This window comes from Chitinophaga parva (assembly GCF_003071345.1).
GTDB classification, from domain to species: Bacteria; Bacteroidota; Bacteroidia; order Chitinophagales; family Chitinophagaceae; genus Chitinophaga; species Chitinophaga parva.
The window spans coordinates 865,072-922,742 of the sequence record NZ_QCYK01000003.1; the positions used below are offsets into that span (position 1 = coordinate 865,072).

Annotated in this window: 40 protein-coding genes (2 of these 40 only partly in view); 21 read left to right on the plus strand and 19 right to left on the minus strand. The window is 54.6% G+C overall.

Annotated features, from left to right (window positions below):
• From DCC81_RS22700 to tatA, 5 genes are all read left to right on the plus strand, one after another.
• Positions 1–11,936, plus strand: partial view of a gliding motility-associated C-terminal domain-containing protein gene (locus tag DCC81_RS22700; RefSeq protein WP_108688952.1) — the 3' portion only. 2,467 nt of this gene lie to the left of the window's left edge; the window shows 11,936 of its 14,403 coding nt (coding positions 2,468–14,403); its start codon lies beyond the left edge, outside the window; the stop codon is at positions 11,934–11,936.
• 242 nt (positions 11,937–12,178) lie between these two features.
• Complete coding sequence (locus tag DCC81_RS22705) at positions 12,179–13,387, plus strand: PepSY-associated TM helix domain-containing protein (protein ID WP_108688953.1); 1,209 nt, start codon at positions 12,179–12,181, stop codon at positions 13,385–13,387.
• A 131-nt stretch (positions 13,388–13,518) separates the two neighbouring features.
• A complete protein-coding gene (gene treZ / locus DCC81_RS22710) occupies positions 13,519–15,321 on the plus strand; it encodes a malto-oligosyltrehalose trehalohydrolase (protein WP_108688954.1) in 1,803 nt (600 codons plus the stop codon).
• Between the two features lie 8 nt (positions 15,322–15,329).
• Positions 15,330–17,972 (plus strand): malto-oligosyltrehalose synthase, encoded by a 2,643-nt coding sequence (gene treY / locus DCC81_RS22715; RefSeq protein WP_108688955.1) that lies wholly within the window; start codon positions 15,330–15,332, stop codon positions 17,970–17,972.
• Positions 17,973–18,049: 77 nt separating this feature from the next.
• Positions 18,050–18,265, plus strand: coding sequence for a twin-arginine translocase TatA/TatE family subunit (gene tatA, locus DCC81_RS22720; protein WP_394337126.1), 216 nt, complete (start codon positions 18,050–18,052; stop codon positions 18,263–18,265).
• Between the two features lie 123 nt (positions 18,266–18,388).
• On the opposite strand, the gene DCC81_RS22725 is transcribed toward tatA, so the two are convergent.
• Together DCC81_RS22725 and DCC81_RS22730 are read right to left on the minus strand one after the other, a co-directional pair.
• Positions 18,389–18,688, minus strand: a complete 300-nt coding sequence (locus DCC81_RS22725) for a hypothetical protein (RefSeq protein WP_133177773.1) — start codon at positions 18,686–18,688, stop codon at positions 18,389–18,391.
• Between the two features lie 197 nt (positions 18,689–18,885).
• Positions 18,886–19,467, minus strand: coding sequence for a PAS domain-containing protein (locus tag DCC81_RS22730; protein ID WP_165806701.1), 582 nt, complete (start codon positions 19,465–19,467; stop codon positions 18,886–18,888).
• 310 nt (positions 19,468–19,777) lie between these two features.
• Here DCC81_RS22730 and DCC81_RS22735 point away from each other — a divergent pair, with 310 nt between their 5' ends.
• Together DCC81_RS22735 and DCC81_RS22740 are read left to right on the plus strand one after the other, a co-directional pair.
• Positions 19,778–20,692 carry an NAD-dependent epimerase/dehydratase family protein gene (locus DCC81_RS22735; protein WP_108688958.1) on the plus strand — a complete coding sequence of 305 codons (915 nt, stop codon included), beginning with the start codon at positions 19,778–19,780 and terminating at the stop codon, positions 20,690–20,692.
• Positions 20,693–20,808: 116 nt separating this feature from the next.
• Positions 20,809–21,972 carry a BamA/TamA family outer membrane protein gene (locus tag DCC81_RS22740; protein ID WP_108688959.1) on the plus strand — a complete coding sequence of 388 codons (1,164 nt, stop codon included), beginning with the start codon at positions 20,809–20,811 and terminating at the stop codon, positions 21,970–21,972.
• Here the strand turns inward: DCC81_RS22740 and DCC81_RS22745 are convergent.
• From DCC81_RS22745 to trxA, 4 genes are all read right to left on the minus strand, one after another.
• A complete protein-coding gene (locus DCC81_RS22745; protein WP_240613051.1) occupies positions 21,969–22,664 on the minus strand; it encodes a uracil-DNA glycosylase family protein in 696 nt (231 codons plus the stop codon). The two genes, DCC81_RS22740 and DCC81_RS22745, sit on opposite strands and share 4 nt — an antisense overlap.
• A 25-nt stretch (positions 22,665–22,689) precedes the next feature.
• Positions 22,690–23,166 (minus strand): DUF6691 family protein, encoded by a 477-nt coding sequence (locus DCC81_RS22750; RefSeq protein ID WP_108688961.1) that lies wholly within the window; start codon positions 23,164–23,166, stop codon positions 22,690–22,692.
• Positions 23,167–23,179: 13 nt separating this feature from the next.
• Positions 23,180–23,743, minus strand: coding sequence for a YeeE/YedE family protein (locus DCC81_RS22755; protein ID WP_108688962.1), 564 nt, complete (start codon positions 23,741–23,743; stop codon positions 23,180–23,182).
• Between the two features lie 183 nt (positions 23,744–23,926).
• Complete coding sequence (gene trxA / locus DCC81_RS22760; protein WP_108688963.1) at positions 23,927–24,247, minus strand: thioredoxin; 321 nt, start codon at positions 24,245–24,247, stop codon at positions 23,927–23,929.
• A 142-nt stretch (positions 24,248–24,389) separates the two neighbouring features.
• Between trxA and DCC81_RS26010 the strand changes: the two genes are divergently transcribed.
• From DCC81_RS26010 to DCC81_RS22780, 4 genes are all read left to right on the plus strand, one after another.
• Positions 24,390–26,225 carry an ATP-dependent DNA helicase gene (locus DCC81_RS26010; protein ID WP_108688964.1) on the plus strand — a complete coding sequence of 612 codons (1,836 nt, stop codon included), beginning with the start codon at positions 24,390–24,392 and terminating at the stop codon, positions 26,223–26,225.
• A 183-nt stretch (positions 26,226–26,408) separates the two neighbouring features.
• Positions 26,409–27,485 (plus strand): YciE/YciF ferroxidase family protein, encoded by a 1,077-nt coding sequence (locus tag DCC81_RS22770; protein ID WP_108688965.1) that lies wholly within the window; start codon positions 26,409–26,411, stop codon positions 27,483–27,485.
• A gap of 152 nt (positions 27,486–27,637) precedes the next feature.
• Positions 27,638–28,516, plus strand: coding sequence for a hypothetical protein (locus tag DCC81_RS22775; protein ID WP_108688966.1), 879 nt, complete (start codon positions 27,638–27,640; stop codon positions 28,514–28,516).
• 93 nt (positions 28,517–28,609) lie between these two features.
• A complete protein-coding gene (locus DCC81_RS22780; RefSeq protein ID WP_108688967.1) occupies positions 28,610–29,683 on the plus strand; it encodes a class I fructose-bisphosphate aldolase in 1,074 nt (357 codons plus the stop codon).
• A 161-nt stretch (positions 29,684–29,844) separates the two neighbouring features.
• Here DCC81_RS22780 and DCC81_RS22785 read toward each other — a convergent pair whose 3' ends face one another.
• Positions 29,845–30,090, minus strand: a complete 246-nt coding sequence (locus DCC81_RS22785; protein ID WP_108688968.1) for a hypothetical protein — start codon at positions 30,088–30,090, stop codon at positions 29,845–29,847.
• A 303-nt stretch (positions 30,091–30,393) separates the two neighbouring features.
• On the opposite strand from DCC81_RS22785, the gene DCC81_RS22790 reads away from it, so the two are divergent.
• Together DCC81_RS22790 and DCC81_RS22795 are read left to right on the plus strand one after the other, a co-directional pair.
• The gene (locus tag DCC81_RS22790; protein ID WP_108688969.1) at positions 30,394–32,505 is read left to right on the plus strand and encodes a S9 family peptidase; all 2,112 of its coding nucleotides are present in this window, start codon (positions 30,394–30,396) and stop codon (positions 32,503–32,505) included.
• A gap of 26 nt (positions 32,506–32,531) precedes the next feature.
• The gene (locus DCC81_RS22795; RefSeq protein WP_108688970.1) at positions 32,532–32,927 is read left to right on the plus strand and encodes a hypothetical protein; all 396 of its coding nucleotides are present in this window, start codon (positions 32,532–32,534) and stop codon (positions 32,925–32,927) included.
• A 136-nt stretch (positions 32,928–33,063) separates the two neighbouring features.
• On the opposite strand, the gene DCC81_RS22800 is transcribed toward DCC81_RS22795, so the two are convergent.
• The 4 genes from DCC81_RS22800 to DCC81_RS22815 all read right to left on the minus strand — a co-directional run bounded on the left by DCC81_RS22800 (position 33,064) and on the right by DCC81_RS22815 (position 36,437).
• The gene (locus tag DCC81_RS22800; protein ID WP_108688971.1) at positions 33,064–33,708 is read right to left on the minus strand and encodes a VIT1/CCC1 transporter family protein; all 645 of its coding nucleotides are present in this window, start codon (positions 33,706–33,708) and stop codon (positions 33,064–33,066) included.
• Between the two features lie 5 nt (positions 33,709–33,713).
• Positions 33,714–34,949 (minus strand): ornithine--oxo-acid transaminase, encoded by a 1,236-nt coding sequence (rocD, locus tag DCC81_RS22805; protein WP_108688972.1) that lies wholly within the window; start codon positions 34,947–34,949, stop codon positions 33,714–33,716.
• Between the two features lie 48 nt (positions 34,950–34,997).
• Positions 34,998–35,975: an ion channel gene (locus tag DCC81_RS22810; protein ID WP_108688973.1), complete on the minus strand. Its 978-nt coding sequence runs from the start codon at positions 35,973–35,975 to the stop codon at positions 34,998–35,000.
• A 204-nt stretch (positions 35,976–36,179) separates the two neighbouring features.
• Complete coding sequence (locus DCC81_RS22815) at positions 36,180–36,437, minus strand: acyl-CoA-binding protein (protein WP_108688974.1); 258 nt, start codon at positions 36,435–36,437, stop codon at positions 36,180–36,182.
• Positions 36,438–36,552: 115 nt separating this feature from the next.
• On the opposite strand from DCC81_RS22815, the gene lepA reads away from it, so the two are divergent.
• Complete coding sequence (lepA, locus tag DCC81_RS22820) at positions 36,553–38,343, plus strand: translation elongation factor 4 (protein ID WP_108688975.1); 1,791 nt, start codon at positions 36,553–36,555, stop codon at positions 38,341–38,343.
• A gap of 221 nt (positions 38,344–38,564) precedes the next feature.
• Here lepA and manA read toward each other — a convergent pair whose 3' ends face one another.
• Positions 38,565–39,785 (minus strand): mannose-6-phosphate isomerase, class I, encoded by a 1,221-nt coding sequence (gene manA / locus DCC81_RS22825; protein ID WP_108688976.1) that lies wholly within the window; start codon positions 39,783–39,785, stop codon positions 38,565–38,567.
• 61 nt (positions 39,786–39,846) lie between these two features.
• Between manA and DCC81_RS22830 the strand changes: the two genes are divergently transcribed.
• Together DCC81_RS22830 and DCC81_RS22835 are read left to right on the plus strand one after the other, a co-directional pair.
• Complete coding sequence (locus tag DCC81_RS22830; RefSeq protein ID WP_108688977.1) at positions 39,847–40,203, plus strand: YraN family protein; 357 nt, start codon at positions 39,847–39,849, stop codon at positions 40,201–40,203.
• Between the two features lie 318 nt (positions 40,204–40,521).
• Positions 40,522–40,875: a hypothetical protein gene (locus DCC81_RS22835; RefSeq protein ID WP_108688978.1), complete on the plus strand. Its 354-nt coding sequence runs from the start codon at positions 40,522–40,524 to the stop codon at positions 40,873–40,875.
• 258 nt (positions 40,876–41,133) lie between these two features.
• Here the strand turns inward: DCC81_RS22835 and DCC81_RS22840 are convergent, their stop codons facing one another.
• The gene (locus DCC81_RS22840; protein ID WP_205686412.1) at positions 41,134–43,284 is read right to left on the minus strand and encodes a sigma-54 interaction domain-containing protein; all 2,151 of its coding nucleotides are present in this window, start codon (positions 43,282–43,284) and stop codon (positions 41,134–41,136) included.
• A 319-nt stretch (positions 43,285–43,603) separates the two neighbouring features.
• Here DCC81_RS22840 and DCC81_RS22845 point away from each other — a divergent pair, with 319 nt between their 5' ends.
• Positions 43,604–45,535 carry a sigma 54-interacting response regulator gene (locus DCC81_RS22845; RefSeq protein ID WP_108688979.1) on the plus strand — a complete coding sequence of 644 codons (1,932 nt, stop codon included), beginning with the start codon at positions 43,604–43,606 and terminating at the stop codon, positions 45,533–45,535.
• An 88-nt stretch (positions 45,536–45,623) separates the two neighbouring features.
• The gene (locus tag DCC81_RS22850) at positions 45,624–47,945 is read left to right on the plus strand and encodes a histidine kinase dimerization/phosphoacceptor domain -containing protein (protein WP_108688980.1); all 2,322 of its coding nucleotides are present in this window, start codon (positions 45,624–45,626) and stop codon (positions 47,943–47,945) included.
• A 73-nt stretch (positions 47,946–48,018) separates the two neighbouring features.
• On the opposite strand, the gene purB is transcribed toward DCC81_RS22850, so the two are convergent.
• Positions 48,019–49,356, minus strand: coding sequence for an adenylosuccinate lyase (purB, locus tag DCC81_RS22855; protein WP_108688981.1), 1,338 nt, complete (start codon positions 49,354–49,356; stop codon positions 48,019–48,021).
• 238 nt (positions 49,357–49,594) lie between these two features.
• Here purB and DCC81_RS22860 point away from each other — a divergent pair, with 238 nt between their 5' ends.
• Positions 49,595–50,368: a menaquinone biosynthetic enzyme MqnA/MqnD family protein gene (locus DCC81_RS22860; protein ID WP_108688982.1), complete on the plus strand. Its 774-nt coding sequence runs from the start codon at positions 49,595–49,597 to the stop codon at positions 50,366–50,368.
• Between the two features lie 221 nt (positions 50,369–50,589).
• Here DCC81_RS22860 and DCC81_RS22865 read toward each other — a convergent pair whose 3' ends face one another.
• Positions 50,590–52,212 carry a M1 family metallopeptidase gene (locus tag DCC81_RS22865; protein ID WP_108688983.1) on the minus strand — a complete coding sequence of 541 codons (1,623 nt, stop codon included), beginning with the start codon at positions 52,210–52,212 and terminating at the stop codon, positions 50,590–50,592.
• A 91-nt stretch (positions 52,213–52,303) separates the two neighbouring features.
• Here DCC81_RS22865 and DCC81_RS22870 point away from each other — a divergent pair, with 91 nt between their 5' ends.
• Positions 52,304–53,914: an ABC transporter substrate-binding protein gene (locus DCC81_RS22870; RefSeq protein WP_108688984.1), complete on the plus strand. Its 1,611-nt coding sequence runs from the start codon at positions 52,304–52,306 to the stop codon at positions 53,912–53,914.
• Between the two features lie 133 nt (positions 53,915–54,047).
• Positions 54,048–54,815 carry an acyl-CoA desaturase gene (locus DCC81_RS22875; RefSeq protein ID WP_108688985.1) on the plus strand — a complete coding sequence of 256 codons (768 nt, stop codon included), beginning with the start codon at positions 54,048–54,050 and terminating at the stop codon, positions 54,813–54,815.
• A 120-nt stretch (positions 54,816–54,935) separates the two neighbouring features.
• Here DCC81_RS22875 and DCC81_RS22880 read toward each other — a convergent pair whose 3' ends face one another.
• The 4 genes in view from DCC81_RS22880 to DCC81_RS22895 are tightly spaced (at most 60 nt apart) and all read right to left on the minus strand, a layout consistent with a single transcriptional unit that may run on beyond the window.
• A complete protein-coding gene (locus tag DCC81_RS22880; RefSeq protein WP_165806702.1) occupies positions 54,936–55,532 on the minus strand; it encodes an HAD-IB family hydrolase in 597 nt (198 codons plus the stop codon).
• Positions 55,532–56,263 carry an SDR family oxidoreductase gene (locus DCC81_RS22885; protein ID WP_108688987.1) on the minus strand — a complete coding sequence of 244 codons (732 nt, stop codon included), beginning with the start codon at positions 56,261–56,263 and terminating at the stop codon, positions 55,532–55,534. Before DCC81_RS22885 ends, DCC81_RS22880 begins: the two co-directional genes overlap by 1 nt.
• Positions 56,264–56,323: 60 nt before the next feature.
• On the minus strand, positions 56,324–57,661 hold the full coding sequence (locus tag DCC81_RS22890; protein WP_108688988.1) for an FAD-binding oxidoreductase: 1,338 nt from the start codon (positions 57,659–57,661) through the stop codon (positions 56,324–56,326).
• On the minus strand, positions 57,661–57,671 hold the end of the coding sequence (locus DCC81_RS22895) for a decaprenyl-phosphate phosphoribosyltransferase (protein ID WP_108688989.1). It continues 877 nt past the right edge of the window; only the last 11 of its 888 coding nucleotides appear in the window; its start codon lies beyond the right edge, outside the window — the gene reads right to left on this strand; its stop codon occupies positions 57,661–57,663. Before DCC81_RS22895 ends, DCC81_RS22890 begins: the two co-directional genes overlap by 1 nt.

A 57,671-nucleotide genomic window follows, 5' to 3' on the forward strand; every position in this document is an offset into this window, starting at 1 on the left:
CAGATGCCTGCGCCAGCAATGGCTCTTTTAACCTGGTGATCAACGGCTTCACCGGCAATCCGACCAAGATCTCCCTCACCGGCACCGTTCCTGGCTTTACCGCCTGGAACAAAAAGGTAGTAGACTTCACCCAGCCGCTGAAGATCACGTTGCCCGTGTCCATCCCGACCACTACTGCTGCCGGTACTTATAAATTCACCCTTACGGTATTGAACGACAGCACCGCTTGTTCCGGTACGCCGATCACCTTTACCGTGCCCGTAAAAATAGCCTCCGTAGCACCCACCGCAGCCAGTGCCAGCCCGGCCAGTATCTGCGTGAGCGGCAATACCACGCTCTCTGTAACCGGCGGCTTCCTGGGCACCGGTGCACAATGGAAATGGTACGCCGGCACCTGTGGCGGCACCGCCATCGGCACTGGCGCCACGCTGACCGTGCCGGTTACTGCCACCACTACTTATTATGTAAGGGCAGAAGATCCTGCAGGTACCTGCTCCGCCACCGCGTGTACCAATACTACGGTGACCGTGTACGCCAGCGCCACCACGGCCAAGGCAGGCCCCGACCAGGAACACTGTAGTGATCCTAACTTTAAAATGGCTGCCGATACCGTGATCACCGGCACCGGTGTATGGACCATTGTATCCGGTACACCCGTGATAGATAAACCTAACTCGCCCACCTCCTGGGTGAGCGTGCCACCCGGCACTGCTGCCACCCTGCTGTGGACCGTGACCAACGGCCCCTGTTCCGGCGGTAGTGACCAGGTAGTACTGACTAACCGTGCTTCCATTGCCAACGATGTGATCAGCGCTAACCAGAAGATCTGTCTGGGTAGCAATGCCAATCCCATCGTAAGCGTAGGCACCCTGAGCGGCGGCTCCGGCACTTACACTTACCAGTGGCAGTCTGCCCCCAAGGCCAGCGGCCCCTTCACCAATATTGCCGGCGCCACCAGCGCTGCTTACAATCCAGGTGCGCCTACTGACTCTGTTTTCTTCCGCAGGATCGTGACCTCCGGCGCTTGCATGGATACCAGCAATACGATCCGCATCCTCGTGGTGAACAAGGACCCGTATGTAGTGTCCCAGCGCCCGGACTCCGTGATCCAGTGTAACACGGCACTGGTATATACCAACTACTTTACACAGCCTGTATTTGCAGACCCGTATAACACGCCGCTGAACATCACCTTTGCCGACGTGACCACGGGTTCCTGCCCGCAGACCATGACCCGTACCTGGACCGCTACTGATTCCTGCGGCCGCAAGGTAACGGCTAAGCAGACCCTGACCATCCAGGACACCACCCGTCCGGTGTTCAACGGCCCGCTGCCCACAGACATCACGGTGAACTGTGATGCCATCCCTGCACAGGCTACCCTCACCGCTACGGATGCCTGCAGCACCCCCACGGTGGTGCCCACATCCAGCACCGTGGCCATTCCTGGTGCTACCTGTGCCAAGAACTATAAACTGATCTACACCTGGACGGCTACTGACGCCTGCGGCAACAAAGCCGTGTACAACCAGACCATCACCGTGCAGGACACCACCCGCCCTGTGTTTACCGGCGTACTGCCCAAAGACATCACGGTGAGCTGCGACGCCGTCCCGGCCCAGGCCACGCTGACCGCCAGCGATAATTGCAGCGGCGCGGCCAATGTGACCATAACGCCCAGCCGCACCATTGTGCCCATCGCCGGTGCCTGCGCTAATAACTATAAGATCATCAATACCTGGACGGCAAAGGATGAATGTGGCAATACCGCTACTTACACCCAGACCATCACCGTACAGGATGTTACAGCGCCCACCTTTGACATGGCTGCCCCGGCAGACGTGGTAGCTAATTGTGACGCTATTCCCGCACCGGCCACGCTGACCGCCAGCGATAACTGCTCCGCCAAGGCCAATGTAAAAGTGGTACAGACCAGCAGCACCAAGGCCATCCCAGGCAGCACCTGCGCTAAGAATTACATCCTTACTTATATCTGGACGGCTACGGACGAATGCGGCAACAGCACCGTAGTAAAACAGAACATCACCGTACAAGATACTACCCGTCCTACCTTCACGACGGCGGTGCCCAAAGACGTTACCGTGAACTGTAATGCCATCCCCACCCAGGCAGACCTGGCAGTGACCGACAATTGCAGCGCCACGGCGAATGTGACCATTAAGAAAACATCCACCACTACCAGCGCTCCCGGCGCCTGCGGTGGCAACTACGTGCTCACCTACATCTGGACGGCTACGGACGAATGTGGCAACAGCGCCGTAGTTAAACAGAACATCACCGTACAGGATACCACCCGCCCCACGTTCACCACGGCGGTACCCAAGGACATCACTGTAAACTGTGATGCCGTGCCCATCCAGGCTGACATGAGCGCTACGGACAACTGTACCGCGGCGGCCAATGTGAAGATCGTGAAGACCAGCACCACTACGCCCATTGCCGGTGCCTGCGCTAAGAACTACATCCTCACTTACATCTGGACCGCTACGGACGATTGCGGTAACAGCGCCGTAGTAAAACAGAACATTACGGTACAGGATACCACCCGTCCAACATTTACAACGGCGGTACCTGCAAACATCACGGTGAACTGTGACGCGATCCCTGCACAAACCTCCATGTCTGCTACAGACAACTGTAGCGCAGCGGCCAACGTGACTGTAACCACCAGCCAGACACATGTGGCCATCCCCGGTGCCTGCGCCAATAATTACAAGCTCCTTTACACCTGGACGGCGAAAGACGAATGCGGTAATACTGCTGTTGTCACACAGACCATCACCGTACAGGATACTACCCGTCCTACCTTCACCACCCCGGTACCGAAAGATATCACGGTGAACTGTGACGCGGTTCCTGCCCAGGGCAGCATGAGCGCTACAGACAATTGCAGCGCTGCCGCCAATGTGACCATAACGCCCAGCCAAACCCGCGTGGCCATCCCTGGTGCATGCGCTAACAACTACAAGTTGATCTACACCTGGACAGCGAAAGACGAATGCGGCAACACCGCAGTAGTGAACCAGACCGTCACCGTACAGGATACTACGCGCCCCACCTTCACCACGCCTATCCCGGCAAACGTGACGGTGAACTGTGATGCCGTGCCTGCTCAGATAGACCTCTCCGCCACGGACAATTGTAGCGCTGCTGCAAATGTAACGGTGACCAAGAGCGTGTCTGCCAAGACCATTGGCTCCTGCGCTAATAACTATGCCATCACTTATACCTGGACGGCGAAAGACGAATGCGGCAACACCGCCATTGCACAGCAGGTGATCACGGTAAGGGATACCACCCGGCCCAAATTCACCATGGCCATCCCGGCTAATGCTACGGTGAACTGTGACGCCGTGCCCGCACAGGCCGACCTGACCGTGAGCGACAACTGTAGCCCCACGGCCAACATTACCGTGAAGAAAACTTCCGTACGTACCAACGGTGCCTGCGCCAACAGCTACACCTTGGTATACACCTGGACCGCTACAGACGAATGCGGAAACGTGGCTACTGCCAGCCAGACACTGACCGTACAGGACACCACCCGTCCTTACTTCACAATGGCCATTCCCAAGGACGTAACGGTGAACTGCGATGCCATACCCGCCCAGGCGGTGCTCACCGCTGCGGATAATTGCAGCGCGGGCAGCAAGGTAACGGTAACGCCTACGGTGTCTGCCAAAACACCTGGTGGATGCGGTAACAACTATACCATCACGTATACCTGGACCGCAAAAGATGAATGCGGCAATACCACCGTGGCCAAACAGGTGATCACCGTACAGGATACCACCCGTCCGAAGTTTGACATGGCGGTACCTGCCGACGTGACCGTGAATTGCGACGCCATCCCCACCCAGGCCACCATGACCGCTTCGGACAACTGTAGCGCTAAAGCCAATGTGACTGTAACGCCCACCCAGGCTATAGTGCCCATTGCCGGTGCCTGTGCCAATAACTATAAGATCATCTACACCTGGACGGCAAAAGACGAATGCGGCAACACCGCCGTGGTAAGCCAGACGGTGACCGTACGGGATACTACCCGCCCCACGTTTGACCTGCCCACGCCGAAAGACATCACGGTGAACTGTGATGCCATCCCGGCCCAGGCTACTATGACCGCTTCCGACAACTGTAGCGCCAAGGCCAATGTGACCGTAACGCCCAGCCAGGCTACTGTGCCCATTGCCGGTGCCTGTGCCAATAATTACAAGCTCATTTACACCTGGACAGCGAAAGACGAATGCGGCAACACCGCCGTGGTAAGCCAGACCATCACCGTGCAGGATACCACCCGTCCCACGTTTGACCTGCCCACGCCGAAAGATATCACGGTGAACTGTGATGCCATCCCGGCCCAGGCTACACTCACCGCTTCCGACAACTGTAGCGCCAAGGCCAAGGTAACGGTAACACCGAGCCAGGTGACCCAGGCGATTGCCGGTGCCTGTGTTAACAATTACAGGATCATCTACACCTGGACGGCGAAAGATGAATGTGGCAACACTGCCGTGGTAAGCCAGACCATCACTGTGCAGGATACCACGCGCCCCACCTTCACCACGCCTGCTCCGAAGGATATCACGGTGAACTGTGACGCTATCCCCACGCAGGCAGATCTTACTGCATCTGATAACTGTAGCGCTGCCGCTAAAGTGAAGATCGTGAAGAGCAGCACCACTACACCCATTGCAGGTGCCTGCGCCAAAAACTATGTGCTCACCTACATCTGGACGGCTACCGACGAATGTGGTAACAGTGCAGTAGTGAAACAGAACATCACCGTACAGGACACCACCCGTCCCACCTTCTCCATGCCTATTCCGAAGGATGTTACGGTGAACTGTGACGCCATCCCGGCACAGGCTACGCTCACGGCTACAGACAATTGTAGTGCGCCTGCCGCCATTACCATTACCAAATCCGTATCTGCCAAAACACCGGGCAACTGCGCCAATAATTACACGATCACCTACACCTGGACCGCGAAAGACGAATGCGGTAACACCGCCGTGGCCAAACAGGTGATCACCGTGCAGGACACTACCCGTCCCACGTTTGACCTGCCCACACCGAAAGACATCACGGTGAACTGTGATGCCATCCCGGCCCAGGCTACCATGACCGCCTCCGACAACTGTAGCGCCAAGGCCAATGTGACCGTAACGCCCAGCCAGGCTACTGTGCCCATTGCCGGTGCCTGTGCCAATAATTACAAGCTCATTTATACCTGGACGGCGAAAGACGAATGCGGCAACACCGCCGTGGTAAGCCAGACCATCACCGTGCAGGATACCACCCGTCCCACCTTTGATATGCCCACGCCGAAAGACATCACCGTGAATTGTGATGCCATCCCGGCCCAGGCTACGCTTACCGCTTCCGACAACTGTAGCGCTAAAGCCAAGGTAACGGTAACGCCCGGGAAAACCACCCAGGCCATTGCCGGTGCATGTGCCAATAATTACAAGATCATCTACACCTGGACGGCGAAAGACGAATGCGGCAACACTGCCGTGGTAAGCCAGACCATCACCGTACAGGATACCACCCGTCCCACCTTCACCGTGCCGGTGCCGAAAGACACGGTCGTGAACTGTGACGCCATTCCTGCACAGGCAACCCTGACTGCCAGCGACAATTGCAGCGCCACTGCAAAGGTGACCATTGCCAAATCTTCTACCACTACGCCGATAGCCGGCAGCTGCGCGAAGAACTACATCCTCACCTACACCTGGACGGCGAAGGATGAATGTGGCAACACCGCCGTAGTGAGCCAGCGCATCACCGTACAGGATACCACCCGCCCCAAATTCACAGTGCCCACACCGAAGGACACCACTGTGAACTGTGACGCCATCCCTGCACAGGCAGACCTGGCGGTGACGGACAACTGTAGCGTGACCAACAGCGTGAAAGTGGTGAAATCCAGCGCCCGCACTAACATTGTAGGCGCATGCGGTAACCATTACCTGCTCACTTACACCTGGACCGCTACCGACGAATGTGGTAACGTAGCCACTGTGAAACAGGTGATCACCGTACAGGATACCACCCGTCCCAAATTCACCATGCCCACGCCGAAGGACACCACGGTGAATTGCGATGCAGTGCCCGCCCAGAGCGACCTGACCGTGAGCGATAACTGTAGCGCTACCGCGAATGTGAAAGTGGCCAAGACCGTGACCCGTGTGAACGGTACCGGTTGTGCAAACAACTATAAGCTGATCTACACCTGGACCGCTACCGATGAATGCTTCAACGTAGCTACCGTAAGCCAGACCATCACCGTACAGGATACCACCCGCCCGAAATTCACCATGGCGGTGCCGAAAGACACTATCGTAAATTGTGACGCCATTCCTGCGCAAACCAACCTGACAGCAAGCGATAACTGTAGCGCCGCTGCCAATGTGAAAGTGGTGAAAACCGTGAGCCGCGTGAATATCCCGGGTGCCACCTGCACCAACAGCTATAAACTGGTGTACACCTGGACCGCCAGCGATGAATGCGGCAACAAGACCGTGGTAACGCAGAACGTAACTGTACAGGATACCACCCGTCCGAAATTCACCATGCCAGTGCCGAAAGACACTATCGTGAACTGTGACGCAGTGCCCGTGCAGAGCGACCTCACCGCGTCTGACAACTGCAGCGCAACGGCCAATGTGATCATCAACAAATCCGTAGTGCGTACCGCTATACCCGGTGCCTGCGTAAACAACTATAAGCTCACTTACACCTGGACCGCTACAGACGAATGTGGCAACAAGGCCGTGGTAAGCCAGGTAGTGACGGTACAGGATACCACCCGTCCGAAGTTCGCCATGCCGATCCCCCTGGATACGACCGTGAACTGCGACGCCATTCCTGCCCAGCAGAACCTGAACGCTTCTGATAACTGCAGCCCCGTAAACAAGGTGACCATCGTGAAGAGTGCCGTGGCATCTGCCATCCCGGGCGCCTGTGGCAATAACTACAAGATCACGTACACCTGGGTAGCTACAGACGAATGTGGCAATAAAGCCACCGTGGTGCAGGTGATCACCGTACAGGATACCACCCGTCCCAAATTCACCACACCGGTGCCGAAAGACACCACGGTGAACTGTGACGCTATTCCTGCGCAGATCAGCATGAGCGCTATGGATAACTGTAGCACGCCTGCCAATGTGAAAGTGACCCAATCCAGCACCACTACCGCTATACCGGGTGGCTGCGCCAAAAATTACATCCTCACCTACAGCTGGACTGCCACCGACGAATGTGGTAACGCCGCTGTAGTGAAACAAAATATCACCGTACAGGATACCACCCGCCCGAAATTCACGATGACTACTCCGAAAGACACCACCGTGAACTGTAACGCCATCCCCGCACAGACCGACCTCACAGCGGCCGACAACTGTAGCGGTGCCAGTGGTGTGAAAGTGGCCAAGTCTGTAACACGCGTGAACATCCCGGGTGCATGCGCCAATAATTACAAACTGGTGTACACCTGGACCGCGAGCGACGAGTGTGGCAACAAGGCCGTGGTAAGCCAGACCATCACCGTACAGGACACCACCCGTCCCACCTTTACCATGGCCATCCCGAGGGATACTACGGTGAACTGTGACGCCGTGATCCCGCAGGCTACACTTACCGTGCTGGATAACTGTAGCGCTACCGCGAATGTGGCAGTAGTGAAAACAGTGACCCGCGTAAACACACCGGGCGCCTGCGCTAATAACTACAAACTGGTGTACGTATGGACGGCCACCGATGAATGTGGCAACAAAGCCGTGGCCACACAGACCGTAACCGTTCAGGATACCACCCGCCCGAAATTTGACCAGCCCACACCCGCTAATATCACAGTGGATTGTGATAAGGTACCGGTGCAGGGCAACCTGACCGCGACTGATAATTGCAGTGCCACGGCCAATGTGAACGTGGTGAAAACGGTAACCACCACCCCCATACCGGGTGCATGTGCCAATAACTACACCCTCACTTATACCTGGACCGCTACCGACGAATGTGGTAACAAGTCCGTGGTAAGCCAGGTCATTACCGTGGTGGACCGCACCAAGCCGGTGTTCTCCACTAAACAACCGAATGACACCACCGTGAGCTGCGACGCCATCCCCACGCAACCAAACCTGGTAGCTACGGACAACTGTAGCAGCGCTGCGAAACTGGTGTACACGAAAGGGGAGAAACGCGTGGAACTGGCCAGCGGCGCCTGCGCCAACAGCTTCCAGCTGATCCGCACCTGGAATGTGAAGGACGAATGCGGCAATGACACGACCGTACAACAGACCATTACGGTAGTGGACAATACCAAGCCCACCTTCACCACCAGTGCACCGGCCGACGTTACGGTGAACTGTGACGCAGTGCCCACCCAGCCTGACCTGCAGGCTACGGACAACTGTAGCCCTGCCGCCAGCATCACCATTACCAAGCACGAGATCCGCCAGGACGGCAACTGTAAGAACAGCTACATCCTGGTACGTACGTGGACCGCTACAGATCAATGTGGCAATGCCACCACCCTGGCGCAGACCATCACTGTACAGGATACCACCAGGCCGCGCTTCACCCCGGCGGTACCGGCCGATATCACCGTGAGCTGCGATGCAGTACCCACCCAGGTAACCCTGGCCGCTACGGACAACTGTAGCGCACCGGCTAACCTGCAGGTAGTGAAGACCAGCCAGCGGGTGGACATCCCGGGTGCTTGTGCCAACAATTATAAACTGCTTTACACCTGGACCGTGACCGATGAATGCGGCAACACCGCTACGGCCACCCAGACCATCACCGTGGTGGATAATAAAAAGCCGGTCTTCACCAAACCCGCACCTGCCGACGTAACGGTACTGTGTGACCAGGTGCCGGCACAGATAGACCTGACCTATGCAGACAACTGCTCTGCGACGGATAAGATCAGGTACACTAAACAAGTGGTGAAGACCAGTACCCCGGGTGCCTGCGTAAACACTTACACGCTGCGTTACACCTGGATCATCACGGATGAATGTGGCAACGTGGACAGCACCCACCAGATCATTAATGTGATAGACACGGTGCCGCCGGTATTCACCGTTACCGCACCACAAGACATCACCGTAAGCTGTGATAAGGTACCTGCACAGCCCACGCTGTACGCTAAGGACGGATGCGATCCCAACCCGATCACGGCCGTAGCCGACGAAAGGAGAGAGGACATCCCCGGTGCCTGCGCGAATAACTACCGCCTGATCCGCACCTGGACCGTGTACGACGCCTGTGGTAACAAGGCCACCCTCACCCAGATCATAACGGTGGTGGACAATACCAAGCCTACCTTCCCGAACGGTAAGCCCGCGGACGTGACGGTAGAATGTAACGCCATCCCGGTACAGCAGCCCATTGCCGTGGCAGACAACTGCTCTGCAACCAGCAAGATCACGGAGACGATGTACGTGTGGAAAGAGCTGATCGCGGGTGCATGTGTGAACAATTATAAACTGCACTACACCTGGGTAGCGAAAGACGAATGCGGCAACGTAGACTCTACCTCGCAGATCGTAACGGTGCGCAATACGCAGAAGCCCACCTTTGACCAGGTGATGCCGCGCGATACCACCGTGAATTGCGATGCCACCCTGCCGTGGCCCACCATCACCGCTACCAGCGCCTGCGGCGCCCTGGGCAACGTGAAAGTGGTGACCAGCACCAGCACCAGGTCCGTAACAGGCTGCAAGAAGGCCTACACCGAGACCCGCACCTGGACCGCCACGGACGAATGCGGCAACACCGCCACCTGGAAACAGGTAGTGAACGTACAGGATACCACCCGCCCGGTCTTCACCATGAAGATCCCGCGCGATACCACCGTAGGTTGCGATTCCATCCCTGCTGCCCCGCAGCTCTCCGGTTCTGACAACTGTAGCGGCGGCACAGACCTGAGCGGCTCTTATAAAGTAAGGACCGTGGCTGGCAACTGCCCGCAAAGCTACCAGCTGATCCGCACCTGGACGCTGAAAGACGCCTGCGGCAATACCAATACCGCTGTGCAGACCATCACCGTCAGGGACATCACCGCACCGGTGATTGCACCCGCCCCGGCCGACATTACCATCTACTGCCAGGACCCGATCCCGGCACATGTGACACTGAAGGCCACCGATAACTGTGATGCTACCTTCCCGAAAAATGCGACCTACTCAGAAGATCCATACGTGAAGGATATCTGTAACGGCTATACGATCACCCGCAGGTGGAGCGCCGTGGATGCCTGTGGCAACGTGGCACAGCAGGTGATCCAGCATGTGATCATCAAGCCCTGCACCAAGCCTGCACTGGCAGACAGCCTGCCCATCACCTGCTCCAGCAACCCATATATCACGCTGAGCACCAAGGGCACGGTGAACAAGCCGACCTACACCCTCACCGCCGTTGAACCGGCCGGTGTGGTGAATGTACCGGTGAGCCAGACTTACAATGTGTTCAACCTGAAAGGTGCCACCAGCGCTACGTTCATCGTAACAGACGGTCTCACCGGTTGCGTATCGGATCCGAAGGTCTACACGCTGAAATACAATACCAGCCCCGTAGTGAACCTGGGCCGCGACACTTCTATCTGCGGTGGCAACAGCCTGGTGCTGGATGCAGGTGCGGCTAACTTTAACTACAACATCGTTTGGTCTACCGGCGAAAAGACCCAACGCATCAACATTACCAAAGCCGGTACTTACTGGGTGCGGGTAACAAATGCCAACTGCGTGGTGACAGACACCATCAAGGTAGGCCTCATCCCCACACCGCTGGTAGACATCCCGGATACAACCATCTGCCGTGGCCAGACCGTGAAACTGGACGCTTACGTAAGTGGCGCCGCTTACCTCTGGAGCAATGGCACCACCAGCTCGTCCATCATTACCGGTGCACAGGACCAGTACTGGGTGAAAGTGAGCAAGAACGGTTGTATCACCATCGATACCGTGAATGTGACCGTGAACCCGCCGCCGGATATCCAGCTGAAACAGGACACCGCCATCTGCCCGGGCCAATCCGTAATGCTCACCGTGAGCGCCGATGGAGGCCGCATCCGCTGGGTGAATGGATCTACCCAACCGTCTATCGTGGTGACCAAACCGGGCGGATACTGGGTAACGGTAACGAAAGACAACTGCGTGGTGAGAGATACCGTGAACGTGCGTGAACAGCCGAAACTGAAACTGGACCTGGGCGCCGACCAGGAACTCTGCCCCGGCAGCCAGATCACGCTGGACGCTACCAACGCCGATGCGATCTCCTACCTGTGGAACGACGGTGATCCTGATCCCGTGAAGACTGTAACCACTGCAGGCCTCTACAAAGTGGCCGTGATGGACCGGTTCTGCCAGATGGTATACTTTGACAGTGTGGACGTGAGCATGAGCAGTATACCCACCGTAAGCCTTGGAAATGACACCGTGATGTGTAATGGTGAAACCCTGGTGCTGACGCCGAAAGGCAGCAACATCAAGAGTGTGCTGTGGTCAGACGGTTCTACCGGCAGTACCCTGAAGGTAACCAAGCCTGGTACTTACACCGTCACCGCGTTCAACGAGTGCGGCAGCAGTACAGACCAGGTAACGGTGACCTTCCAGGATTGCGTACCGAATCCGACCTTCCCGAACGCATTCTCCCCGAACGGCGATGGTAAGAACGACATCTTCCTGCCCACCGTACGCGGCCCGATGTACAACTATGAATTGCGCATCTTCAACCGTTGGGGACAGCTGATCTTCCTCAGCACTGATGCGAAGAAAGGATGGGACGGCACCTTCAATGGTGAGCCCGTGGAAATTGGCACCTACGTATACTGGGTAACTTACAAAGTGACGCCGACCGGGCCTGCGAACATCATCAAAGGCAGTGTAGTACTGATCCGCTAATCTTTCTCAGGCTGCAATACAGAAAAGCCCTCCAGCGCCGCTGGGGGGCTTTTTTTCTGCCCCTGCCCGGCGGGACTGTCTTCCAGCCAACTTTTCCGCATCCCGTAATTTTTTTTCCCATTTCGATCATCCCCGCTGGCATTTTTCCCCCACATTCGCGCCTGCGCATCCCGTGATCATACCCGGGTTTGCAAGCGCCACCGTAAACGATGGATAACTTTACAGCCGATTAATCTGAGGAAATGACAAGCGAAGCCACCATTACCCAATCTCAACCGCCCGTTAAACGCAAGCCCAAAGGAGGGAAGTCCCGCTTCCGGAAAGTGGTGGACTGGCTGCACCGCTGGCTGGGACTGGTTTCTGGTATCGTGGTGCTCATTTTGGGCCTCACCGGCTGCCTGTTTGTTTTCCAGGATGAGATCAGCAACATAACGGACAAGCAATTACGGTTTGTAGACGTGCCCGCACAGGCGCATACCCTGCCCATCTCCACTTTGCTGCCGGTGGCGCAGGCCGCCCTTGGCAAAGACCAGCCCATCAATTACATTACCACCTATGCCCGCGCCGGCCGTACCTGGGAGTTCATGGCTTATGCAGAAAATGACAGCGCGATCACGTACGGCGGTTCCATCCGGTATTACCGCACTGCGTATGTGAATCCTTACACCGGCGCCCTGACCGGGGTGGCGAATAACAAATGGAACTTCTTCATCGTAGTAAAGGCCATTCACTGGAGCTTGTTGCTCAATACACCTTACGGCCAGCCTATTACCGGCTGGTGCACCGTGATCTTTGTGCTGCTGCTTATCACAGGCCTTATTATGTGGTGGCCTAAAAAGTGGAACAGGAAAACCCGGAACGATAGTTTTTCCGTGCGCTGGAAGGCCCGTTTTAAGCGCGTGAATTATGACCTGCACAATGTGCTGGGTTTTTATTCGCTGCTGGTGGCCCTGGTACTGGCCCTTACGGGAATGGTGTTTGCCTTCACCTGGTTCCAGGCTTTTGCTTACGTGGCGGCTTCCGGCACTACCACGCCGCCGGCACAGGCCCCGGCATTGAAATCGCAAGTGGTGGCGGTGGCGCCGGCAAAACAAGGCATTGATATCGCCTTTGAGAAGGCCCACCAGCTGATGCCCCATGCGGACCGCTTTGGCCTCTCGCCCGCAGTGGGTAAGGAAGGCCTGGTATATGTGAATGGCTACCGCGGCAGGGAAACTTATTACAATTACGATGCTTTCTCTTTTGATCAGCACAGCGGCAAGCTGCTGTACCGCAATGATTACAAACAACGCAACGCAGGGGAGAAGCTGGTGGCCATGAACTACGATATCCACGTGGGTGCCATTGCCGGCCTGCCGGGTAAGATCATTGCCTTCCTGGCCAGCCTGGTGAGCACCAGCCTGCCGGTGACCGGTTTCATTATCTGGTGGGGCAGGCGGAGGAAGAGATAGTGAATTGTCCGCAAATGAACCGCTGACGGCCGCCAGTCGCCAGTGTTAGCGCTGATCACCACCCCGGTCAACAATTAGCCATTAATAATCCGGCACAGAATTGTTAGCCTCTTAGCCAAAACGTATTCGCTTTGGCACACTACTATACGCCCGTAGGCGCCCACCTGGGCCCTGACCAAATCTGCACGTTCACCGTATGGGCGCCCTTCCGCAAAGCCGTGAGCCTGGTTGTGATAGCGCCCTTGCCCGCGGAATATCCCATGGCCCGCGATGAAAATGGTTACTGGCATTACCGTATGGCCGCCACCCCCACAGGGTTGCAATATCTCTACAAACTGGATAACGACCTGTTGCGCCCCGATCCCGCATCGCGCTACCAGCCCGGTGGGGTACATGGCCCTTCTGCGGTGGTACAGCCTGCCTATCCACACTGGACGGATGACGACTGGCGAGGGCTGGAACTGAAAGACCTCGTTTTGTATGAACTGCATACCGGTACTTTCAGCCCCCAGCGTAACTTCCAGGGCATCATCGCCCGGCTGTCTTACCTGGAAAAATTAGGCGTGAACGCCATTGAGATCATGCCGGTGGCCCAATTTTCCGGCACGCGCAACTGGGGCTACGATGGCGTGTACCCCTTTGCCGTGCAGCATAATTATGGCAGCGTAAATGGCTTGAAGGAAGTGGTGAACGCCGCCCATAAACATGGCATAGCCGTGATCCTTGATGTGGTGTACAACCACCTGGGCCCTGAGGGAAATTACTTCGCGGACTTTGGCCCTTACTTCACCTCCAAATACAAAACACCCTGGGCAGATGCTGTGAACTTTGACGATGCTTACTGCGATGCCGTGCGCGATTACTTCCTGCAAAACGCGCTGATGTGGCTCGATGAATTTCATATAGACGGCCTGCGGCTGGATGCAGTGCACGCCATCTGGGATTGCAGTGCACGCCACTTTGTGGCGGAACTCTCAGAAGCCGTGAGCGTGCTGGAACGCCGCCTGGGCAGGCGCAAGCTGCTCATCGCGGAAATTGATTACAACGCCCCGCGTTACATAGACCCGGTGGAGCAGGGTGGGTATGGCCTGGCCGGCCAATGGGTGGACGAATTTCACCACGCCCTCCATACTATGCTCACCGGTGAGCTGGATGGGTATTATGAAGACTTCAACGGCATTGCACACCTGGCCAAGGCTTACAAGGATAATTACGTGTACACCGGCCAGTATTCCCCCCACCGCAAACGCCGCTTTGGCGACCTGCCCCGTAACCATCATTACAGTGATTTTATTGTGTTCTCCCAAAACCACGACCAGGTGGGCAATCGCCTGCTGGGCGACCGCCTCTCCGCCACGCTGGACCTGCCGGCCCTCAAACTGGCCGCCGCGGCTTACCTGCTGGCGCCGCAAACGCCCATGATCTTCATGGGAGAGGAGTACGGGGAAACGAAGCCCTTCCAGTTCTTTACCTCCCATGGCGATGCAGAATTGATAGCTGCCCTGCGGGAAGGCCGGCGCAGGGAATTTGCGTCGTTCAACTGGCAGGGAGCGGTGCCGGACCCGCAATCGGAAAATACGTTCTATGGCTCCGCTTTAAGTTGGGAGCCCAATGAAGCGCTCCTGGAATGCTACCGGAGCCTGATAGCGCTGCGGCGCAATACCCCCGCCCTGCAAAACCAGGGTCCCGGCTGCATCGCAGTGGAAATACTCAATGAAAAGGCATTGCTGCTGCAAAGGAAATTGGAGGAAAAGCCCGCGCTGTTCATCTATTTAAATTTTAGTAAGGATGCCATAAATGTCACTAACGTAAACGGTTATACGTTAAACGCAGTCTTCACTACGCATACACAGCCATTACCCGCTGAAATAGCCGTACATGCTGGTTTCCAGCTGCCTGCAATGTCGGCCTCCGTATTTGCTGTAAAAGAATAAACGATACAATGATGATACAGTCTCCCGTTTCCACCTACAGGGTGCAGTTACATAAAGATTTTACATGCAATGACCTGGAGCAATTGATTGACTACCTGCACGCATTAGGAATAAACACCGTATATGCGTCACCGTTATTTTCCGCCACACCCGGCTCACAGCATGGGTACGATGTAACAGACCCACAGCGGATCAATCCTGAAATAGGTACCCTGGAACAATGGGCCCGTGTCCGGGACAAGCTGCAGCAGAAAGGCATGCGCTGGCTGCAGGACATTGTGCCCAATCACATGGCCTTCAGCATGGATAATCCTTATTTGTTTGACGTGCTGGAACGCGGGCAGCGGTCGCCCTGCTACCACTTCTTTGACATAGACTGGGAGGCCGGTAAACTGATGGTGCCCTTCCTTGGAAAGCCTTTGCAGGCGGCGATTGCGCTGGGAGAGATCTCCCTGGTACTGAAGAAGAAAGGTTTGCTGTTGCAATATTTTTCGCAGACATATCCCTTATCTGTTTCATCTTACGCTTTATTAACGGAAGGGCTGCTGGCCTACCGGGATGTGGATGCGCTGGAAGCCCTGCTTATCCACCTGAAAGAGGTAGATGGGCTGCCCCTGGAGCAGTGGCGGCAGGCCCGTGATGAAGGTTTTGCAACATTGGCAAATGATGAAAAGATCCACAAAGCCATTGCCCGTTTCAACGACAACAAACCCGCCATGCAACAGCTGGTGGAGGCGCAATATTACCGCCTTGCGCATTGGCCGGAGGCCGCACAGGCCATTAATTTCCGCCGCTTCTTTACGGTAAATACCCTGCTGGCGGTGCGCATGGAAGATGAACAGGTGTTTGCTGATTACCACCGCTTTATTAAACATCTCTATGACCAGGGCTTTATCAACGGCTTGCGCATTGATCACATAGACGGCCTGCAGGACCCCGCGCAATACCTGCAACGGTTGCGCACATTATTTGGAGACAATTGTTACATCATCGCGGAAAAGATCCTGGAGGCAGGGGAGGTCCTGCCCGCAAACTGGCCGCTGCAGGGTACCAGTGGTTATGAGTTTTTATCGCATGTAAACTGGCTGCTCACCAACACGGACGGGGCCAAGACGCTGGTGCAGCAATACCGGCAGTTGCTGCCAGCCGTAACCAGCTACAAAGACGCGGTCTACAACAACAAAAAACGCATCCTGGTAAACTTTATGGGAGGGGAGTGGGAAAACCTTACCGCGATGGCCTACGATCTGGACCTGGTGCCGGCCGGCGTACACCGGGAAACGTTTAAACTGGCCCTGGCGGAGTTCATGATCTGCCTGCCCGTGTACCGTTTATACCCTGGGCAATTTCCGCTGCCGGCAGCGGACCTGGAGGTGGTGCATGTCACTGTGCAGGCGGCCCGGGAGCAGGGCATTGCCAGTGTGTTTGAGCTGAACCTCATTGCCAGCTGGTGGCAGTACGATGGGGCGGATGCCCTGCGGTCCGCCACCATCCTGCGTTTCCTGCAACGCATGATGCAATTCACCGGTCCCCTTACCGCGAAAGGCGTGGAGGATACCACGTTCTACCAATACAATGCACTGCTCCCGCACAATGAGGTAGGTGATAGCCCGGACCAGTTGCAATTCAACACAGACCAGTTCCATAGCCTCATGCAGGCCCGCCTGCAACAAATGCCGGGCGCCCTGAACACCACCTCCACACACGACACCAAAAGGGGGGAAGACGGCCGCCTGCGCCTGAACCTGCTCACCATGCACACCGGCGAATGGGAACAACTGGTAGCCCGCTGGCAGGCCACCAGCCAGTCCGTGTTGCAGCAGGTGGATGGCCAGCCCGCGCCCACCGCAAACGATGCTTATTTTATTTACCAAAGCCTGCTGGCCGGCTTTCCGCCGGAAGATGATAACACCGGCGATTTTGCAGACCGGGTTTGCCAATATTTCATCAAAGCGGTGCGCGAGGGGAAAGTCAATAGTAACTGGGAACAGCCTGATGAAGCCTACGAAGCCGCCTGCCAGGCCTTTATCCGCACCTTCCTGGATGCCGGGCAGCCTTTCCTGCACACGTTCCTGCCTTTTGCCCACAAGCTCATGCAGGAAGCCGGGCAGTTCTCCCTCTCGCAGGTGGTGCTGAAAGTGACCGCTCCCGGCGTCCCCGATGTATACCAGGGCTGTGAGCTGTGGGACCTCAGCTTTGTGGACCCGGACAACCGCCGCCCGGTGGACTTCAATATCCGGCGGGAACATTTGCAGCGGCTTCAAACCCTGGACAGTAAAGGATTTGAAGCCGTAAGGCCTTACCTGGAGGCCCACCGCCGCCACGGCGTGGAAAAAATGTACGTGCTCTGGAAATCGCTGCAGGCGCGGAACGCCAGCCCGGAACTCTTTGCCACCGGGGCCTACCAGCCCATTGCGGTGCCGCAGGGCTACCTGGCCTTTACACGCCAGGCCCCGGACCGGTGGGCCCTGGTAGTGGTGAGCCTGCCAGGTGCCAGGGCAGAAACCATTTCCCTGCAACTGCCGCCTGGCGCCCCCGCCACCTGGAAAAACGTTTTTACCGGCCAATCACTGGATACAGTGGGCAGATTGCCCTTAACAGTTGTATTACAGGACTTTCCGGTGGCTATCCTTGTGGGGTCTGTTCAATAAACAGGCGGGGCCGTGGCAATTAGCTTTTGTTGGATAACTACAAAAGCATATATTTGTTAGAATTAAATATCGTGATAATGGCCACTTTTTTGCAATCTCCGTTTTTGTTCCTGGGGGAAATGAATGGTAAAGAGATCATTCTGATACTCCTGGTAGTTTTATTACTGTTCGGCGGTAAGAAAATTCCTGAGTTGATGCGTGGTTTGGGTAAAGGCATCAGTGAATTTAAAAACGCAAAGGACGGCGAGGCTTCCAAGTCTTCCGTTTCTGACAACAACCAGAACAACGCCTAACACCCCGCGCCCCGGCGCCGGATATAAAAGCTTTCAAGGCTAATGCAAAGTGATTTGCTTTAGCCTTTTTTTGTGCGCTATCAACCCCCATCATTGCACCAGCCCTTTTTTTGTACTGCGCTATCAACCCCCATCATTGCACCAGCCTTTTTTTGTGTACTGCTCCATCCAGCCCCGCATCCTGCGGACCAATACCTGCGGCCGCGCCACCGGCAACTGCTGCCATGCCTCCACCGGCTCCAGGTCCAGCAAAAGTGTACCCCCTGTGATCTCATTAGCGTCGTACAGTTCGTCCCAGCACCGCTTTACCTGCGGGCTCCGGGCAATGATATATTGCAGCAACCGGTCATCTTCCACGCAGATGGTGCCCAGCAGCTTCTGGGTAATAAGCTCAAAGATCCGGGCATCGTTTTGTCTGTTCATCGGCGGTACGGATTGCTGTCTGGAATAGAAAGGTGAAAGCTGGCAGGCATCACACACCGCCGTGCAGGACAGGTGCACGCGGTGTACGGGTACATCGATCAATTTGTTCGTATAGGTTCCGGCCGCACGGTGCAATAATAGCGGGGAAATTGATCCCAATATTACAATCGAAAGGCGGGTTAACAGTTAATACATGGTTAATGACTCACACTGTACCACTGCCGCATCACCCCATCCAGTCCCTGGGCGCTGGCCTGGATCATAGTGCACAGGCTGCGCAGCTGGCGGGCATCGTCCGTTTGCTGCAGCACCGTTACCAGCCCCATAAGGTTGGCCAGGTGACGCCGCGTTTCGTGGGAAGGCATATCGATACGCGGCACATCGCAGGCCAGCAAGGGGCGGCCCGCTTCATCCAGGCAGGCGGTGAGGTTACTGCCCATGCAATACACGCCCCGGATATGGCCGGTATCATCCCGGAGGGCCTGGCATTCCCACTGCGTCAGCACATAATCACCGTGCCGGTCCGCCTTGCGTACCATCAGTGGAAACAACTGTTCGGGGTACTGCATGCACTGCAGGCGGGTGGTGCGCGCAATGGGCATGTCCTCGGGATGCACCAGCGCGTCAAAAAGCTGTCCCAGCAAGGAATTGCCCGAAGGGCCAAAGGCCTGTGTATAATGATCGTTGGTAAAAGTGTAAGCACCCTCCAGCCCCATGCTGATAAGGTAGTAGAGATTAGATTGGGCTAACTGGTCCTTTAGATGGTCAAACTGTAGCATGAATGGATATATTTCAATAGGGATTAAATTGGGATTAGGGCGCACAGCCATCAAACACAACAACAAGGTACAATAATTATTGCCTCAGCGGTGTTAACCCCGCAAGAATTGCAAATTGTTTAATCGTGCCGGTGACACTACAAAAGGGGTAGTAGGAATATGACAACGGGCACGCCTGATAACCAGTGGGATAGTACTGCGGCCTGTGAAAAAACGCGTTATGGCCGAAATCGCCGGGCACAGAAATAACGTAGCCTGCGTAAAATATTATCTAATTTGGACCGTCTTCTCTTAACAAACTTATTACAGCATGTACACCATCCTCGGCGCCAATGGCAGCATAGCAAATGCACTTAGCACCCTCCTTATTGAAAACCAGCAACCGGTACGCCTGGTAAGCCGCAATCCCCAGCCCAAAGCAGGCGCAGAGACCATGCAGGCAGACCTGCTGGATGCCGCCCAGACCAAAGCCGCCGTACAGGGCTCTGAAGTAGTATTCCTCCTGGCGGGCCTGCCGTATGATCATAAAATATGGGCCGTGCAGTGGCCGAAGATCATGGACAACGTGATAGCCGCGTGCCAGGCTGCCCATGCAAAGCTGATCTTCTTTGATAACGTATACATGTATGGCCCGGTAGATGGACCGATGACGGAGAACACTCCTTACCGCCCCACCAGTAAAAAGGGAAAGATCCGTGCGGCCATTGCCACAAAGCTGATGGATGAAGTGATAGCAGGCCGCCTCGTGGCTTCCATTGCGCGCTGCGCAGACTTCTACGGGAAAGGCGCTGATAAAACCGGCATCCTCAACATCCTGGTGACCAACAACCTGGCCAAGGGTAAAAGTGCGCAATGGATGGGCAGCGTAAACTTCGTGCATTCGTACACGTATGTGCCCGATGCCGCCAGGGCATTGCTCCTCATGGCGAAAGACGAACTGGCCTGGAACCAGGTCTGGCATTTGCCTACGGCCAAACCGGCCCTCACCGGTAAGGAATACATAGAAAAAGTAGCCGCCCTCACCGGCGCCAAACCCAAATACATGGTGCTCGGCAAATTCATGCTGCAGCTCTTCGGCCTCTTCTCCACGCCCATGGCCGAACTGGCGGAAATGATCTACCAGTACGACCGCCCTTATATCTTTGACAGCACCAAGTTTGAACAGCATTTTAATTTCCAGCCTACCAGCTACGATGCGGGCCTGAAAGCCGTGCTGGAAAAATAAAAAGAGGATCGGTACAGGTGAATGGTTAAACGTGAACGGCTAAACGTTATGGCGCAGCCATCGTGTTTACAGCTCTCACCATTAACCTGTAACGTTTAACCCGTTATCTTTGCCGCATGAAATGGATGTTAGGATTGGCCATGATGCTCTGCAGTATTACCATTGCAAAGGCGCAGACAGACAGTACTTCCGTACCCGCGGCAGATTCTTTGCCGGCACACCGTCATAGTTTTTTTCCTATTCCCGTGCTGGGTTACTCACCGGAAAAAGGATTGGAAATAGGGGCTGCCATGCTGTATTCCTTTTATGCGGATCACCGCAACCCGGGCGTGCACACCCGCAATTCCACCCTGTATCTTATTCCGGCCATCACCACGGAGCACCAGTATAAAATAGACCTGCGCACGGAGATCTGGACGCGGGAGAACTTATGGCATTTCCGCGGGGGATTGCGCTACCAATACTTTCCTTTCTACTTCTATGGCCTGGGCGATACCACGCATGCGGCAGATAAATCGCTGGTGGACAACCGCCGTTTCCGTGTCCAGTTTGATGGGGAGCGCCGCATCACCGGTCATTTCTACGCCGGCATTTCCCTGGCCTTCCAGGATGATGAATATAAGGCGTCCGATAATAAAGGTATTTATATGACCATGCCCCTGCACTACAAAAGCGGCGGGCACGAACTGCTGGCCGGCATCACCGCGGTGTTTGATAACCGGGATAACCAGAACTACACCACCCACGGCACTTTCCTGCGGCTGAACCTGGCCAATGCGCTCAACTTTGCCAGTTCCCAAACCGTGTACACGGTAGACCTGCGGGGCAACCAGTTCTTTAGCTTATCGAAGAAAAGTGTGATCGGATTAAATGGGTATTTCCGTTCCGTGCAGGGCGATCATATTCCCTTTTATTTACTGCCGGAACTGGGCAGCGATCAGATCATGCGGGGCTACTACACGGGCCGTTACCGCGATCAGAACTACCTGGCCGGCCAGGTGGAATACCGCTATCTCGTAGATCCAAAAATCAGGGTGAAGCTGGGTAAATGGGACATGCACCCAAAGTTTGCGCTGGCCGCCTTTGCCGGTGCGGGCGATGTGTTCAATAACCACAATTTTGACCTGGGAAATTTTAAGCCCAGCTTGGGTGCAGGTGTCCGCTATTTCTATGACGAGCACGCAAAACTCACCGTGCGCATAGACGCAGCTGTAGGAGAGAAGCGGCCCGGGGAAGCCCGCCAGAAGGGCCTTTACCTGTCGCTGGCAGAAGCGTTTTAAGCCTTCAGCCGCAGCGCGGCCAGGTATTTATCAATGTATTCCTGCTCGTATTTGGAACGGTACTGCATAATGAAGCGGGGATGCTCCAGCGGTACCAGTTTTTTAAAGAATTTATATTTTTCATTGGCCTGCTGCACAAAAGCGGCATTCTTTCCCGTGCCCAGCACATAACCTACTTTACGGTCAATGCCCCATTCCAGTTGCTCCTGCAGCTTACTGATCATGAAATCATACACCAGCGAGGTAAGTTCCCTGGTGTCGTAGTAATTGTAATTCACTTCCCGGCCTTTGCCCTTATCCATCACAAAGCCCAGCGGGCACATAGACGTGAAATAAAAGTGCCTGCAGAATTTCTTCAACCCGCCGTAAGCATCGATCATGTCGTGCACGAACACGGCAGACTGCTCATGCGTTTGCAGCCCGCCCTGGAAGCTGATCCCGGCCTTTTCGGTGAGGCGTTTGGTATCCGTAAAAGGCACCCCGGTAACACCCGCGCCAAAGCGCCCGGGATTGATGCCTACCAGCATGCGGCGCTCACCGTTATCGTTATAGAACTTGCGGTAAAACTGCTCCATGATGCCGCGGGCTTCCTGTCCTTCTTCAAAAGGGTACATCATGCGGATGCCCGCCGGCAGCCGGCCTGTAAAGTGGAGGTGCGTGTTGAAATCAATTACTTTTTCGCCAAAGGTCATGGGCACAAGTTACGCATGACGGTCATCAATGTGGCAACTTTTGCCGTACTTTTCCGTACACCCAGGTGCCTGCAATAGCACTCAGCAGGGTTACGGTCACCACGGTGGCACCCGTGCCTATCTGTGCGTACAGCGGGCCGGGGCAGGCGCCGGTGAGGGCCCATCCAAAGCCGAAACACAGCCCGCCCAAGATCTGCCCTTTGTGAAACGATTTCACCGGGAAAGTGACCGGCTGCCCGGAAAATGTTTTTACGCGGAAGCGCTTAATGATCCACACACTGATCATACCCGTAACTACCGCGGAGCCGATGACGCCATACATATGGAAGGATTGTAAGCGGAACATTTCCTGGATGCGGAACCAGGAGATCACTTCGGCCTTGGTAAGCACAATGCCAAAGTAAGTGCCTGCCAGGATGTACATCCACCATTGTTTTTCCCATCCGCCGGGCACCTTGCTGGTGGCGGCTTCCCGGGCTACTTCAAAATCTGTTTCCTGCATTATTCAGAAAAATTTAAAGGCTTAAGATAATAGGAACCACCAGGTTGGCCACCAGGAAACCGCCCGCCATAAAGCAGCAGGTAGCCACCAGGGAGGGCCATTGCAAATTAGACAGGCCCATGATAGCATGCCCGCTGGTGCAGCCACCTGCATAGCGGGTACCAAAGCCCACCAGGAAGCCGCCCACCACCATCAGGATAAAGCCGCGCAAGGTGAGCAGGGCCGGCCAGTTAAACAGTTGCACCGGCACCAGCCCGTCAAGGTTGGTAATGCCATGTGCGGCCAGGCTTTCCGCCAGTTTAGGATGCAGTACCACCGGCTCGGGATTGTGCAGCAGGGTAGCCGCGATCATACCACCCAGCAGGATGCCGAGGGCAAAGAACAGGTTCCAGGACTCCTGTTTCCAGTTATACTTAAAGAATTCAATATCGCCGGGCATGCAGGCCGCACAGATGTGGCGCAGCGTGGATGAAATGCCAAACTGCCGGTTGCCCAGCAGCAGTAACAAAGGCACGGTAAGCCCGATCAGTGGCCCCGCCACGTACCAGGGCCAGGGGGAGGAGATGGTGTGGAGCATGTAAAGTGGTGTTTGTCTTGGTTTTTTAAGTCTTAGGTCCTAGGTCTTAGGTGATGTTTAAAAAGATAAACGTCATTGATGCAAACTACGAAGAAAGGGATACCACAAGCGTGACACCCCTTACGCGAAATTAATTAAATAAATAAGGCACTGCTCTTAATACCCAGGACCTAAGACCATTCTTTACCCTACATGCTGCTGCAATACCTGTAACAACTGGTGGGCCGGCATCACGCCACTCTGGCGCCACAGGAGCTTGCCTTCTTTGAAAAGCATCAGCGTAGGCACGCCACTGATCTGCCATTCCTGCGACAGTTTCGGGTTCTTGTCCACGTCTATCTTCAGGATGCGCACTTTATCGCCGGTTTTGGCTTTTACGTCTTTTAAAATGGGAGCCAGCTGTTTACAGGGCCCGCACCATTCCGCGGAAAAGTCCAGCAGCACCGGGGTACTGCCCTGCAGGATGGCCTGCAGTTTCTGATCGGCCTGTTCGGATGTATGCATAAAAATTATTTTAGTGTTTGTACCCATTGTTGTTACAAAGTCTCTGCCAGTCCGTATTTCCGGCCCTTATGGCAGTCTGCTGGATTTGCTAAAAAAATTGGCAAAAATACCTATCTTCGCTGCCTGACTACCCAATAAGAGAATGACACCCACGCATACATTAGACCTGAGCAATGAAACCTTTACGCTGGCCGCCAATTTCGTGATGAACACCACCCGGCACATGTTCCTCACCGGTAAGGCTGGCACCGGCAAGACCACCTTCCTGCGCTACGTGCGGGAAAATGTAAAAAAGAACACCGTGATCGTAGCGCCCACCGGCGTAGCAGCTATCAATGCGGGCGGAGTTACCGTGCATTCCTTTTTCCAGCTGCCCTTTGCCCCATTCCTGCCGGAAAGCAATGGCCTGTTCCAGGGCGGTCCTCCGGGCGGTAGCAACCACCCGTTATTGAAGGGGCTGCGCATTGGCGCGGAAAAGAAAGCCCTGATGCTGGAAATGGAATTGCTGATCATTGATGAGGTGTCTATGCTGCGGGCGGACATGCTGGATGCAATGGACCTCATCCTGCGCCATATCCGCAAGCAGCCCGTGCAGCCTTTCGGGGGCGTACAGGTGGTCTACATCGGCGACCTGTTCCAGTTGCCGCCGGTGGTGCCGCCGGACCAATGGGAACTGCTGGCGCCGCATTATCCCAGCCCATTCTTCTTCCATGCCTGGGCGGTGAAGCAAAACCCGCCATTATATGTATCCCTCCAAAAGATTTACCGACAAAACGACCGGTTGTTCATAGACCTGCTGAACCGGGTGCGCAATGCGGAAGTACAGCCGGCAGACCTGGCCGTGCTGAATGAACGCTACACGGAAGACTTTGACCAGGAGCAGCACAAGGGCTACATTACCCTTACCACGCATAACAGTAAAGCGGAGTCCATCAACCTGGATGCACTGGAAGCCCTGCCCACAGCGCTGCATACGTTTGAAGGCCGTATCACCGGCGACTTTTCAGACAAGAACCTGCCCAATGAAATGACGCTTTCGCTCAAGGAAGGCGCCCAGGTCATGTTCCTGAAAAATGACACGGAGAAAGTACGGCGCTTTTACAATGGCAAGATCGGCGTGATCCGGAGCATTGATAAAAAACGCATCGTAGTAGGCTTTGAGGGGGAAGATACGGAGCTGGAAGTGGAGGAGGAGACCTGGCGGAATATCCGTTACCATTTTAACGTGCAGACCCGCCGCATTGAGGAAGAGGAGATCGGCACCTTTACCCAGTACCCTATCCGCCTGGCATGGGCCATTACCATCCACAAAAGCCAGGGCCTTACGTTCCAGAAAGCCGTGATCGATGCGGGCGATGCTTTTGCCGCCGGGCAGGTGTACGTGGCGCTGAGCCGCTGCGTGAGCCTGGAAGGCATGGTGTTGCGTAGCCGCATTGGGGCCGGTGCTATTTATACCGATGCGGAAGTAATGGCCTTTGCCCGCCAGGAATCCGGTGTGCAGGAATTACACAACCAGTTTTCCAATGAGAAACACCGCACGCTGGTGCACCGGTATTTGTCGTTATTCCAATGGCAGTTCATCACGGATTACCTGCAGGACCAAAAGGCCAAAACCCAGATGAAAAGTTTTCCCGAGCGCCAGCCCGCCATTGCATTTTTCAATGACCTGATCGTGAAGGCAGAAAAGCAACAGGCGGTGTCAGAAACTTTCCAGCGCCAGTTGTTACAGTTGCTGCAACAAACGATTGCCACCGGCGATGCCACCCAGCTGGAAACCAGGCTGCAGGCGGGTTTGAACTATTTCAGGAAGATCCTCGATGAAGAATTGATCCAGCCCCTGCATGCACATGTGGAAGAGATGAAAACCAAAACGGGTGTGGGCCGTTACCTGGTGCAGCTGGAGCCACTGGAAGAATTGCTGCACGGGAAAATGCGGCGGCTCATGGCACCGGATGAAGTGCCGGTAGCGGAAGCATAACAATCATTTCACATCGTTTAAGCCCCGCAAACCCAATCAGCGTGCGCTTTTCCGCGCAACGTTGTATAGCGCATTCTACATTTTGACGCGCAGATGCACAACCCGCAGTGTTGTTGGTATGCGCCCCGTTGCAATTCATGGCTGGCCTGTTGTTTGTGCGGAAAAACACAAAACAGTTAAACTATGAAAAAGACTTCCGCAAAGAACACGACCAACCGTTCGGCCAAAGCAACGGGTGGCCGCGCTTCCGGCAGGACGCAACGCGCATCCGCCAATGCCAGAAGTGCTGCTGCCGGTAGTCGTAAAGCTGCCACTTCCCGCACAGGTACGGGAAGCAAACCCACCGCCAAAAAAGCCACTGCAAAAGCTGCCGCAAAACCCAAATCCAAAGCAGCTGCCAGTTCAAGATCCAAAGTAGCTGCAAAACCCAAGGCTGGAACCGCCGCCAAGGCCGCTCCTAAAAAAGCAACATCCCGCAGTACGGTGGCCCGCCGCGCCGCACCCAAAACGCCAGTGCGCAATAGTCGCAGTGCCACCCGCAAACAAGCCAGCACTAAAGACCTGCTCCTGGAATTGTTCCATGATGAGATCAAGGACATTTACTGGGCAGAGAAAAATATCATCAAAGCCCTGCCCAGATTGAAAAAGGCCGCCACCTCACCGGCGCTGCAGGCCGCTTTCGATGCGCACCTGGCCCAGACCCGGGAGCACGCCAGCCGCCTGGAAGAAGTATTTAAAAAGCTGGATAAAAAAGTGCAGGCCAAGAAATGCGATGCCATGGAAGGCCTCCTGAAAGAAAGCGAATCCATCATCAGCGACACCGAAGCCGGCACTGCCACCCGCGACGTAGGCCTCATCCTGGCCGCACAGAAAGTGGAGCACTACGAGATAGCTACCTACGGAGGCCTGGCACAGCTGGCCCGCACTTTGCGCCTGGGTGACATTGAAGCCCTGCTGGAAACTACTTTACAAGAAGAAAAAGACACCGATATGAAACTCACTAACATCGCAGAAAACCATGTAAACTACGATGCCCTTGCAGAGAGCGAAGGCTTCCAATCCGCCACCAGCAACGTTTTCATAGCGGTCGAGGCCAACGTGGGCGGGGAGGAAGATGATGCTGACGAAGATGAAGAAGAGGATATTGATTTTGAGGAAGCTGACATTGACATAGACGAAGACGAGGAGGATGAAGAGGATGAGGACGACTATGAAGACCTCGATGAAGACGAGGAAGAAGAGGATGATGAACAGCGCTGAGATACATATCCATTATAAAGCGAAAACCTACCGGCGGGGCATTTGCAACGCCGGTTTTTTATTTGGTACACATCATTCCGCCACCTTGATTCAACACCATTCCCGTGCAGGCTTACACCGCTTTCCAATATCTTTGTGTAAAGCCCGTTCCCATGGAAGCTCCTACGCGAAATTTTACGATCATCAGCCCCACCGCCAGGGCCTTGCTGCTCATGAAATCTGTGACCCGCATTCCTTTTGCGCATGCCGCCGCAAAACTCGTCGCATCGCCCGCGGAAATGGACGACATTGAGCACCAGCTCTCCAACCTGAGTTTCCTGCGCCGGGTGCTGCATTTTGAAAACCGCTACTGGACCACCGAACAATTATACCGCCGCCAGCCTACCAGCAACGTGCTGGAACTATGCGCCGGTTATTCCTTCCGCGGGCTGCTGCATGTTACGCAGGCACCGGTGCATTACGTAGATACAGACCTGCCGGATGTGATAGCCACCAAGCGCCTGCTGGTAACACAGTTGCTCCAGGACCAGTGCCTCTCCGTGCGTGGTCCCCTGCATTTACAGCCCCTCAACGCCCTGGACGAAGTTTCTTTCTGGCAGGCCATAGACCTGCTGCCCGCCGGCCCGCTCACCATCCTCAATGAAGGCCTGCTCATGTATCTCAATGAAGCGGAGAAGCGCCAGCTTTGCGGCATCATTCATAAAATACTGGAAGTGCGGGGCGGCGCCTGGATCACCGGCGATGCGTATATACAAAGGGATACCAGTGCAGACCCGCCGCCCAATGACGAACAAAGCCTGCAACTGGCGGCCTTCCTGGCCTATCATAATATTGAAGAGAACAAATTTGCCAGCCTGGAAGCGGCAGAAGCATTCTTCAACAGCTGTGGCTTTGTAGTGAAAGACCGGATGGCGGTATCGTGGGAAGACCTGTCGCTGTTGCCCCGCATCAAAGCCCTGATGCCCCCGGAAGCACAACGTACAAAAGGGGCCTGGAAATTGCGGGAAAGCTGGCGCCTGGAAATAGGTTAACTTTCAACAAGAGAATGTGTCATAAGTGCAATGAATAGCTGTTTTGTGAATACGTTGAATCTTTACATTTGATAGACCAAAAAAATCTGCATCATGCTTACTCTCGATGGCATCCAGTCCTTGCTGGGACAGGAATCAGACTCCTTATTACAACACACCTGCAACACCATTTCCAGGAATGATCTTTACCTGCCTGGCCCCAGTACGATCGAAGATGTATACCTGGGCAGCAACCGCAATCCCCAGGTATTGCGCAGCCTTGGCCAGTTGTTTAACCATGGCCGCCTGGCCGGCACCGGCTACATGTCTATCCTGCCGGTAGACCAGGGCATAGAGCACAGCGGCGGCGCCTCCTTTGCAAAGAACCCGGAATATTTCAATCCGCTTAATATCACCAAACTGGCCGTGGAAGGTGGCTGCAATGCGGTGGCCACTACGTTTGGCGCACTGGCGCTGGCTTCCCGTCATTACGCGCACAAGATCCCCTTCATTGTAAAGATCAATCACAACGAGCTGCTGACCTACCCGAATAAATTTGACCAGGTGATGTTTGGCACCGTGCGTGATGCCTGGAACCTGGGCGCCGTGGCCGTAGGTGCCACCATTTATTTTGGTTCTGAACAGTCGGACCGCCAGATCGTGGAAGTGTCCCGCGCATTTGAAGAAGCCCATAGCCTGGGCATGGCCACCATCCTGTGGTGCTACCTGCGCAATGATGCCTTTAAGAAAGACAAGGATTACCATCTTTCCGCCGACCTGACCGGGCAGGCTAACCACATTGGCGTTACCATCCAGGCGGATATCATCAAGCAAAAGCAACCGGAAAATAATGGCGGTTACAAAGCCCTGAACACCGGCAGTTCCAGCTACGGCAAACTGGATGAACGCATCTACACCCAGCTCACCACGGACCATCCCATAGACCTCTGCCGCTACCAGGTGGCTAATTGCTACATGGGCCGCATAGGCCTCATCAACTCCGGTGGCGCCTCCAGCGGCGACAAGGACCTGGCCCAGGCCGTACGCTCCGCCGTGATCAATAAACGCGCGGGTGGCGCGGGATTGATCTCCGGCAGAAAGGCTTTCCAAAGGCCCATGAAAGAAGGCGTGGAGATGCTGAATGCCATACAGGACGTGTACCTGGAAAAGCAGGTAACGGTGGCATAGTGCATTGCCCCGGGAATGCCGGGCGCAAAGAGCAATGTCCTTAAAAGGGGACAAACCCGGCGCGATGTTCAAAAAGAAACTCCTTAAAATAATAAGTGCCCCGGCGGCCAGCCGGGGCACTTATGCATACTAATAACTTAATATAAATTCTTTAAAAATATCTATGCTTCTCCCCGAAGCGTCATTTCAATCTGCTGCCGGGTGTCAGTTGTAAATCCCTCAAGTTCGATCTTGGGATGCTGATCCAGGTTGATGCAGATCTTACCGTCCTCGTGGGCCATCAGGTCTTCCAAGGGCTCCAGTAAGGCAAATAGCAGGTTTTTGGCTGATTCGGCCAACTGATTGAGGATAGAGTCTTCCATCTGGAAGTACTCCCTGTTTTTGAAGGAGTAGGTTACTTGTACCATGTAAAAAAGGGTTTCGGATACACTAAATGTTAAATGACGTCTCTGAGATAAAGATATAAAAAACATTAAATTATATAAATTTATATCTCTTAAATTTTGGAGAAAGCCTGTTGATGGTGGATAACTGGGGTGGGCTTCACATAGAATTAAGCCAAATCAGCCTATTTCTGTTAATATTCAGTCAGGTTTTCGGTTTATCTTTCGGCACTAAAAATTTCCAGCAGGCCTATGCGTTCGGTTATCTCATTTACGCTCCTCTTACTTTTTTGGATTGTTAATCCGTTTTTTACGGTAGCACAAACAATGCCCGATCCCATACTGAAGTGGTCGCCAGACGGGCACTACCGCTACCAGGCCATGGGTACCTCCATCCTGGCTATCCAATTGTCCACCGGTGAGCGGACCGTGAAACTCAAAGATATTACACCCCCAGGCAGCGCCACAGCACTCCGTATTCGTGATTTTGCATTCAGCAACGATCAGCGGAAAGTACTGCTGTTTGCCAACAGCAAGCGGGTATGGCGTTATGAAACCCGGGGTGATTATTTTGTATATGATACGGCTACCAGGCAGGTGCAACAACTTGGGAAATCACTCCCCGCATCGTCCCTCATGTTTGCAAAATTCTCCCCGGACGGTTCCAAAGTAGCCTACGTGAGCGATCATAACCTCTACGTGGAAACCCTGGCCACCGGCGAGATCCGCCCGCTGACCACCAATGGCACCCGCCACTTCATCAACGGCACATTTGACTGGGTATATGAAGAAGAAATGTCGTGCCGCGATGGCTTCCGCTGGAGCCCGGACGGGCAGTCCATTGCCTATTGGCAGCTGGACGCTACTAACACGCGCGACTTCCTCATGATAGACAACACAGATTCCCTGTATTCGTTCACCGTCCCGGTGGAATATCCGATTGCCGGGCAGGACCCCGCCGCCGCCCGCATCGGGGTGCTGGACCTGGCCTCCGGCAACACTACCTGGATGCAGCTCCCCGGCGATGCGCACCAGCACTACCTGCCCCGCATGGAGTGGGCGCCCGGCGGGCACCAGCTCATTGTACAGCAGCTGAACCGGCGCCAGAACGAAAGCAGGATATTCCTGTGCGACGCGGCCAATGGGAATGCACATGCGGTGTACACAGAGACTGATAGCGCCTGGGTGGACATCCGCGCCGGCTGGGACGCTGATAACAGTACCGGGTGGGACTGGCTGCAGAACGGGAAAGCATTTGTATGGGTAAGCGAAAAGGATGGATGGCGTCATGCCTACCGCATAGGCCTGGATGGCAAGGAAACCCTGCTGACGCCCGGCAACTATGACCTCATCCGCATTTGCAAAGTGGACGAGAAGGCAGGGCTCATTTATGCCCTGGCATCTCCGGAAAACGCAGGCCAGCAGTACCTCTACCGCATTCCCCTGAAAGGAGGCCCCGCGGTGCGCATTACCCCGGCCAACGAGATGGGCACGCACAATTACACCATAGATCCTTACGGCGATTACGCGGTACATGAATTCAGCAATTATTACTGCCCGCCTGCCACGGAATATGTGCACCTCCCGGACCACAAAAGCGCTAAAGGTGAAGTGGAAACCGCTCTCCGCGACAATAAAGCCGAAAATAACCCGCTGACATTCTTTAAAGTGACCACACCGGAGGGCGTGGTGCTGGACGGGTGGATGAAAAAGCCGGCCAACTTTGACCCCGCTAAAAAATATCCCATCCTGTTCTACGTGTATGGTGAGCCCGCAGGCGCCACTGCCAAGGATGAATATGGTGCCGGCAAGAACTTCCTGTACCAGGGCAGCATGGAAGCAGATGGCTACATCTACGCTTCCATGGATAACCGTGGTGCGCCGCTGCCCAGGGGCCGTGCATGGCGCAAGGCCATTTACCGCAACATAGGCCGCCTCAATGTGCACGACCAGGCTATGGGCGCCAAGGCACTCATGGAGCAGTATCATTTCATCGACACCAGCCGCGTGGCCGTATGGGGCTGGAGTGGGGGCGGCAGCAGTACACTGAACCTGTTGTTCCAGTACCCGAAGATCTACAAAACCGGTATTGCTATTGCTGCGGTAGGAGACCTGCGTACGTATGATAATATTTACCAGGAGCGTTACATGGGCATTCCGCAGGAAACCATGGCAGACTATGTAGCCGGATCGGCGGTACACAATGCACGGTACCTGGAAGGCAACCTGCTTTACATTCACGGTACCGGCGATGATAATGTGCACTACACCAACGCGGAGCGCCTCATTAATGAGCTGGTGAAGTATAACAAGCAATTCCAGCTGATGTCTTATCCAAACCGCTCCCATGGCCTGTCTGAGGGTGAAGGTACCTTCCGCCACCTCACCACTTTGTACACCACTTACCTGCGGGAACACTGTGCGCCCGGTGGCAGATAATTTTATAAACGAACGACCTAAATCATATGACGAAAGCGAGTATTACAGGCATGGTAGCCGCGGTGGTGGCAGTGATCAGCGCCTTTTTGCCCTGGGCAGATGTGCTGCAACTGCATTTTACAGGACTGGACACTACGGGCTCCGCCTTTGGGCAGCCCGGTAAGGTGAATATTTTCATGGCAGTGGTAGCGGGCGTATTATTCGCGCTGAACAAAGGCTGGACGTTCCGTGTGAACCTCTTTATTTCCGGCTTCCTGATGGCCTGGGCCTTCCGCAATTACCTGCTGTTCTCGCGCTGCGAAGCCGGGGTGTGCCCGGATGCTAAAGCAGGCTTGTATCTCTCGCTGATCGCGGGTATCACCTGCTTTGTATGTGTGCTGGCTTCCCCGAGAAAGCTATCCGTACCAAAGGCAGGGGAGTAGACTTCGCTGCAAAGCGGTGACGAACGGGCCCCTTGCACTGTCCCACCGGCCAGGAGATGCATGACAAAGCCATACAACATAAAAAAAACGCTTCGCAAAGACTGCGAAGCGTTTTTTTTATTACAAAGTAAATTTATCAGAACGGAAGGAAATGCCCTATCAGCCAGCTTCCCAGCATAATACCAGTAGCAGTAAGCATGGTCCGTACCAGCACCGGCACCGGTTTCTGTTGTGTAAGCCGCGACTTAATGAAAGAAAAAACGATCACCGCCAGGAAAAGGATGTAAGTACTTTGACGGGCGGCATCTGTGAAGTTTTCCGTGGCCAGGTAAGGCCAGAGGGGCAGGTAGCCCCCCAGCAGGAAAGAGAAAGCCGTAGCGATAGCGCTGCGCACCGCGGCTCCCCAGAAAAAGGGCACCTGCTGCACTTTTTCCTGCTCCAGGGTCTTTTCCCATTTCTGGGCATCGTCAGCCATGCCTTGTTGTATATCACCGATGGTCTGCTCACTGATCTCCAGTTTGCGGAGCTTGTGGCGTTCCGCATCGGTCATAGTATCATCGTGCCCATCGCCGGCGCCGCGGTTGCTGAAGAAGCTGGAAAGCCCCACCAGTAAGGCAAAGATGAGCCATACCCACAGGTGGATATCATAAAAGCGCTGGATGTTCAGGTGGTTGTGCAGCGTCTGGGTGGTAAAATATAAAAGGAACAACCCGTCCGGGAAGCCCACCAGGAGATCAGTTTTCCAGCCTGTGCTGCGTACGGCGTGTTTGCGTATAGCCATAACCGTTAGTCAAGGATTGAAAGGCTTTTTTGAATGATGCCGGTAGCGTCTCTGATCTGCGTGGCAGTGATGAGCAGGGGAGGTGCAAAGCGGATAATGTGGCCATGCGTGGGCTTGGCCAGCAGGCCGTTCTCCTTCAGGGCCAGGCACAGGTCCCACGCGGCCTCGGGGTTGCTGTGCCGGATCACGATGGCATTGAGCAGGCCTTTACCGCGCACCACGGAGATGTGGGGCGATTGCAGTGCCAGTAATTGTTCCCGCAGCTGGGCGCCCATAACGGCGGCATTCTCCGCCATGTTTTCCTGCTGCAATACCTCCAGTGCGGCAATGGCCACTTTGCAGGCCAGCGGGTTCCCCCCGTAGGTAGAGCCATGTTCACCGGGCTTGATGGTGAGCATGATCTCATCATCAGCCAGCACGGCCGATACCGGTAAAGTGCCGCCGGACAAGGCTTTGCCAAGGATGAGGATGTCCGGGCGCACCTGCTCATGATCGCAGGCCAGCATCTTGCCGGTGCGGGCCAGGCCGGTCTGGATCTCATCCGCAATGAAAAGCACATTGGCATCCGTACAGTAGTGGCGGGCATTGGCCAGGTAGCCATCGTCCGGTACCACCACGCCGGCTTCGCCCTGGATGGGCTCCACCAGGAAACCGGCTACGTTTTTATCCTGGAGCGCTTTTTCCAGCGCCGGCAGGTTGTTGTAAGGGATCACTTCATACCCCGGCATAAAGGGGCCGAAGTTGGTACGGGAAGCAGGGTCCGTACTGAAAGACACTACGTTCAGCGTGCGCCCGTGGAAGTTCTGGGCACACACGATGATCTTTGCCTTATCCTGCGGAATGCCTTTTACCTCGTAACCCCAGCGGCGGCACAGTTTCAGCGCGGTTTCCACGGCTTCCACACCCGTGTTCATGGGCAACACTTTATCATACCCGAACAGGCGGGTGATGTAAGCTTCGTATTCCCCTAAAAGATCATTGTAAAAAGCGCGGGAAGTAAGCGTAAGTTGCCGGGCCTGCGCAACCAGGGCATTTACAATGGCGGGGTGGCAATGGCCCTGGTTCACCGCGGAGTAGCCGGACAGGAAATCGTAATAACGTTTGCCATCCACGTCCCACAGGTGTACGCCCTCGCCGCGCTCCAGTACCACCGGTAAGGGATGGTAATTGTGCGCGCCGTATAGTTCTTCCAGCGATAAAAAATGCTGGGTCTTTTCACTGATTGTAAATGCCGGTACCATAGGCTTCAAAGATAAGCAAAATCCGCCAACGCGGGGTTGCAGCGCGTGTTACACATCCGCCATCTGCGCCACCGGTACACGGTCGTAGAGATTGATCTTGTCCAGGTCCAGCAGGGTGGAAGCGTGGTTAGCGGAGCGGGTGAACATGGGCTGGAACTTGGCCCCGTGCACAATTTCATCATACGTGTAGGAAGTGCGTTGCTGCACCACGTTAGAGAACGTGTCGTCAAAACCACGGACAAACACCAGTATTTCCGCGCGCGCTGCTTCCAGGTCTTTCATCGTCATGCCGTACAGCGGGCTGTCTGCGTTGATGGGATGTACGATGGTCCAGCTGAGGGCCAGGGAACTGATGCGGGAGCGCTCCAGGTGCAGGGGGAAGAACTGGTTTACCTGCCGCCCGTTGTCGTCCACTACCAGGGCCAGCGTAACCTGGCACTCCGTATCGGTAAGGTGGTGCAGGTTCTTGAAAGAGGCCAGGCGGAACATGAGCGCCGCCCCGTCTTTGTAAGGTGCTATCAGCGCATCGTGGCTAAACAGCAGGAATGCACGGGGCCGGGCAAACCGGCCGTACATAAGGCCTGTAACGATGGCAAACGACATTACGCCCATCAGCGATTCCAGGGATGCGATCATGTTAGTGGCCAGTCCTACGGGGCTTACCCGCCCGTAGCCCACGGTGGTGATGGTTTGCGCGCTGAAAAAGAAGGCCTCCATGAATTTTTCTCCCGGCGTATTACCGATCACGCCCAGCAGGTGTTGCATGCCCATGAAATAGTAAATACAGGCAAATACCAGGTTGATAGCCAGGTAGAAGCAAACGATGATCAGCACAAAACGCCAGATGGGCATGATGAGCATGTTGCCAAACGTGTCAGAACGGCGCAGGAGGGTAAGGCCCAGTTTGCGGATGTTCACCTGCCCGTTTTTGTTGGTGTAGCGGTTGCCGTAATCACCGGAGTTCACCCCAAAGCCCGTATCCATTTCCTGGCGGGAGAGGGGGTTTATTTTTTTCAGTAATGCCATGGAGGGGAAATAATTTCCAAACCTAAGAAAATCTGCGGCAGGTAGGATGCCTGCAGCGATTATGACTTCAATTTAGGCGGTATAGACCACTAATAATGAAAATACCACTCAGTATAATTGATATTAAATAAAAATACCAACCAGTATTTTTTTCGTAGTATTTAGAAAGTACTGATTGGTATTAAAATGAAATGCATTTCCGGTTCATCCTTTCAGGCTATTCACCAGGTCTATGTATTCCTTTTCCGCGGTTTCTTTGTCCTTGCCCCGCAGGCCTCCCCAGGCATCGTGCTTGGCCTTGGCTACGAAGTCGAACGGGTTTGCCGGCCCATCCATGGGTGCATCGCCCTCCGTGGCCTGTTTGTACAGCGCGTAAAGCTGCAGGAGTATATCGTTGGCGGGTTTCTGTGACAAGGTTTTGCTGGCGGCTACGGCAGCCTCAAATGCGGGCGACTGACTCATGGGAAATGGGTTTTTTCCCTTGTAATATAGTCAATTTTATCTGCTGGAAATATGCTACCTTTGCGGCTTGACACGTGGGCTTTTTAATCCGTCCCGGCCCATTTTCAACACATTTATGAAGAATATCCGCAATTTCTGCATTATCGCCCACATCGACCACGGTAAAAGCACCCTGGCCGACCGCCTGCTCGAGTTTACGAAGACCATCTCTGAACGCGATATGCAAGCCCAGGTACTGGATGATATGGACCTGGAACGTGAGAAAGGCATCACCATCAAGAGCCATGCGATCCAGCTGGACTACCTGTATAAAGGTGAGAAATACGTATTCAACCTGATCGATACCCCCGGTCACGTGGACTTCAGCTACGAAGTATCCCGTGCACTGGCTGCCTGTGAAGGTGCGCTGCTGCTGGTAGACGCCAGCCAGGGCATCCAGGCACAGACCATCAGCAACCTGTACCTGGCCATGGAAAACGACCTGGAGATCATCCCCGTGATCAACAAGATCGACATGGAAGGTGCCATGATCCCCGAAGTAAAAGACCAGATCATAGAACTGATCGGCTGCAAGGATGAAGACATTCTCCTGGCATCCGGCAAGAGCGGCATTGGCATTGAAGAGATCCTGCACGCCATCGTGGAGCGCATTCCCGCTCCCAAGGGCAACCCGGAAGCGCCGCTGCAGGCCCTTATCTTCGATAGTGTGTTCAACTCCTTCCGTGGTATTATCGTATACTTCCGCGTGGCCAATGGTACCGTGCGCGCCGGCGAGAAGATCCGCTTTATCAATACCGGGCAGGAATACGAAGCCGCCGAAGTGGGCATCCTGAAACTGGGCCTCGAAAGCCGTAAGGAAGTGAAGGCCGGCGACGTGGGTTACCTGATCACCGGTATCAAGAACGCGAAGGAAGTAAAGGTGGGTGATACCATCACTTCCGTGCTCAATCCCAGCCAGGATTCCATCAAGGGTTTTGAAGAAGTGAAGCCCATGGTATTTGCCGGTATCTTCCCGGTAAACACCGACGAGTTTGAAGAATTGCGCGATTGCATGGACAAGCTGCAGCTCAATGACGCCTCCCTGACCTACGAGCTGGAAACCTCGCAGGCGCTCGGCTTTGGCTTCCGTTGCGGTTTCCTCGGCATGCTGCACATGGAGATCATCCAGGAACGCCTGGAGCGCGAGTTCAACCAGACCGTGATCACCACCGTGCCCAACGTAAGCTTTGTAGCCCACACCACCCGTGGCGAAAAGATCATCGTGAACAACCCGGCAGAAATGCCTGATCCCAGCCGCATAGACCGTATTGAAGAACCGTACATCCGCGCCCAGATCATTACCAAGCCGGATTATATCGGTAACATCATGACCCTCTGCCTGGGCAAGCGCGGTATCCTGCTGAACCAGAGCTACCTGACGCCTTCCCGTGTGGAGCTGGCCTTTGAGCTGCCCCTCACCGAGATCGTGTTCGACTTCTACGACAAACTGAAAAGCCAGACCCGCGGTTACGCCTCCTTCGACTATTCCCCGATAGGCCTCCGCGATTCCGATATTGTGAAAATGGACATCCTGCTGAACGGCGACAAAGTGGACGCCCTCAGCGCCCTGATCCACCGTTCCCGCGCCCAGGACTTTGGCCGCAAACTTTGCGAAAAGCTGAAGGACCTGCTGCCCCGCCAGCAGTTCGTGATCGCCATCCAGGCAGCTATTGGCGCCAAGATCATTTCCCGCGAGACCATCAGCGCCATGCGTAAAGACGTAACCGCGAAATGCTACGGCGGTGACATCTCCCGTAAACGCAAACTCCTGGAAAAACAGAAAGAAGGTAAAAAACGCATGCGCCAGATCGGCAACGTAGAAGTACCGCAGGAAGCATTCCTGGCGGTGTTGAAGCTGGATGATTAAAAAATCGTACAACGTACAGCGTACAACGTACAACGTACAACGTACGTTGACGCTAGTGAAAATAAACTTTAGAATAACATAATGAAAAAAGCCTGGGCCAAACACCCAGGCTTTTTATGTTTAGTTCTTGAATACTTCACAAGTGTATCCGTGTAATCTATCCTGCCCATAAATACACGGCAGGTATACGTTGTACGTTGTACGCTGTACGTTGTACAATTTTATTTCACCGGCACCGCGGCCTTATACAGCAGCGCCGTATTGGAGCTGCCTATGCGGTAGCTTTCGCCGCAGGCGATGAAGGCGCACTGCCCTTTGAGCAGGCCCACGGTGTTGTCTGCACCGGAGATGTTGGCGTCGCCTTCCAGGCAGATGAGGATCTCCGCGGATTGGGACTGGTGCTCGTAGTACACGTGCACGTCGTCCAGTACGATGCGGCTCACTTCAAAATCGGGCGCGGGCGTGGGGTAGATCAGCTCTGCGTTGTCCTTGCCGGGCGTGCCTTTCAGCACATTCGGATGCACAGCTTCAAAGCGGGTATGCTTCAGCAGTTCGGGTACGTCTACGTGTTTGGGCGTGAGGCCACCACGCAGTACGTTGTCGGAATTGGCCATCAGTTCCACGTTCACGCCTTCCAGGTAAGCATGGGGAATGCCGGCGTCCTGGAACACGCCATCACCCGGATGTACGTGCACCACGTTGAAGAAGTAGATGGAGAAGATGCCGCGGTCCAGGTGGTCCAGTCCTTTGGGATCGTTGTCGATGGCGCGGGCGGCCCAGAATGCGGGCGTGTCCTTATCCAGCTGGCCGGCTTTGTAGGCAGGCAGTATGCGCTCACCGAGGGGGCGCAGGAAACGGTTCACCTCGTCCTGGGGCATTTCCATGACCTGCTGGTACAGGGCCTTGTAGCCACCGGTTTGAAACACGCTGATGAACACGTTGAACTCCGGCACTTCGCGGAGCACGGCTTGCAGCTTGTCTTCGGGCAGGAAGCCATGCAACAGCCAGAATTCCGTGAGGGCCACCATGATCTCGGGTTTGTGGTTGTTGTCTTTGTAGTTGCGGTGCGGTGCGTTCAGGGGAATGCCTGCTGCGTTCTCGCGTGCAAATCCTTTCTCTGCCTCCGCCTTGGTGGGATGCACCTGGATGGAAAGCATGTCCTTTACTTCCAGGATCTTGAACAGGTAAGGCAGCTCACCAAAACGGTCCACCGTGGCCTGGCCCAGGATCTGGGCGGGGTTGGTGGCCACATATTCATTGAGTGCCTGTCCTCCATCTTTGCTGTCAATGATAGAAGGCGCACTGGGGTGGGCTCCCATCCAGTATTCGGCATCCGGCTGCCGGTCGTCCGGCAGGCCCAGGAGGTCGCGCAGATATTGAAATCCGCCCCAGGCGTAATGCTGGACTTTTCCTTCCAGCTTAAAGAGTTTCCGTGCTGTCATTGCTATGTGCTTAAACGATTTAACTGTGTAATTAAAGGCCCTCAAAAATAGACAAAAACAAATGGCTTTTCACTTAGACTTCGGTAAAAAAGGAGAGGAGATCGCGGCGGCATTCCTGGAAGGGAAAGGGTACCGCATTCTGCACCGCAATTGGAAGGTGGGTGCCCGCGAGATAGATCTCATTGCACGTGATGGGGAATACCTTGTATTTGCCGAAGTAAAGACCCGCCAGGCAAATACGCCCATCTACCCCGAAACCGCCGTGGATGCGGTAAAGCGGCGCCACATCACTTCCGTGGCGGAGCGCTTTATGGAGCAATATGCAGCGCCCTTCTTCGACATCCGCTTTGATATTGTCGCCATCACATTCCAGAATGAAACCGATTATGAACTGCTGCATTTTGATGATGCGTTTTAGACGACAGGAGCGCCGGATGGTCCATGCGATAAAACTGCCCGGAGGTCCTATTCTTAAACGAATTAGTATTTAAAGTAATATTATAACTAATTCATAGTTAAATATTTGCCCATGATCAGGCCAGCGTTAACCGGTGCTTAACAAAATACACGCTTGCCAAATAAGTATAATTCATTTTTGCCTTCTATATTTGTACTGTCAAATGCAAGAACAGCGCTTCATTACAATAGCGCTGCTGTTAACCAGATCCTCCGAGAAACTCCGTGTGCCTGGATTGTGATACAGCTTTTGTTGTTTACACCATTAAACAAAACCGAAATGCACCCTTGGAGTATTGCTTTGATCCTGCAAATTTCCGGATTCCTTACTAACGGAGCACCCGTGGAGAAGGCCGCCCAGCAAGCGGTGAGAGATTGTGCTGTGCACACGCTGGCGGTGAGTAAAGGAACTTACATTATATCAATGGCGCCCGGCGCAAATGAAGCCAACACGCCCGGACAGCTAACCATCTTTGACGCGCACCACCTGCCCGTACGCATCTTGCCGGTCCTGTTCACCGGTAAAGAACAAACCCGCACCATTCACTTGCAAGGCCTCGATGCCGGTAAATATTTCCTCCACCTCAGCGGCGCCACGCAAGCCTCTGAAGAACTGGAGATCAGCGTGGAATAAGGCTTTCAGCCTGTTTGTAGCGATAAGCCCCTCACTTTATTTTACCCCGGTGACCGTAAGAATTTGATACGCAGTTCAACGCTTCCATAACACTAGTAAAAGATTGTTCCTAAGCATCAAAGCCGTCCTGTAAAGGGCGGCTTTTTTAGTGGAAATTTATCTTAAGCCCCAGGTCCTGAATCTTAGATACCCCAAGTGGGCGTATTATCCATCCGGGCTTTAAGGCTTAGGACCTAAGACTTAAAACCTTAGACCTCCCTACGTAGTATGCCCCCGCTTAATACCCAGCCGCTTCATTTTAGAATTGAGCGTGGTGGGTGGTACGCCCAGGATCTCTGCGGCGCCGTTCTTCCCCGCTATGCGGCCGTGGCAGTGCCTGAGCGTATTGAAAATATGCTCCCGTTCATTCTCATCCAGGGTTTTGAAAGGATGTGGTGCAGCAGTGGAGGAAGCCTGTTCGCGCAGGTTGGGCAGGGGCACGTGGCGCAGCGCATCACCGGTGGCCAGCAGCACGCTTCTTTCAATGAGGTGCTCCATTTCCCGTACATTGCCCGGCCAGGAATATTGCGCCAGTTCCTGCAGTACCTTGTTGGTAACACTGCGTACGGATTTACCACAGCGCTCATTGTACTTGTTTATGAAATGCTTGGCCAGTGCAGCAATATCCTCCTTCCGTTCGCGTAAAGGCGGCAGGGTAATGGGGAAGATATTGAGCCGGTAATAGAGGTCCGGCCGGAAGCGGCCTGCCTGCATCTCTGCTTCCAGGTCACGGTTAGTGGCCGCTATGATGCGCACATCTACACGGATGGTGCCTTTACCGCCCACCCGTTCTATCTCTTTTTCCTGGAGCACGCGCAGCAGTTTTACCTGCAGGTCCAGCGGCATTTCTCCCATTTCATCCAGGAAAAGGGTGCCTCCATTGGCCAGCTCAAACTTGCCGATCCGGCGGTCCGTGGCGCCGGTAAACGCGCCGCGTTCGTGGCCAAACAACTCACTCTCGATCAGGTTTGCCGGGATGGCCGCGCAGTTCACTTTCACCATGATCTTATTGCGCCGGGGTGAGTTGTGATGGATCGCCTTTGCGATCAGTTCCTTGCCGGTACCGGTTTCGCCGTAGAGCAGCACTGTGCTGTTTGTAGGCGCCACGCGCGATACCAGCTGGAAGATCTGCTTCAGTGCCGGGCTTTCTCCCACAATGGCTACATCATCCGGCAGGGCGCCCACTGTTTCGGGCAGGTAGATCTTTTCTTCCACCGGCACCAGGTGGGAGCGGCTTGCTTCCTGCAAACGGGCTTCCAGTTGCTGGTGCGCCTGGATGGTGGTCATTACCATGGCTAGCTGGGAAAGCACATTGTCAAACACCTCCTGGTCCGCCAGTAATGTTTCCGGGTCGTTGCAGGTAAAGAGGATAATGCCCACCGGCACCTCGCCCTGGCGCAGTACGGCGCCCATCAGCGTATCGTCGGGTGCGGGGTCCAGCAGATCGCGGCATAGGGCATTGCATAACTGGTCTGTTGTAATGGGCACCGGCGTACTTTGCTGCAATACCTGGCGGAAGGCGTAACCCAGTACCGGGAAGGGTTTGCCGGCAATGCCTGCAAATTCTGCCTGCTGCGCCAGGGGCGCTTCATGATCATAAAAGAACAGGCGCTGCGTGGCCTGGTTGTCCGATAAAGAAGTAATAAGGTAGGATTCCGTCCCAAATAAAACATGCAGCTGTCGCCGGATAATGGCAGAGAGTTGCACCACATCGCGGGTGCTCCGCAGCTCCATGGCAAAGGAAAGCATGGTGGATTTGATCCGTTGCAGGTGGTTCATTTCCTGCTGCTGCCGGGAAAGCTCCTGGCGGGCCATAATGCGGGTAATGGCAGAAGTGACCTGGTCTGTCAGCAGGTCCAGGCAGTACAACTGGTTGCTGGTGAGTGCCTGGTTTTTGAAAGAGAAGATGCAAATGCCGATGAAGTCTTCGTCTGTACGCAATTCAAATACACGGTGTGTGTAACGTGCTGCCCTGGCGGCTTTTTCCAGGAAGGGAGCGGCCTGCGGCGTGGTGAGCAACTGTTCAAAATCCAGGGCGGCGGGATTCACAGGGAGGACGGAGCGGGGCTGCCCCGGCAGGTTATAAACGGGCACGCTGCTTTTAAAGAGTGAATGTCGTACAGTGGGCACACCCGTTTCCGTAAAGATGTTTTTCAACTCCCGGTTATCCTGCAGGCAGAAGATGGCATATTCTTCCACGGTCAGCAAGGGTGCTGCCAGCTCTCGTAGCAGCGCATGTAATTGTTGTATAGATTGTACTCCTGCCAGTGCGCGGGTGAGCGCAGAAAAGGGAGCTGCCTGTTGCCAGGATCCAGTGAGCCAGGTGCCTGCGTGTGCTACCGTTGGATTTAATTTTAAGGAGTCTATCATAAAATGCGGCGATAGTTGTGAAAAATATTTTTTGCAACGCTTGCACCGGTAAGCGCCAAAGTTGTGCCATGCGAAAAACAGCTGAAAAGCGCCCCCAAAGTCATTTTTCCGACGATATATCGCCTGTTTTAAAATGAGCCGATCTTATATCGTCGGTTATGTGGTTTCCGGGGTGGATAAATCGGCCCAAAATGGCGGTGGTGGGGCGTTTTACAGTTATCAAACTTTGTGCGGAACTATAATAAATTCTTATTTTAGTTCTATCATTGCAGGGGGTAATTCCCAACGGGGCCGCAAGCTGTAAATAATAACAACCGCGATGAAGAAAATTTTGATCGTTGAAGACGAATCACTGGTATCAGCACATCTTAAACTCATTCTTACAGAAGCCGGGTACAAGGTATGCGGCATAGCAGACACTGTAACCGATGCCATGCAGTTGGTAAAGGAGCAGCAACCGGACCTGGTGCTGATCGATATCCTGCTCAAAGGCGGATCTAACGGGATAGACCTGGCTAAACAACTCACCCGGCAGGGCGTATCTTTTGTATACCTGTCGGCCAACTTTGAAGGCAGCCTGCTGGAGCAGGCAAAACAAACCCTGCCTTTTGGATTTATCGTAAAGCCCTTCCGCGAATTTGACCTGCTTACCACGCTGGACGTGGCTTTCTTCCGTCACCAGCACCTCATAGAATCGCGTTATAAGCAGGAGCAGGAACTGGGTGCAAAACTGAAACAGATCCCCGGCAACTGGTCGCTGGACCGGCGCCAGCTCCTGAAGGTGGCCAGCGCCCTGCAACAGTATGTACCGTTTGATTACCTGAACGTGATCATGCGCGATCCCGCCGCGGCCGACGGCCACGCCGCCGGCTTCCTGCGTATAGGGTTTGATGAATACCAGTACATCGGTGCAGAGGGTTTTCGCAACATTACCGGCGTAGACCTGAAAGAACTGGACGACCTGGTGGATAATAACTATCCTAAACCCGCACTATTCACCGGCGCTGATTTTGAAGACCTGCTGGAGCAGCATGGCCAGGGCAAGCTGCTGGCAAATATTTACAACCTGGCAGGGGCCTTGTTCTTTCCATTGCAGGATGCGCATTCCCCTTTGCTGCGCCTGGAGTTTTACAGCCGTAAGAACAATACCTACCTGCCCCATCATATCACCTTGCTCAGCCGCGTGCAGACCATCCTGGGCAATGTAACAGGCGGCCTGGTTACAGAAGGCATCTTTACCCCGGAGGCGCCCACGGAGCAGCCTCACCACCGTGGCGTGCCGCCTGCCCCGGCCAGTTTTGAAGGTATTGTAGGACACAGCCCCATGATGCTTTCCGTGATAGACCAGGTGAATATTGTAGGCCCGCTGGACACGTCCGTGCTGATCCTGGGCGAAAGTGGTACCGGTAAGGAAAGGGTGGCCCGCAGCATCCATGCTATTTCAGACCGTAAACAAAAAACGCTGGTGGTGGTGAACTGCGCATCCCTGCCAGCCAGCCTCGTGGAGTCTGAATTGTTCGGGTATGAAAAGGGCGCCTTTACCGGCGCGGCAGAGCGGCGCATTGGCAAGTTTGAAATGGCCAGTGGCGGAACCCTCTTTCTTGATGAGATCGGGGAGCTGTCGCTGGATATGCAGGTGAAGCTGCTGCGCGTACTACAGGAACAGGAGATTGAAAGGATAGGCGGCCGTCAGCCCGTGAAAATAGACGTGCGGGTGATAGCCGCTACCAACCGTAACCTGGAAAAGGAAATGGAAGAAGGCCGCTTCCGGCTGGACCTGTATTACCGCCTGTATGTATTTCCCATCATCATTCCGCCCCTGCGCGAAAGGATAGACGACATCCTGCCGCTCACGGAGCTTTTTGTGCAGCGCTTTGCCCGGAAGTATAAAAAAGCGGTGATAGGCGTGGCCACGCCCGCACTGGAAAAAATGCTGGCTTACCACTGGCCGGGCAATGTGCGGGAACTGGAACATTTTATAGAACGCTCCGTGCTGCTGGCCAAAGGGCCATTGATCTCAGATGTAGAACTGGCGGGCCTTTCGACTAAGGGGGAGCCCGTGGAGGTACCGGCCCCGGAAAAGATCAAGACCATTGATGAAAATGAGCGGGACCATATCATCGCGGTGCTGCAAAAATGCAATGGGCGCATCCGCGGGGTGAATGGCGCCGCGGCCATCCTGGGATTGCCGCCTACCACGCTGCATTCCAAAATGAAAAGACTGGGCATCCGTTATCACCAACAGGATTAGTGCGCCGGGAAATAAAGCCATCCCCGTGGCATGGCCCCGGCACCGGATTGCGGGGGATTGCCGATCTTTATAACCTGCTTTTTATGCAATGCGCAAACGACTGATCTTATACATCCTGTTCTTCGGTGGTCCCGTGCTGGCATCTGCGCAGGGCCCCGGCAGCCTGTTGCAACGATACAACCGTACCGGCGCAGATACAAACCATATCAGCGCCTCGCTACAACTGGCGGCTTATTACCTGAACATGGAGGGTGCCCCGTTGAACATGGACAGCGCCGCATATTACATCCGCCATGCAGAACAACTAAGCCGGCGCCTGCAACTGGAATTCTACATTTACAAAAGCCTGCGTTACCGCGCCATGTGGAATGCGCTGGACAGCAATTACAGCGCCGCGGACCAACTCTTTACACAGGTGGCAGACCTCTATACAAAGGCCGGTAACAAGGAGGAAGCCGCCTTTACCTGGCGCCTGTACGGCGACTGCTTTGCATGGAACGATTTTGCACACGCGGCCCTGCGCCGAAAAGCTTATGAGACGGCCTACAACCTTTATAAGCAAACGCCCGACAGGCAGCAAACCGCAGACCTGCTGGGCAAGGTGGCAGATGCAGACCTCAACATCGGCAACCTGGACTCCGCAGAAACGGAACTGCTGTCTGTCATAGCACAATACAAAACACTGAAATTCCCGCGCATCTATTACGGGTACTATCTACTGGCACAGGTGTACAGCCGGAAAAACCTGGTACAACAACTGAAGCAGGCCCGCCTGGAAACGGCCACCGCCTTTGAAGAAGACCCCGATGGCAGCGCGTACGACGGTGGCATTTTTTATGGAGGGCTGGGCAATTCTTACCTGGTGGATAAGGAATACGAAAAGGCCCTGGAAGCCTATACGCGCTCCATAGCATTGAACCAGACTGCCAATGCACCGGCGCATTATTTTGTAGCGCTGAACTATGCGGCAAAATGTTATGCTGCATTGCACCGCTACCGTGAAGGGCTGGCGTTCCTGCGCAGTAAGGCCCACGTGTTTCCTTATCCGTCGCGGGTGGAAGAACGGTCTATGCTGATGTCTGAAATAGCGCTCAACGCCGGTATGGGCAACAAAGCCCGCGTACAGGCCATTATACAGGAACTGAAGCCGCTGGACCAGGTCCTCTACGATTCCATTTACAAGCTCCGCGACTATTATTCGGTGAATCAATACGTGAATGCCGGGGACCCGCTGATGCGTTATTATATCCAAACGGCCCAGTGGGACCGGATGAATGCCGCCTACCAGCTGCTGGACGCCCTGCCCAAGAAAGACCAGGTGGTCTCCGCAAAACAAAACATGCTGGAATACGCCTACTACCTGGACTCTGCCCGTGGTGATTACCTCTCCGCGATGGACCAGTTCCGCATGCTCAACCAGATCAATGATTCCATTAATAAAGTAAACACCTCCGCCCAGATCAACGAGCTGGAAACCCGCTACCGCACGCTAGCCAAGGACAAGACCATCCAGTTGCTGAACAACCAGGCCGCCATACAGCAGGAACGGCTGGACCGCCGGAGCCTGGCCCTGAACGTAACCCTGGGAGGGGTGCTGCTGCTGGTGATCCTGGCGGTGGCGATGTACTACGCTTATAAGAGCAAGCAGCGGGCTAACAAGCGGCTGAACGAGCAGCAGGAGGAGATCAATGCACAGAACCTGCGCCTGTCCACACTCCTGGACGATAAGGAAAAACTGCTGGAAGAAAAAGATGCACTGATCAGCGAAAAGGAATGGCTGCTGCGGGAAGTGCACCACCGGGTAAAGAATAACCTGCAACTGGTCATCAGCCTGTTGTACAACCAATCCGCCTACCTGGACCATCCCGCTGCCATCAAAGCCATCCGGGATATCCAAAACCGCATACAGGCCATTGCCATCATTCACCAGAAACTGTACCGCAAGCCTGGCGTAAACGCAGTGTCCCTGGAGGAATATGTGCGCGACCTGGTGGGCCACCTGGGCGGGGTGTATGGCCCCCGCCTGCGCCGCATCCGCTTCATCCAGGACCTGGACCCGGTGCCGCTGGACCCCGCACAGGCCGTGCCTTTGGGCCTCATTTTAAATGAAGCCGTAACCAATGCCATTAAGTACGCATTTGACGAAACCGGTGGCACCATCAGCATCACTGGTCATCTTACATCAGCGGAGCTGCTAAAGGTGGTGATCGCAGATAATGGAAAGGGCTTTGATGAAGCGGCCGATCCTGCGGCTTTGTCGCTGGGTATGGAAATGATGAAGGCCCTGGCCCGCCAGCTCAACGGGCAGCTGGAAAGGAAGAATGACGGCGGGGCGGTGATCATCGTTACTTTCCGGGTGGGGCAGGCAGACGTGGCGGTGCCGGGGCGTACGGCCGTGCCGGTGGGGTAGTGATCACTAACCATAAAAAAACGGCTGGCATCTTAAAAAGGAGCCAGCCGTTTTGCTATACATTCAACAGGCATTACCCAAAGATCCCTGTATAATTAGCTGGACTGATAGCGAGCAATTCCGCTTTCACATCTTCAGATACCTCCAGGCCCTGGATGAATTGCTGGATGGTATTGGCATTGATCTCACCCCCGCGTGTCAGGGCCTTCAGGGCCTCGTACGGCTGGGGATAGTTTTCGCGGCGCAGCACTGTCTGGATGGCTTCCGCCACCACGGCCCAGTTGGCCTCCAGGTCTGCTTCGATCTTGGCATTGTTAAGGATCAGTTTACCCAGGCCTTTTTCAATAGACTTAAGCGAAAGCAGGGAGTGGCCCAGGGGCACCCCTATATTGCGGAGCACTGTGCTGTCGGTCAGGTCGCGCTGCAGGCGGGAGATGGGCAGTTTGCTGCTCAGGTGCTCGTACAGGGCGTTTGCGATGCCCAGGTTACCTTCTGCGTTTTCAAAATCGATGGGGTTTACTTTATGGGGCATGGCGGAAGAACCCACTTCGTCCTTCTTGATCTTCTGCTTAAAGTAGTCCATGGAAATATACTGCCAGATATCCTTGCAGAGATCCAGCAAAATGGTGTTGATGCGTTTGAGGCCGTCAAACTGGGCACCCAGGTTGTCGTAATGCTCTATCTGGGTGGTGAACTGCATGCGTTTAAGGCCCAGCACTTCATTCACGAAATGATTGCCAAAGGCCACCCAGTCCTTCCCGGTGAAGGCCACATGGTGGGCATTGAAGTTGCCCGTAGCGCCGCCAAACTTGGCTGCATACGGCACTTCCATCAGTAGCTTTATCTGCCCGTGAAGGCGTTCCACAAACACGGCAAACTCTTTACCCAGGATAGTAGGCGAAGCGGGCTGTCCGTGGGTACGGGCCAGCATGGGCACGTTCATCCAGCTGTCTGCCATTTGCTGCAGGGATTGCAGGGTGGCAGCCAGTTTGGGCAGGTAGGCGCGTTGCAGGGCGTCTTTCCAGAGCAGGGGAATAGCGGTATTGTTGATATCCTGGGAGGTAAGGCCGAAGTGCACCCATTCCAGGCGGTCGGCCAGGCCCAGGGATTTGAGCTGGTCTTTCAGGAAGTACTCCACGGCTTTTACGTCGTGGTTCGTGATCTTCTCCGTGTCCTTGATGGTCTGCGCGTTTTCCAGGGAGAAATTTTCGTAGATCCTGCGCAGGGGGGCGTGCAGGGTGGCATCCAGGGGGAAAATGCCCTGTGCGGAAAGCGCGATGAAATATTCCACTTCCACGAGTACACGGTAACGGATCAGCGCATATTCAGAGAAGTAAGGCGCGAGTTCTTCCAGCTGCTTGCGGTAACGGCCGTCCAGCGGGGAGATGGCAGTGAGTGCTTGTAGTTCCATTATGGTTTGCTAAAGGTAATGTGGACGATGGCGTCCGGTCCGCAAAATTAGCGCATTGGGATGTAAAAAGCAGGAACAATATCGTGGTGTGCGGGCTTGGTGCAGACCGGGAATGTGGAGCGTGGGGGAAACCTTGCCACTGGTCCCGGTTTCGATAAGTGTTGCAACATTTAAATGTTAAATAGGTGCACCGGGAGGATCAAATTTCTTACCTTCGGCACCTCAAATTGAAAAGAACTTGGAACGGAAAGTAAAAGTTGCTGCAGTTAGTTATTTGAATACGAAGCCCTTGTTATATGGTCTCAGGAATCACCCGGTAATGGACATGATGGAACTTTCCGTGGATTACCCGGCGCGCATTGCGCAGCAGCTGGTGGATGACGAAGTGGATGTGTCACTGGTGCCGGTGGCCACCATTCCCCGTTTGAAAGAACACCATATCATTACGGATTACTGCATCGGTGCAGAAGGCCCTGTGGCCTCTGTATGCCTGTTCAGTGATGTACCGCTCACCCAGATCAAACGTATTTACCTGGATTACCAAAGCCGCAGCTCCGTGGCGCTGTTCAAAGTACTGCTGCGTGAGTTCTGGAAACTGAATGTGGAGCTGGTAGAAACTTCCGGTGATTACGAGCACCTCATCCAGGGCACCGATGCGGGGGTAGTGATCGGCGACCGCGCTTTGATACAGCGCCACCGGTCCCGCTACATCTTTGACCTGGCGGAGGCCTGGATGCGCCTTACCAGCAAGCCTTTTGTATTTGCGGCCTGGATTGCCAACAAGGAATTGCCGGCAGCGTTTATCGCTGCCTTCAACGACGCGGTGGGCATTGGCATTAAACACCTGCCGGAAGTAGTGGCGGAAAATCCCTTTGAGCCATACGACCTCGTCACCTATTACACCAAAAATATCAGCTTTCCCCTCACACCCGGCAAGCGCCAGGGCCTGCAACGTTTCCTGGAGTACCTGGAAGAAGATAAATCATTCATTGCCAGGAATATACCGCAATAGACTTCCAAAATACTCAAAATAAAACGCCGCCCGTTTACTATTTAACAGTAAGTGAGCGGCGTTCCCGTTTCAGACCCGGCACCAGACCGGGCCTTATATTGAAAATTTCTCTCCGGTTAAATTCGATTAATGTTTATTAATCAACCTATTATGTCTTTTCTGCTTTGCGGAAGAAGTCGAAATATACCAATTGGTATTTTACTGTAGTTGGCTCATGCTAACTATTTAATCTCTTTGCTATTCACATAAAAATTGGGATCTACTTTAAAATCCCCGGCTATGGGTACTTTCTTCCAGCTTTCGGTGGGATAGATGAAGGTGTAGGCGTTTGGTTTCAGGGTCACCTTCACCGGCATGGCAAAACCGGGTACCACGTTATTCCAGCGGTAGCTCAGTTCCTTGCCCACGATCTGGTATTCCAGCACGGGGATCTTGGTGGTGCGCAGGTACTGGTCAAACACTTTGGAAAAATCGTGGCCGCCATGCTGGCTGATATAGTGTTCTACTTCGGCGGTGGTCACGGTCTTGTGGTAGAAAGTTTTATTCAGCCCTGTAAGGATGCCCCGGAAGCTCTCGTCGTTGTCCACGATCTGGCGGATGGTGTGGATCATGTTGGCGCCCTTGTAATACATATCGCCGGAGCCTTCTGCATTTACATTGTAGGGGGCAATGATGGGCTCATCGTTGCGGATGTTCTTGCGGATGCCCTGCACATAAGTATTGCCCGCCTCGTTGCCGAAGTGGCAATCCAGGTACAGCGTTTCGGAATAATTGGTGAAGGATTCGTGGATCCACATGTCACCCAGGTCCTTGGAGGTAATGTTGTTCCCAAACCATTCGTGGCCGCTTTCGTGCACCAGGATGAAGTCGAACTTGAGGCCCCAGCCGGTGCCGGACAGGTCGCGGCCCAGGTAGCCCATCTGGTATTTGTTGCCATACGCCACGGCGCTCTGGTGCTCCATGCCCAGGTGCGGCGTTTCCACCAGCTTGTAGCTGTCCTTGTAGAACGGGTAAGGCCCAAACCAGTGCTCAAAACAGGAAAGCATGGGCTTGGCCCCGGCAAATTCGGTCTTTGCCCTGGCCAGGTTGTAGTCCATCGGCCAGAAATCCAGGTCCAGCTTACCATTGAGGCCGGCGTAGGTATCCTTGAAATTGGCGTAGTGGGCTATGTTCAGGGAAATGTCGTAGTTATTGATCGGGTTTACCACGGCCCAGTGAAAGGTGGTAGTACCATCGCCATTGTCCTTTTTGCTGCGCAGGCGGCCGTTGCTTACATCCGTAAGGTCGGAGGGCACGGTCACCACGATCTGGGCGCTGTCGCATTCATCGCTTTGGTGGTCTTTGGTGGGCCACCACACGCTGGCGCCCAGGCCCTGGCAGGCCGTGGCTATCCAGGGCCGGTTCAGGGAGTCGCGGGCCCATACAAAGCCGCCATCCCACGGTGCACGCTTGGCCTTGCGGGGCGTGCCATGGAAGTAGATGGTGATGGCTTTCAGCGCGCCTTCGTGCTGGGCGGATGGGAGGGTGGCAAAGAAGGCATTGCCATCGCGGGTATAGTCTACCCGCTGGTGGTCCTGCACCATGCTGTCTACCTGCATAGGCTGTTGCAGGTCTATCTGCATGCGGTTTTGAGCGCCCACCACTTTATAATGCAGGGTGTTATACCCGTGAATGCTGCTGTCTTTCAGCTGCACCGTTACGTGCAGGTCGTACTCCGTTACGTCCCACCAGCTGCGCTCCGGGCCGTAGGTGCCGCGCAGCGTATCGGCATGTGTATAGTGATGCTGTGCCCGCAGGCCGCTAAAGGCCAGGATGCTGGCCAGCAATAAGATATATCCTTTCATTCCATCAGTTGATTAGGTGGGGCTAAAGTAAAATTTTAAACACAGATCACAGTGGGGAATGTGATGTGCGGAGATTGTGTATTTTGGCAGTATGAAAAATGCGGGCCTGCTGCTATTTTGTTTCCTGATAACTGCTTGTGATTCAAACCAATCTGGCGGCAAGCAGGTATTTAATTATAATCGTACGGAGGGTGTAGCCACCCTGGACCCGGCCTTTGCCCGCAGCCAGGCGGTGATGTGGGCGGTAAAACACCTGTACAATACCCTGCTGGAGCCGGATGACCACATGGTGCTGCAGCCTTCCCTGGCCAGGCGCTGGGAGGTGAGCGCGGACCGGAAGACCTACACTTTTTTCCTACGCAATGATGTGTACTTCCATGACAGCGAGCTCTTTACCGGCGGCAAAGGCCGCAAGCTTACCGCGGCAGATGTAGTGTACAGCCTGCGCCGTATCATGGACCCGGCCACCGCATCGCCGGGGGCGTGGATCTTCAATGGCAAGGTAGACCTGCAGACCGGTTTTAAGGCCGTTAACGACACTACATTCCAGCTTACCCTGTTGCAGCCGTTCCATCCCATCCTGGACATCCTTACCATGCAATATTGTTCCATCATCCCGCATGAGGCGGTGGAGCGTTACGGGAAAGACTTTCGCAAACATCCCTGTGGCACCGGCCCGTTCCAGTTTTTCCTGTGGGACGAAGGCCAGGCCCTGGTGCTGCATAAAAATCCCCACTACTTTGAAACCGACAGCACGGGCCGGCACCTGCCATACCTGGACGCCGTGAAAGTGACCTTCCTGGACAGCAAAGCCACGGAGTTCCTGCTTTTCCGCGAAAAGCAGCTGGACTTCATCAACGAAATAGACGCCTCTTTCAAAGACGAGGTACTGACCCGCCTGGGCGCGCTGCAGCCGGAGTGGAAGGGTAAAATGGTGCTGGACAAGGTACCCCAGCTCAACGTGGAGTACTTCGGGATTCTGGTGGACAGCAGCATGGCCCTGGTCAAAAATTCCCCGCTGCGGCTGCAAAAGATAAGGCAGGCCATCAACTACGGCATTGACCGGGAAAAGCTGATCATGTACCTGCGCAATGGCATTGGCAAGCCCGCTACCGCTGGTTTTGTGCCGCCGGGATTGCCTTCATTCCGCCCGGACCTTAAAGGTTACCACTACGATCCTGCAAAGGCAGCCCAGCTCCTGGCCGCGGCCGGCTACCCTGGTGGAAAAGGCCTGCCGCCCATTACGCTGATGAGTGTTCCCATTTACGAAGATTTTGCCAACTACGCTGCCGGCCAGCTGGCAGACCTGGGCATTAAAGTAAAGGTGGAGGTAATGGAAAAGAACCTGTTACTGGAACAAACCGCCCGTTCCACATCGCCCTTTTTCCGCGCCAGCTGGATAGCAGACTACCCGGATGCGGAAAGTTTCCTGGCGGTATTTTATGGGAAGAACACGGCGCCGCCCAACTATACCCGCTACAATAACCCGGTGTTTGATAAACTGTATGAAAAGGCTTTGCAGGAGAATGACGACAGCGCGCGGTACTTGCTGTACCAGCAGATGGATTCCGTAGTGATGCAGGATGCGCCGGTGGTGCCGCTGTATTATGATGAAGTGGTGCATTTAGTGCAGCCAGGTATTCAAGGCTTTACGAGTAATGCCTTGAACCTGCTGGATCTGCGGAGGGTAAAGAAGTTATAAACGCCATCTGCCTCAAAGCCGCGCCTATGGCAAAATCTCGGTAACATTAACAAATCTTTACCGTTTCCACAGCCGGCCTGGCCTAATTAAGCGTACCTTCGTTTCCTTGAGTTCATTTTTTTAAAGTTATTTGATGTTAGCTATTTTGATCTTTTTTGGGGCGCATTGGTTCCTTTCTTTGTTCTTCCACACCTTCTTCTTACACCGGTACGGTTCTCACCAGATGTACACCTGTAGCAAGCCAGTAGAACGTTTCTTCTATTTTTGCACCTGGTTCTTCCAGGGCTCTTCTTACCTGATCCCCCGCGCTTATGGCGTAATGCACCGCATGCACCACGAGTTTAGCGATACCGAAAAAGATCCACACTCCCCGCACTTCTTCAAGGACGTATGGCACATGATGATACAGACGCGCCTGATCTATAATAATTTTGTATACGGTAAAACCCTGCCCGAAGCCCGGTTCATGGAAGACCCGTTGCCGGAATGGAAAGCAATGGATAAGGTAGGCGACAACATCTTCGTACGCCTTACCTGGATAGCGCTCTACATCAGCTTTTACGTGGCATTTGCCCCCAGCTTCTGGTGGTACCTGCTGTTGCCCATCCACTTCCTCATGGGCCCCATCCAGGGCGCTACGGTGAATTGGTGCGGCCACAAATACGGCTACCGTAACTACGACAACTTTGACCAGTCCAAGAATACCAGCCCCTGGGGCATCCTCCTGCTGGGAGAACTGTTCCAGAACAATCACCACATGCATAAGGACAGCGCTAATTTTGCCAAGAAGTGGTATGAGTTTGATCCCACCTACCCGGTGATGAAAACCATGCACTGGCTGGGCATTATCCGGCTGAAACCTGCCGTGGTAAAGACTGTTAGCGCTAAGCGAGCCGCTTAATCAACCTGTTCTATACAAACCAAAAGGGCTTTCCCGGCATGTCCGGGAAAGCCCTTTTGGTTGATCATTATATGTAAGCTTCATTGCTTTACCCGCACACAATTAACGCATAACTTTCTTTCACCGGAACGGTTTAAAATACGCATGTTGGCCGGCAAGGGCCAGCATAAACCTGTCTCCTGAACTATCGCCATAGGCGTGGATGGGATCATAATCTGACAAGGTTACGTGCGCCTTGATGCGGCATACTTTTTCTTCCCCGTTGCAATTCAGCCCTGCCAGTTTGCCGGTAATGCGGCCATCATCATCCACTTCCATCCTGGAGCCCAGCAGTTCAATGCGCATACCGGTGCAGAAAGGGCGCACCCATTCCTCTGCAGATGCCGTAACCACGATCACGCGGGCGCCTTCATTTACATATTGCTGTATGGTTTCCCGTGCGCCTTTGCGGATGTGCAGGGGCAGCTCCATGTAACCAAATTCACCGCACCGGTTCCTGAATTCCGCCATGGGCATGCCTTTGAAGAAGTGCGTGAGTACTTTTTCCTTCACAGCCTGCGCGCTCAGCAAGCCCAGTTTGAACTTTACCAGGTGGGGCAGCAGCTTCCGCATGCCCCGGCGGAATGCCTTTTCTCCCTTCACAAAACGGATGATGGCAAAGAGGGTATCGGTTTTGGTAATGGTACCGTCAAAATCGAAGAGTGCGAGGCCTGCCATTACATTTTCATTTTTTTGAACATGCCTTCCGGGATGTTGCGGATGAGGAGCATAATGTAACGCCAAAACCATTTTACATAGATCACGTTCTTTTTCGCGGCAGCTGCGCTGAATACCGCATTGGCCACCTGTTCCGGTGTGGCGGTGAGCAGGGGAGGGAGCGCCAGGTGCTCCGTCATGCGGGTGGCCACAAAGCCGGGCTGCACGCTCAGTACATGCACGCCATCGTGGTAGAGGCGGTTGCGCAGGCCCGCCAGGTAAGCGGTGAAGCCGGCCTTGGCACTGCCATACATATAATTGCTCTGCCGTCCGCGCACCCCGGCCACGGAGCTGATACCCACAATGGTGCCGGATTTGCGGGCCGCATAATCATTGGCTACAATATTCAGGATCGATACCGCGCCCGTATAGTTTGTGGCAATGATGCGTTGTGCTTCCTCCCAGTCGTCCTGCGCAGTTTCCTGGTTGCCCAGGTAACCAAATACACAGATAACCTGGTCCGGCTTCACCGGCAGGGATGCGTAAAATGCGGCATGGCTGGCGGTATCCAGTGCATCAAAGGCATGCACCGTGGCGGTTATGCCATAACGGATCTGCAGGTCCTGCTGCAAAGGCACCAGGTATTCCAGCTTGCGGGCGGCCAGCTGCACGTTGTATTTTTCCCGCGCATATTTGCGGGCGATGGCTACGGCCATATCGGAGCCTGCGCCTAAAATGAGTACGGTAGACATGCGGATGTAATGTGCCGTCATCCCTTGTGGGGCGGCGCTTTTATCGGTTTGTGGTGTGTCTTATTGTGGTTTGGTAAGCAGCAGGCGGTCGCTCTGGATGGAGCGGAACTTACCCTTGGGATCATAACGCTGCACGATCTCCTGGAAGCGCTTTGCATCCGGGTAACTTTTCCAGAAGATCTCCTGCTTCATGCGGGCATCTTTGGAAAGATAGAGCCTGCCTTTGTGTTGCAGTACCAGTTCATCCAGTTCGTCGAGAAATTCAAAGAGGCCCTTGCGCACGGGGAAGTCCAGCGCCAGCGTGTAGCCTTCCATGGGAAAAGAGATCAGGTCATGCTGCTGGCCAAACACCTTGAGCACGGCCAGGAAAGAGCCCCAGCCCTTGTCGCTGATGCGTTTGAGGATGGTGACCAGGCCGGATTGCTGGTCCATGGGCAGTACAAACTGGTATTGTACAAAACCGGATTTACCATAACCACGGTTCCAGTGCAGGATGGCATCCAGGGGATAAAAGAAAGGCTCGTAAGGAACTACGTTGGTGATCTCACGTTTGAAGTTCTTGCCGTAATACAGCCAGTTGAAAGCCTTTACCGTGAAGGTGTTCAGCACAAACTCCGGCAGGTTGAAAGGCATGGTGAGCTGCGACTTTTTAGGCAGCTGCAACGGGTGCTCCGCCTGTTTGGGAGAAAGGTCTGCTGTAGTGGCGTGCTCGCCCACAATAAGGATGCTGCGGCCAAAGGCGTCACCTTTTTGCAGGCAATCTATCCAGGCCACGGAGTAGGTATAGTGCTTGTATTCCTCGAAGAGGCGGATCACCTCGTCCAGGTTCTTTGCCTTGATCTGGGTCTGTTTAATGTAAGCGGTCTCGATCTTTTTGAGGTCAAATTTTACCACCGTGATCACGCCGGTAAGGCCCATGCCCCCGCAGGTAGCCCAGAACAGGTCTGTGTTTTCCGTGTGGGAGCAACGGATGGTTTGTCCATCCGCCGTGAGCACGTCCACCCAGGTTACGTGGCGGGAAAAGGCCCCGTCCACGTGGTGGTTCTTGCCATGTACGTCAGACGCGATGGCGCCGCCGATGGTGATGTTCTTGGTGCCCGGTGTTACGGGCAGGAACCAGCCTTTGGGCACAATGATCTCCAGCACCTGGTCCAGCGTAATGCCGGACTGGCAGGTGAGGTAGCCATGCTGCACATCAAAATCCAGTACCTTATCATACTTGAGGGTGGAAATGCTGTGTACTGCCAGGGACGCATCGCCATAACAGCGGCCATTGCCGCGGGCTATGATGGCATCGTGCTGCGCTACAACCGCCTGTAGCTGGTCGTCCTGGGAAAAGGCCTGTTCATCACAGGTCACCGCCGGGTAGTTACCCCAATTTGCCAATTGTTTCTGCATTACTGGAAAA

Bases quoted from the DNA above. Each gene is read 5' to 3' on its own strand.
- DCC81_RS22705 (WP_108688953.1), top strand. From the start codon at position 12,179: ATGACAAGCGAAGCCACCATTACCCAATCTCAACCGCCCGTTAAACGC.
- treY (WP_108688955.1), top strand. From the start codon at position 15,330: ATGATGATACAGTCTCCCGTTTCCACCTACAGGGTGCAGTTACATAAA.
- tatA (WP_394337126.1), top strand. From the start codon at position 18,050: ATGGCCACTTTTTTGCAATCTCCGTTTTTGTTCCTGGGGGAAATGAAT.
- DCC81_RS22725 (WP_133177773.1), bottom strand. From the start codon at position 18,688: ATGAACAGACAAAACGATGCCCGGATCTTTGAGCTTATTACCCAGAAG.
- DCC81_RS22730 (WP_165806701.1), bottom strand. From the start codon at position 19,467: ATGCTACAGTTTGACCATCTAAAGGACCAGTTAGCCCAATCTAATCTC.
- DCC81_RS22735 (WP_108688958.1), top strand. From the start codon at position 19,778: ATGTACACCATCCTCGGCGCCAATGGCAGCATAGCAAATGCACTTAGC.
- DCC81_RS22740 (WP_108688959.1), top strand. From the start codon at position 20,809: ATGAAATGGATGTTAGGATTGGCCATGATGCTCTGCAGTATTACCATT.
- DCC81_RS22745 (WP_240613051.1), bottom strand. From the start codon at position 22,664: ATGACCTTTGGCGAAAAAGTAATTGATTTCAACACGCACCTCCACTTT.
- DCC81_RS22750 (WP_108688961.1), bottom strand. From the start codon at position 23,166: ATGCAGGAAACAGATTTTGAAGTAGCCCGGGAAGCCGCCACCAGCAAG.
- DCC81_RS22755 (WP_108688962.1), bottom strand. From the start codon at position 23,743: ATGCTCCACACCATCTCCTCCCCCTGGCCCTGGTACGTGGCGGGGCCA.
- trxA (WP_108688963.1), bottom strand. From the start codon at position 24,247: ATGCATACATCCGAACAGGCCGATCAGAAACTGCAGGCCATCCTGCAG.
- DCC81_RS26010 (WP_108688964.1), top strand. From the start codon at position 24,390: ATGACACCCACGCATACATTAGACCTGAGCAATGAAACCTTTACGCTG.
- DCC81_RS22770 (WP_108688965.1), top strand. From the start codon at position 26,409: ATGAAAAAGACTTCCGCAAAGAACACGACCAACCGTTCGGCCAAAGCA.
- DCC81_RS22775 (WP_108688966.1), top strand. From the start codon at position 27,638: ATGGAAGCTCCTACGCGAAATTTTACGATCATCAGCCCCACCGCCAGG.
- DCC81_RS22780 (WP_108688967.1), top strand. From the start codon at position 28,610: ATGCTTACTCTCGATGGCATCCAGTCCTTGCTGGGACAGGAATCAGAC.
- DCC81_RS22785 (WP_108688968.1), bottom strand. From the start codon at position 30,090: ATGGTACAAGTAACCTACTCCTTCAAAAACAGGGAGTACTTCCAGATG.
- DCC81_RS22790 (WP_108688969.1), top strand. From the start codon at position 30,394: ATGCCCGATCCCATACTGAAGTGGTCGCCAGACGGGCACTACCGCTAC.
- DCC81_RS22795 (WP_108688970.1), top strand. From the start codon at position 32,532: ATGACGAAAGCGAGTATTACAGGCATGGTAGCCGCGGTGGTGGCAGTG.
- DCC81_RS22800 (WP_108688971.1), bottom strand. From the start codon at position 33,708: ATGGCTATACGCAAACACGCCGTACGCAGCACAGGCTGGAAAACTGAT.
- rocD (WP_108688972.1), bottom strand. From the start codon at position 34,949: ATGGTACCGGCATTTACAATCAGTGAAAAGACCCAGCATTTTTTATCG.
- DCC81_RS22810 (WP_108688973.1), bottom strand. From the start codon at position 35,975: ATGGCATTACTGAAAAAAATAAACCCCCTCTCCCGCCAGGAAATGGAT.
- DCC81_RS22815 (WP_108688974.1), bottom strand. From the start codon at position 36,437: ATGAGTCAGTCGCCCGCATTTGAGGCTGCCGTAGCCGCCAGCAAAACC.
- lepA (WP_108688975.1), top strand. From the start codon at position 36,553: ATGAAGAATATCCGCAATTTCTGCATTATCGCCCACATCGACCACGGT.
- manA (WP_108688976.1), bottom strand. From the start codon at position 39,785: ATGACAGCACGGAAACTCTTTAAGCTGGAAGGAAAAGTCCAGCATTAC.
- DCC81_RS22830 (WP_108688977.1), top strand. From the start codon at position 39,847: ATGGCTTTTCACTTAGACTTCGGTAAAAAAGGAGAGGAGATCGCGGCG.
- DCC81_RS22835 (WP_108688978.1), top strand. From the start codon at position 40,522: ATGCACCCTTGGAGTATTGCTTTGATCCTGCAAATTTCCGGATTCCTT.
- DCC81_RS22840 (WP_205686412.1), bottom strand. From the start codon at position 43,284: ATGATAGACTCCTTAAAATTAAATCCAACGGTAGCACACGCAGGCACC.
- DCC81_RS22845 (WP_108688979.1), top strand. From the start codon at position 43,604: ATGAAGAAAATTTTGATCGTTGAAGACGAATCACTGGTATCAGCACAT.
- DCC81_RS22850 (WP_108688980.1), top strand. From the start codon at position 45,624: ATGCGCAAACGACTGATCTTATACATCCTGTTCTTCGGTGGTCCCGTG.
- purB (WP_108688981.1), bottom strand. From the start codon at position 49,356: ATGGAACTACAAGCACTCACTGCCATCTCCCCGCTGGACGGCCGTTAC.
- DCC81_RS22865 (WP_108688983.1), bottom strand. From the start codon at position 52,212: ATGAAAGGATATATCTTATTGCTGGCCAGCATCCTGGCCTTTAGCGGC.
- DCC81_RS22870 (WP_108688984.1), top strand. From the start codon at position 52,304: ATGAAAAATGCGGGCCTGCTGCTATTTTGTTTCCTGATAACTGCTTGT.
- DCC81_RS22875 (WP_108688985.1), top strand. From the start codon at position 54,048: ATGTTAGCTATTTTGATCTTTTTTGGGGCGCATTGGTTCCTTTCTTTG.
- DCC81_RS22880 (WP_165806702.1), bottom strand. From the start codon at position 55,532: ATGGCAGGCCTCGCACTCTTCGATTTTGACGGTACCATTACCAAAACC.
- DCC81_RS22885 (WP_108688987.1), bottom strand. From the start codon at position 56,263: ATGTCTACCGTACTCATTTTAGGCGCAGGCTCCGATATGGCCGTAGCC.
- DCC81_RS22890 (WP_108688988.1), bottom strand. From the start codon at position 57,661: ATGCAGAAACAATTGGCAAATTGGGGTAACTACCCGGCGGTGACCTGT.